Source organism: Microcoleus sp. B6-A1 (assembly GCF_036705085.1).
Taxonomy (GTDB): Bacteria; Cyanobacteriota; Cyanobacteriia; order Cyanobacteriales; family Microcoleaceae; genus Microcoleus.
The window spans coordinates 1-48,048 of sequence record NZ_JAUBTU010000010.1 but is presented as its reverse complement, the minus strand read 5'-3'; the positions used below and the strand labels follow the sequence as shown (position 1 = coordinate 48,048).

Here is a 48,048-nt window from a genome sequence, read left to right as displayed (position 1 = left end):
TTTGTGGAACAGGCATCTTGCCTGTTCAGGAGAAGGCTGCAAAAACTCTTTGTGGAACAGGCATCTTGCCTGTTCAGCGGAATGCTGCAAAAACTCTTTGTGGAACAGGCATCTTGCCTGTTCAGGAGAAGGCTGCAAAAACTCTTTGTGGAACAGGCATCTTGCCTGTTCAGGAAAATGCTGCAATATGCGATTTACAACCCGCAAAAACACCAAAAACAAGGTTTCTTACCCTATAGCAACCGCCAAGACTCTTAAGAAGTTCTTAATCAGTGAAACCCTTGCGATTGTTCAGTCTTCCTTCTTCCTTCTCCATTCTTCCTGACATCCGTTACATCCGTTACATAATCCGTTGCCGAACTTCCTTCATCTATAGCTTTGACTTTGATTATGATGATGCAATATCGCAGATTCGGTCGCACAGAATTATCCATGCCCGTCTTTTCCTGCGGTGGCATGAGATATCAGTATAAATGGCAAGACGTGCCAGCCAATGAAATTCCCCCAGACAATCAACAAAATCTAGAAGCGACGATTCGCTACTCGGTTGAATGCGGCATCAATCACATAGAAACTGCTCGCGGTTACGGCACTTCCGAGATGCAATTGGGGTTAATTTTGCCGAACTTTCCCCGCGAAAAGTTGATAGTGCAAACGAAAGTTAGCCCCCAACCAAACTCCCAAGAGTTCCGCGAAGAATTTGAAGAATCCTTAGCTTATTTGCAACTGGAATACGTGGATTTACTGTCGCTACATGGCATTAATACATGGGAATTGCTAGAGGAGTCTATTCGTCCGGGCGGCTGCATGGATGTGGCGAGAAAGTTGCAAGCAGAAGGGAAAGTTAAGTTTATTGGTTTCTCAACTCACGGCCCGACGGATGTGATTGTCAAAACAATTGAAACTAATCAATTTGATTATCTTAACTTGCACTGGTACTACATCAATCAAAGTAATTGGCAGGCTATTGAAGCTGCTAAACGTCACGATATGGGCGTTTTTATTATCAGTCCTTCTGACAAAGGCGGTCAACTTTACAGCCCGCCGCAAAAATTGATAGACTTGTGCTATCCGTTGAGTCCGATGGTGTTTAATGATTTGTTTTGTTTGTCGCATCCGCAAGTACATACTTTAAGTTTGGGCGCAGCAAAACCTGAAGATTTTAACGAGCATCTTAAAGCTGTAGAATTGTTAGATAGAGCCGATGAAATTTTGCCTCCGATATTAGAAAAGTTAGAAAAAGCAGCAATTGATAAATTAGGAGAAGATTGGTTTAACACTTGGCACGTCGGTTTACCAACTATCGAAAATACTCCCGGAGGTATTAATATTTATGTGATTCTGTGGCTGTGGAATTTGGCGCAGGCTTACGATACGATCGACTATTGCAAGATGCGCTACAACCTTTTAGGTAATGCCAGTCACTGGTTCCCAGGCCAAAAAGCCGTAGCTTGCGGGGCGGAACGCCATCGCCTCGATGAATTAGACTTGCGCCGCTGCCTAGCCCACAGTCCCCACGCTGCTAAAATTCCCGGTATTCTCCAAGCAGCCGATCGGCTTTTTGGAGGCGAAGCCATCCAGCGTTTGTCCCAAGAATAATCTAAAAAAAAACCCGGTTTCGAGACAGAAACCGGGTTGGTGAACCGGAGCACGTGAGTTAGTTACGCGCATACAATTAGCCTATACTTGAGAAACTCTCATAACCATCCCCCATCCGTCTCATCCATTCGGGCGATACAACTTTTTTTTCAACTCACTCCCATTTTGCTTTAATTTGAGATAAAACAGTTAATAATTCACTTAGGTACTTTTTATGACTCTTAAACGCCGAGATTTCTTGTATTTGCTGACGGCCAGTGTCGGAGCTATTACCGCAGGTGCTTGCCAAGCGTCAGGAAATAATGTATCGCCAGCAAGTCCAATTGCAGAAAGCCCAAAAATAGCCCAAACTCCGGGGCCTTTTACACTGCCACCTCTGCCCTACGAATACAATGCTTTAGAACCGCATATCGATGCGCGGACAATGCAATTTCACCACGACAAACACCACGCCGCTTACATTAAAAACCTCAACGAGGCTATCAGCAAATACCCGCAACTAAAAAACGTGAGTGCGGAAAATATGCTGCGAGACTTGAGTAAAGTGCCGGAAGATATTCGCACGGCTGTTCGCAATAACGGCGGCGCACACTTAAATCACAATATGTATTGGAAAATCATGAGTCCCAATGGTGGTGGCGAACCCACAGGGGCAATTGCCACAGCAATTAAGCAAACTTTCGGCAGTTTTGACGCTTTTAAAGAAAAATTCAATGATGCAGGTACAAAGCGTTTTGGCAGTGGTTGGGTTTGGCTAGTCCGCACAAAAGCCGGCAAACTTGAGATTGCAACTACTCCCAATCAAGACACTCCTTTCATGCAGGGAAATTATCCAATTATGGGCAACGATGTTTGGGAACACGCTTATTATCTCAAGTACCAAAACTTGCGCGGCGACTATTTGAAAGCTTGGTGGAATGTGGTTAACTGGGCGGAAATTAACCAGCGCTACGAAAAGGCGATCGGGTAGTTTTCAATTAGATGAAATACAGGACACGGCCGATGAAATACAGGACACGGCAGTGCCGTGTCCCTACTAGCGCACGGGACGCTCGAACTGCTGTACAACTTTCCGCAAGTAAACACAGTGCCGCGCCCCTTGACTCGTCGGCGTTGTGAATGCTTCGACTGACTCAACTGTGCCGCCCAAATGCTCGATCGCCCTTTGCAACTCCGTCTCTTCCTCCACCGTCCAATTCCCACGGTAAAGTACCGCCAAACCGCCATTTTTTAGCAGAGGCAGCGCGCATTTAGCGCAGAGAGAAGCGGCTCCAACTGCTCTGAGAACGGCTAAATCATAAGCTTGTTTGTGCTGTGGCGCTCTGGCAATTTCATCGGCTCTGCCCAACAAAGTCGCCGCATTTTCTATCCCTAAAGACGGCACAACTGTTTCCAAAAAAGTAATTTTTTTGCGGGTAGAATCGAGCAAAGTAACTGATAGTTGTGGCAGGGCGATCGCGATCGGCAGGCCCGGAAAACCCCCACCTGTCCCGATATCGATCGCTTTCTGCACCGACTCGGCGGACAATTCGGGATTTTCCGCCGAATTATGATTAGCTGGCAGCAGTCTCGCAATTCCCCGCAGAGAATCCCACAAATGTTTTTCCCAAAACTCCATCGGCTCAGTAATTCGAGTTAAATTCAAGGAGCGATTTCCCTCTACAATTAACTCATAAAGCCTCTGAAATTGTTGTTGCTGCGACTCATCCGGCTGCCAATTCAGCGTTTTTTGCCACAACTCGTTCATCTGGGGCAACACAGGCATTGTAATCTGATTCATCTTCTCTTCCCACTCTTTTGTAAGCTCTGCAAATTCTCTGCACTTAAAAATGCTTCATAATGCGATAGACCCGCCCGCACTAACTAATGACTAATGACTAATGACTAATGACTAATGACTAATGACTAATGACTAATGACTAATGACTAATGACTAATGACTAACAAAACTTGTTTCCTTAGCTTCTAATTTAGCCCGATCGACCTCTTGCAAATCCCCGTGGTTTAGAGTCCAAAATTTATCGGCTACACTCAACAAATCGCTAGCATCGTGAGTAACAATCAACAAAGTCCAGTGACTTTTCAACTTACTCAACAAGCTTACCAACTGCCGCCGCATCGACCAATCTAAACCCGCCGTCGGTTCGTCCAAAAGTAGCAAATGCGGCTGCCGAATTAGCTGCACCGCCAGGGCTACCCTCCGCTGTTGTCCGCCGCTCAAAGCGTGGGGGGAAGCGCGCAGCGGCAAATGTCCGAGTCCCACTTCTGCCATTGCTGAGTTAATTTGTTCTTGTCCCAATTCAGGATGCCCCAACCGCAATTCTTCTAAAATTGTGCCTCCGCAAAAATGCCTTTCTGGAAACTGGAAGACTAACCCTCCTAACTGTTGCAAGTGTTCCGGTGTTAATTCCTGTTCCCGCCAACGGATGTCGCCGCTAGTTTTTTCGGCTAAACCTGCTAATATTTCTAATAGCGTACTTTTGCCTGAGCCGCTGCGACCCACAATCAGCCCCATTTGCTGCGATGGCAGTTCTAAGTTAATATTTTTCAGAATAGGATTCGGACAGGCGGTAGGATGATATACTAAGTTTTTTAGATAAAGCATTAACGGCAGTTGTTAGTTGGCAGTTGGCAGTTGGCAGTTGGCAGTTGGCAGTTGTTAACAGTCAACAATCTACATTCAACTATCAGAAAAATAGTTATTGTTGGAGCGGGGAACTTCGGGTTGTGCTATTGATAGTTAAGGCTGTTTTTGGCTGGGGTCGATCGCACACAATTATTTTACATAAATCTTAACAAAAATTTCCTTTTTTTTCAGGAGTGGCGTTTGATTTTTCTGTTTTTTCATGGTATATTTTAATAATGGAAATCTGTCCATCAATATATTACAAGTCACACTTCCATTATTAAAATATACCTCAAGAACCACAAAAAATCAAGCAAATTTCACTCTTTTTTTGGTCGCGGCCCGAAAGTCTGAAAATTTAACTCTCTTGTTTCTAGTTTACAGTATATTACATTGAGAGAATTGACGATGACGAAAAACCCTTTAGCATCGGTGGGCAAGCAAATGTTAAGTTCTAAACAGACAGTGCGGGCGATCGCGAGTGCAGGAGCGATCGCCCTCAGCATCTGCATTAACTCAGCAGTAGCGGGCGATCCCTTTCGCAGCAGCAACCCGCAGGCGATCGGGCCCAACACCGAAACCGCTTTCAAAACAATGTTTCAGCAAGGAAACTACAAACAAGCAAAAACTCAAATTCAACAAGCACTATCAGCCGAACCAAACGAGCCGCTAGCCTATGCAATGGCAGCCTCCCTCTCCTACATCGAAAAAGACTTCAACTCGATGAATTCCTACGCGCAAAAAACCCGCGAAGTCGGAGAAAAATTGGCGAAAACTAATCCATTGCGCGGCAACATTTACACAGCAGCAGGCCACTTTCTAGAAGGGGCGAACATTATAGCAAAAGAAGGAACAGCCAAAGGCGCGCCCCAAGCTTTGAGTAAATTGCGAGTAGTATTTCAATACCTAGATGCCGCCGACAAAATAGCGCCCAACGACCCAGAACTTAACCTGATCAAAGGCTACATGGACTTAATGCTAGCCACAAACCTGCCCTTTTCCAACCCCAACGAAGCCATTCAAAGACTCGAACAAAAAGCCTCTCCCCGCTACTTAGCTTATCGCGGCATGGCAGTAGGCTATCGAGACTTAAAAAAGTACGATCGCGCTTTAGAGTTTGCCAACAAATCCCTAGCAGAAACGCCAAATAATCCCGAAGTTCTCTATCTAAAAGGACAAATCTTGTTTTCCCAATCCCAGGGAAAAGACAGCAACAAAACCTTACTTGAGGAAGCCCGAAAAAACTTGGACGCAGCCTTAGCAAAACCTGACCAACTGCCGCGTAGTTTAGTAGCCGAAATCTTCTTTCAGCAGTGCAGAACCCGTAACCGTATCGACAGCAAATCTCGCGCCTGCGACCCCATGCGCGATAAAATTAGAGATGCAGATGGAGTCTGGGGGCCGGCGGCCTTACCACCACTATAAAAAGAGTCAGAGGCAAAGTCAGAAGTCAGGAGTCAGGAGGAAAATTTTTCCTGTCTCCCTCTGTCCCACTTTTCCTCTCTCCTGCAATCCAATTCCTGCAATTTTATTCCCTTTCTTTGAGAAAATTGATGCAAGTAGAGTTTCGCGAGTTTAACCCCTTTGACCTCTGGATTTGGCTGAAGTTCAGCAACGTACCTTCAAACGGTGAAAAACAGTATGTTGAAGAAGTGTTTGACTCTTGGTTTTTCTTGGGAAAACTTGGAGGATTTAATGCGGAAAATTTGCAAGTTCAAGATGAAGGCTTAGACATCAGTGATATGAATTACGATGTTAATCTAGCCGACCAAAGCATGATGGCTTTGATGCACAATATGGGAGAAATGGAGTATCAAGGTTCTTGGGCTCGTTGCTGGTTTGATTTGGGTACTAGCGATGCAATTGGACTCGATGTTTTGATTAATGTTTTCCAGCAACTCAGCAAAGAATTCGTAACGATTGAAAAACTAATTATCGGGGGTGAAAATATAGACTGGCCAATTGAAAATAGGAGGAGCAGAGAGGGTTTTGCCGCCGATAATTAAACGTTGGCACGACACGGATGACACGGATACACGGATAATATAGTCCTGGACGCACGGGTAATCAGAAACCGGGTTTTTTTCCTTGAATACTTTGTTACAACGCTTGAAGGGCAAAAAACCCGGTTTCTTTGGTTTTGATGCGTAATGACTAATGACTGATGACTGATGGCTATATTATGCAAGGTAAAATTCGCGTAATTGTTTTAGGATTAATTCGATCGGGCGATCGCATCTTCGTGTCAGAATGCGAAGATCCGGTCAAACAAGACACATTTTACCGAGCTCTGGGCGGTGGCGTAGAATTCGGAGAGCACAGCATCGACGCTTTGCAAAGAGAGTTTCAAGAAGAAATTCAAGCCGAGTTAACAAATATCAAATATTTGGCTTGTTTAGAAAACTTCTTTGTTTATAATGGCAAAGCCGGACACGAATTAATACAACTATACCAGTGCGATTTTGTTGATTCCAAATTTTATGAATTGGAGAGTCTGGATTTTGCAGACGGAGATGGGGAACATACTGCATTTTGGATACCGATCGATCGCTTTCGATCGGGCGAATTGCGCCTAGTTCCCGACAAATTTATCGACTACTGTGAAGGCTAATAACTCAACCCATACCAAAAAACAAATACCTGATATCGAGAAATTAAACCTAAAATATTGGCCGTCGGGGCTGGTTTCACCTGCAATATTGGCGATAACTAACAGGATGAATAAACCCGCCCCTTCCTTCCGCCCCCCGCATTACCCGGATCTACCTTACACTAGGCAGAGTCCGCAACAGCTCATAGAGCAAAGAGTTGATAAAACCGAGGGCTATAGCACCCAGCAAAGCACTCCAAATTCCCCACCGCAAGCGAAATCCATCCACTAGCCAAGCCGCCAATCCAAAGATAATCGCGTTGATAACAATTATCCACAAACCAAAAGTTACCAACAGCAATGGAAAACCCAAAACCACAAAAAGCGGCCGTACCAAAGCATTCAGCAATCCAAAAACCGCCGCCGAAATCATCGCTTTTCCAAAAGTGTCAATATCCACCCCGATGGGCAACTTGGAAATGATAAAAAAGCTCACCGAAGTAACCAGCCAAGCAATTATCAGCGAAATGATATCCATGTGCCAATCTCCTTAAAAAAGCTAAACATTAAATCGGAACAACAGCACATCCCCCTCTTGTACAACATACTCTTTTCCTTCACTGCGAACTAAGCCTTTTTCCTTAGCCGCATTCATCGCGCCCGTAGCAACCAAATCTTCATATGCTACAGTTTCGGCCCGGATGAAACCCCGTTCAAAATCAGAGTGAATCACTCCTGCAGCTTGCGGTGCTAACATTCCCGCGATAATCGTCCAAGCGCGAGTTTCCTTCGGGCCACTAGTAAAATAAGTCCGCAAACCCAATAATTCGTAAGTAGCTCGAATCAGAGATTTTAAGCCACCTTCTTTGACCCCCAGAGATTCTAGGAAATCCGTTCGTTCTTCCTCGGATAACTCCACCAATTCTGACTCAACTTGTGCCGAAACTATGACAACCTTAGCATTTTCGGCTTCTGCTACTTCCCGCACTTGTTCGACAAAGCTATTTCCTGTTGCTAAATCGTCATCAGATACGTTAGCCGCATAGATAATTGGTTTGTTGGTCAGTAATTCCAAACCTTTAACTAATTCAGCTTCTTCATCTGTGAAATTGTACTGCCGCGCCGGTTTCCCCGCATTCAAAACAGCGACCAATTTTTCGAGCACGTCCACTTCTGCCTGAGCTTCCTTATTGTTGCGGGCAAGCTTGCGAGTGCGATCGAGCCTGCGTTCAATTTGAGCTAAATCTGCTAGAATTAATTCGAGATTGATAATCTCAATATCTCGGATCGGATCGACAGAACCCGCAACGTGAATGATATCATCATTCTCAAAACAGCGGACAACGTGGACGATCGCATCCACAGCCCGAATGTGAGACAAAAACTGATTTCCCAGTCCTTCTCCCTGACTCGCCCCCTTTACTAAACCCGCAATATCCACAAATTCCATCCGCGTCGGCACAGTTTGCGCGGAATTGCAAATATTGCTCAGCACCTTCAACCGTTCGTCTGGCACTGCCACGATACCCGTATTTGGCTCGATCGTACAAAAAGGAAAATTAGCAGCAGTCGCCTTGGCATTAGCAACCAGAGCATTAAACAAGGTAGATTTGCCAACATTAGGCAGTCCGACAATTCCGGCGGTAAGCATAGCTATTTAGAAACATATCACTGTATCAAAATATCATAAGGAATAGCAATATATCTGACTTGTGCCTTCTAACTTCTAGAGCTAAGCTTGAATAAATATACAACTTGAGGTAGATGGCTCAATGGTTAACCAGTGGTTAAGCAAAGTAACGATGGCTGCGGGGCTGTCGCTGCCTCTGTTAGCGCTCACAGCAGCTAGCGTTTTCGCTCAGACGGTCACAATTTCGGTGATTAACAACAGCGGCAAGACGATGACAGCCGTCTATATGTCTCCTCCCGATAAGGAGGCTTGGGGAAAAAACGAGTTGCCGGCCCCGATTGCCGATCGGGAAAAGGCAGATTTTGAGTGGGATCGAGCTGACTACGAGGGTTCGGATGCGGGCTGTGTTTTTGATGTCATGGCCGAATACGAGGACGGCAAATGGACTGCTTTGGGTGCTGTTGACCTTTGTAAAGAGACTGCGCTCAACTTCAAGTAATCGATAATCTACGCAAAAACCGAGTTTTTTCAAGTCTGATATTCATCAAAAAGATTGGGGACTTTGGAGAAAGCCGGTTTTTGCGATCGACCTCACAAACAATCTTAAATTTCGCGATCGACTAAAACATAATTTAAACAGGTTCAGGGATTGTCTGAGGAATAGGTTCCGGCACTGTTTGAGGAATCGGAGAGGGTACAGTTTCCGGCACCGGTTCGGGAATTGGCTGCGGAATTGGCGCAGGTACGGGTTCCGGTACGAAGCCGGGAATCGGTTCGGGTACGGGGCCAGGCACTGGTGGCGATGCGGGTATAGTCGGCAGCCCCGGTTCGGTGCTGGGAATCTGCGGGCCTGGAAATGGACTAGGGTTGGGAAAAATCACGGCAATTCTATTAATAACTCGATACAATCAGCGTATATAAAAAACTAAAAATACGACATCTATCTAAATAGTGAAAATTTATTAAAATTGATATTTTGTACCATTTTAAATCAGCTTTTTGGAGTAGATGAAAACAACCGGGTTTATCTGTATTTGATTTTTTATGCTGGCGGAAAGCAATTTGGTCACAGCCCCCCGGTACAGGCCGTAGACCCTTGAAAAAAGCGTAGCGTACTCATCACCTGCGATCGCTACAGCCCGTGGGAGCAATTCTTTAATCTAAAATATCAAGTCTAAAATCGCGGAATCCATCGCCCTCCGAAAAGCCTTGCCAGCCTGTAGTTGTGGACGACACCTAGCCAAAAGTACAGGTTATTTCCCGTACTTTTGACCAGTTGGGAGCTGGCCTTTTGGCTAATTTAAGACTCAACTAAAAGCTAGGAAGTTTTTAGGGATGATTCTCTTACGATTGAAGCTAGCATCTTACCAGTCCACGAGGTAAAGAATGAACACCCTAGAATATACATTGCGTTTTAAAGACAATTCGGTGCTGAAAGCTCGCCCACTCGACACATCACTATTATCTCCCGATCAAATCCTCAACTACAAAGCCGGAGAGGAAATTTTTATCAGTGCGTACACCCCTAATTTGCAAGGTAAGTATATTCGGGTTTTCCTGGATGAATTTGATATTCGTTCACCAGAAACAGCCCCAAAACAATATTACTGTTTTGGCGATGATGTTGAAATCTCCTTAACGGCTGTTCCGCGAGGTGAGTCAGTTGCTCAACATTACCCGCCGGTACTGCCGCCGAAAGTTGATTTAAAAGTTCCTTACCACTCTCAGCTCAATAATTTAAAACGTCCTTCTGGGGCTTGTAATGTCACTTGCATAGCAATGGTTCTCAAGTATTATGAGGTGGATTCTCGAACGCAAGAAGATATTAAAAACGACGTACAGCTTGAAGATGTGCTGTTCCGAAAAACAGAAGAGTGGGATGAAAAGGAGGGTTATCCTCTCGCAGACGGCACTTGTACGCGACACATCCCCAGTTATCTTCAGCGGCTTCTTCGGGAGTGGGGTCAAAAATATGGCAATGGAAAACTTCAGAATACTTACTTCAAAAATGTCACTTCTGAACAGGAAATAAAACAGCATTTAGCCAAAGGTAATCCTGTTGTCATTCACGGTTATTTTACAAATGGTCATATCATTGTAATCAAAGGTTATGACGATGCAGAGGGGGTTTGGATCTGCAACGATCCCTATGGCAAATGGCTAGGTTATCAGGGTGGATATGACAATAACGCGAGCGGTGGAGATGTTCGCTACACTTATTCCGACCTTCGAGCTGTTTGGGATGTGGGTGGCGAGAGTTGGTGTCATTTTCCCGTTCCCTAAGTAAGCATTGATATTTGTAGGGTCGGGTCTCCTAGATTGATAGCATCACAACGATCGCTCTTCTCAACCCGCCCTTTCTTTCACCTTGTAGTCTGTCACAACAACTTCCCTAAAGTTATGACCCAAATTGATGAAGTAGCGCAAAAATTGTTAGACCTTGATGAAGATACTCTCAAGGCACAGCTTGGGATTAGGGTTCAAGAAATAGGGCAAGATACAACCGCACGATCTGCTTCTATTGAGAGTCTGGAAGAGGATTTAAACGCAACTCCCAGAGGTTTTAGTTCAGATAGTCTTGCTTTGAAATTTGGCGGCCAATTCTTCAATAAATTCAATATCAAATCCTATGAGTTGATGTGCGGCGAACTGTTAGACCCAGAACTGATAGGCAAAATTCAGGCAAGCTACAAAGAAAACTCTGAGAAAGCAGCGGCATTTTTAGCTCCGGCTTTAGTAAGTCAACTCAATTTACCTTTTTCGATCGCCATGATTGTTGCGGTATTGATTATCAAAACACTGGTTTCGGCAACTTCTACAGTTGCCGAAACCACATCGGAAACGGTCTGCGAAATTTGGAAAGAAAATCTGCCTGAAGAGACAGATACATTTAACGGCAAAGAATCGCCAGCAGCAAACAGTGTTGCACAACAGCCAGTGAATTAATTATATAGCTTATGCTTCACGGTTGAATTGAAACAGAAAATCCAAAAAGTAAGGAGAAATTACGATGGAACGGGTGCTCGAAATCTTCTCTGATGGGAGTATTTATGAAATGGAAGGCGAGGTGGCAACAAAGGCGATCGCCACCGAAGGACAAGTGAAATTGCTCTCAAAAGCTTTGCTATTCACATTAGCTAAAACATTTACCATTGCTCCTCCCGATAAAGTTCCTCCTCAAGTTATGGAAATAGGAGTGCGGGGAGGGATGACGATCAATCAAGACGGGGTGAATTTGATTAAATCCTTTGAGGGAATGGAGTTAGAAGCCTATCTTGATGCTGTTGACGTTTGGACAATTGGATACGGACATACCCAAGGCGTATATGAGGGTATGACAATTACGGAAGCACAGGCGGAAGAATTGCTGAGAAAAGATTTAGCGGAATTTGAAGGGTATGTGTCTGAGGCTGTGCAAGTTTCTATCAATGAAAATCAATTTTCAGCTTTAGTGTCTTTTACGTTTAATCTGGGACCTGAAAATCTTTTTGATTCAACTCTTTTAAAGCTTTTAAACCAAGGAGACTTTCAGGGAGCGGGCGATCAATTCCCGCGATGGAATAAAGCAGGGAGTCAAGAATTAGAAGGATTGACACGGAGGCGGAAGGCTGAAAGAGCTTTGTTTTTAGGGGAAGATTGGACAGTTTTTTGAGCTTCTACGGTGTCGCCTAATGTTCTTAAGTAATCTTCAGAGCTTAAACTCCCCGAAAGAATAGGAGAAAAATATGACTGACGCATCTACTTTAATCGGATCTAATTTTCACGCCTTACTAATCGGCATAGACTGCTACCTGCCTAACAAATTACCTGAAGGAGCTTCCTACAAAAACCTTAATGGATGCGTGCGTGACATTAATCATGTAGCAGCGTTCTTAAAAAATATCCTGAAACTGCCTGAATCGCAGATTATGAAGCTAACGGCTTCTAATGCTGAGGGTTTGAATGAGCCATCAGAATCAAAAGACCTGTGGCCAACTTATGAAAATATTGTAGGGAAGTTTAACGAACTGATCGAAAAAGCCCAACCGCAAGACCAAGTTTACATTCACTATTCCGGTCACGGAGGTCGTGCAGCCACAATTTTTCCAGAAATTAAGGGAGAAAAAGGGATTGATGAGGGACTCGTTCCGGTTGATATTGGCAACTCCAACGCCCGCTATTTGCGCGATTTGGAGATAGCAGCATTCTTGCAAAAAATGGCAGATAAGCAGTTAGTTGTTACGCTTGTGCTGGATAGCTGCCATTCAGGAGGCTCGACGCGATCGGGTGATTCTGATTTTCGCGGTGCAGATATGAACACGGTTGACACAACACCGCGACCAATAGAAAGTTTAGTGACATCAAGTTTGGAATTGGCAGAAATTTGGGAAGCTTTAACAGAGGGAAAACGCGCTGCAACTATTGAGAGTATGCTTCCTGAAATAAAAGGCTGTACTGTGTTAGCCGCTTGTCGCCCTAATGAGTTTGCTTTCGAGTACGCTTTTAATGGCAAAGAGAAAAACGGAGCCCTGACTTACTGGCTACTGGATTCGCTGCAAAATCCTAGTCCTAACTTAACTTATAAGGCACTCTACGATCGCCTCAACGCGAAAATCCACAGCCAGTTTTCGCAACAAACACCGATGCTTTTCGGAGAGGGGAAGCGGAAAGTTTTTGGCAGGGATTTCGGTTCATACCAGTATGCTGTGACTGTGATGCAGGTTGATACAACTAAAAATCCAGTGCGAATCCGGTTGAATGCTGGTCAGGCGCAAGGTTTAGAGGAAGGCGGAAAGTTTGCAATCTACCAGTTAGGAGCAAAAGACTTTACTCAGGAGGATAAACAATTAGCGATCGCTGAAATTGTTGATGTGGGTGCAACAGACGCTTGGGCTGAAATTACTCAGACTTTGCGCCAAGGAGAAATCGAGCAAGGCGCTCAAGCCGTTATGCTGTCAGCACCTGTCGATTTAGTTCGCAAAGTTCGCTTGATTTACTGTACAGAAGAGAATACAAACACTGAAAATTTGCCTCCCAAAGAAATAGATCAAAAAGTAGCTTTGCAAGGAATTGAGAGTGCCTTGGCGGGAAATGGCTGGGTGAGATTAGTTTCGGATAATGAAGTTGCTGACTACCAAATTGCGATTAACAAAAACGGCGAATACGAGATTGGCGATCCGTCAAGAACACCCATTCCCAATTTACGACCACCGCTGAAAGTTTGCGAACCGGATGCAGCCGCTCAGGTGGTGAAGCGTTTAGTACATATTACCAAGTATAAATCTACTGAGGAACTTGACAATTTTGGTACCCCTTTAGCTTCTAAGTTGGTAGTTGAGTTAGTTGGCAAGCAAGCCAATTATAAACGGGGACGGCGACCCTCTCTCCAACCCTTTGACGAGCCGCTTAATCCAACTGTAAAATCTGGAGAAACCGTCTTTTTGCGAATCAAAAATGATTCTCCTCAAGCTCTCAACATTATTGTCTTGGTCTTGAATTCAGATTGGTCGATTAGCCAACAAAATATTTGGGACTCTAACGAAGATTTTGCCCTGTTCGATGCGGGGCATGAAGAGCCGACTCCAACTCCTTTTACACTCACTCTTCCAGAGGGATATACGGAAGAAACCAATATCTTTAAAGTTTTTGCAACTGTAGGTGAAGCAAACTTCCGGTGGCTGGAATTACCAGCACTTGACCAACAGATTCCGCCCAGCGGTGCCAGAGGACTTAAAGCACCTAGAAATGAGTTAGAAGAAATTTTAGCTGCTGTGGGTGCTGACGAGCAACTTTTTAATAGAAAAAAAGCTGAAGTCGTTGTTGCTCCTAATCGAGGTTGGACGACAAAACAGGTAGCGGTTAAGGTGATAGCAAATTAATCAATCCATTGGCAGCGATCGCATTAATTTTGAAGGCAAGTAGAATTTTAGTCAATTAAACAAGGGGTGGGTAAAATGGCAAACTTCCAGCGTAACTGGGCAGTTGTTATTGGAATCAATGATTACCAGAATCAAGTTCCCAAACTAAAAACAGCTAAAAATGACGCCGAAAAACTGGCAGATATATTAGCTGAGTCGCACAAGTATGAGGTAATTTTAATTACTGATGATACCGATTGCAAACCCAATCTTGAGAGCTTATTAAATCTGCTGACAAAGCAACTGCCGGAAAAAATTAATAAAGACGATCGCTTGCTTTTCTATTTTGCCGGACATGGGATTGCGAAGGAGAGCGATCGCGGCCCTGCTGGTTTCCTTGTCCCACAGGATGCCGATGTCAAAAATAATGCGAATTTGCTGCCGATGCAAACGCTACACGATCGCTTAGCCGCACTCAAATGTCGCCATTTACTCGTGATTCTGGACTGCTGTTTTGCCGGAACATTCCGCTGGTCAAGTACCCGAAAAGTAACAGTCATTCCACGCAAAATTCACCAAGAACATTACGATCGTTTTATTAATTCTCCTGCTTGGCAAGCGATTACTTCAGCAGCACACAATCAAGAAGCTTACGACATTAATCCTAACAGTATTAATCCTAACAATAGAGAACTATTAGCAGGAAAAAATCATTCGCCTTTTGCTGAAGCCTTGTTTAAAGCTTTACAGGGTGAGGCGGATATTATGCCTCCTGCTGAAAAAAATAAACCCGCAGGAGACGGAGTAGTTACAGCTACAGAACTTTCTCAATACCTGCAATATCAGGTAGCAGAAATTGCGGGCGATCACCAAACTACCCAATTGTGGCCTCTACCGAAGCACAACCGAGGCGAGTACATCTTTTTACATCCGGATCGCCCCCCGAATTTAAAATCTGCACCGGAACTAAATAAAGATAACAATCCCTATCGGGGGTTAGAGTCTTTTGAAGAAAAGCACGCTCAGTTTTTCTTTGGGAGGCAAGAATTAATTAAAAAACTAGAAGCTCGAATTTCTCAGCCACAGCAACCGCTGACTGTAGTTTTAGGGGTATCTGGAGCGGGCAAATCAAGCCTCGTCAAAGCTGGCTTAATTCCTTGCTTGAAACACCTTTCAGAACAAGAAGTCTCTCAAAATATTCTCGATAGTGCTTGCAATTTAACAAACGTTATTATAGCGATAATTCGTTCGCTTCCTAAATTTCCTCTTGATTTTTGGGCTTTCACCTATATCCATCATTGGCATATCCTCACGCCAATGCGTCCAGGAGAGTCTCCGTTTACTGCTTTAGCAAGGACTATTTTCCCCATCAGTGATTTTCCGATCGACAACGAACTTAAAACTGTTGAGTTTTTACGGGAAGTCCTACAGCAAGAAATTGAAAAGTTAGATAGAGAAATAAATGAATTTGACGAATCCGGGCAACAAAATGAGGAATTTAAGCGATTGGATCGAGACAGAGAAAAGTTAGAAGGATTTGTCCGTGAATGGAATAACAACCCCAGAAAATTATTTGCCGATAGCTTCGAGGAACTTGACGCTCTGTGTCAACAAGAGGAGCAGAAGGAACAATTAAGACAGGTATGCTTGGACGGTCTTAAGAGATTCAGCCAAAGTTTAAATTCCGAAGAATTTGTCAAGATTGTAGAGGAATGGAGCAGAAATCATCCTGACATCAAGCTGTTATTGGTTATCGATCAGTTTGAAGAGCTAATTACTCTGAGTCGGGACGAGGAGCAAGACAAAAAGAATAATAAACAACCAGAGTGGCAGCAGTTTTTGAAGTTTCTGGAAGAGGTAATAGCAGCTAATTTAAAACAGTTGCGGATTGTCGTCACTTTGCGATCGGATTTTGAGCCAAGATTTCTCAATTCTGATGTTTTGAAGTCGCAGTGGGCAAAAGCTCGCTTTCCGGTACGAGCGATGCGAGCGGATGAGTTGCGACAGGCGATCGAACGCCCCGCAGCAGAGATGGCTTTGTACTTTGAACCGGCTAATCTGGTTGATCGGCTGATTGAGGAAGTCGGACAAATGCCTGGTGCATTGCCGTTGCTATCTTTCACGCTCAGTGAATTTTACATCAAGCTTTATGAAAAGTGGGTGAAAGATGGAAGTAGCGATCGGGCCCTGAGAATTGATGCGGACTTTGAGAAGGAAGGAGGGGTTGCAGGCTCTCTAACGCGCAGAGCCAATCAGGAATATAACGAATTGCCGGACGATGCTCACAGAGCTACGATGCGTCGGGTAATGCTGCGAATGGTTACACTTGAAGGCGGAGAACCAGTAAGGCGACGGGTGTCATTGTCGGAATTGGTTTACGCCAACAAACAAGAGCCAAATCAGCCAGACAAGGAAGAAAATCAGCGAGTCGAAGTAGTCCTGGAATGTCTTCATAACACTCGTCTCGTTGTCAGCGGGCAAGAGACGGGAGAACCTTATATAGAGCCTGCCCATGATTTTTTGGTCAAAGGGTGGGATAAATTACAAAAGTGGCTAGAAAAGGAACAGGAAAATTTGCTCTTGCAACGCCGTTTGACAACCGTTGCTTTTGAGTGGAAAAAAAAGGAGCAGGCATCAAGCGTGTTAGGAAAAGCTGAACCTTTTTTGACAAGTTTAGACAAAAAAATTGATTCGACCGAAGAATGGTTGAAACAAATCAAAGATCGGGAGGTACAACAAGTTATACAAAAGAGACAAGTCCAATTGCAACAGGCAAGTACGAAATGGAAAAGCAATGAAAAAATATCAATTTTTTTAACAAAAGCAGAACCTGTGTTTGAATTTTTAAACAAGATATTCGGCTTTCCTGAAAACTGGCCGACAAAAATCAAACCGCAAAATTCTCAAGAACGTCAGCGAGAGAAGAAGGTACAGTTTCTTTGGAATGGGAATCCCTATCTTGATGTTTTAAGAAAAACACTTAAATCTAGCGACTACTGGTTTAACCAAGTAGAAGCTGAATTTGTACAGCAAAGTATTTGGCAAAGACGCAGAAATGTTAATCTGCGTTGGGGAATTGCAACTGGGGTAATCATTTTATCAAGTGGGTTAACTGTTTGGGCTTTAATTGGCCAGAAACAAGCACTAATAGAACACATGAGCGCTAATCAAAATTCCACCGAGAATGAGTTAGGCACAAATCAACCGATACTAGAGGCTTTAATAAGTAGTTTACGGGCAGGAAAGCCTTTGAAACATTGGCTCCTGCATACATCTATTCTCCCGCCCCACGCAGATCGGCAGCAGCAAATTCAAGTTATAACTACCTTAAGAAAAGCAGTTTCTCAAGTTAGAGAGCTCTATCGCTGGCAACTACCTCAAGGTGAGGTACTAGATATATTTTTTAGCCAGGATGGTCAAATATTCGTAGCTATTCAAAAAGATAAAAATGATATTTGCGTATGGGATTCACAGACTAAAGCGTGTAATCCCTTACCAAGACAAGACTTAATTGTAGTGGCAAAGTTTAGCCCTAACGGTAAGATACTGGCTATCTTAAGCCAAAATCAAACAGGTAAAGATAGAACTGTCCGGTTGTGGAACTTGGGAAGCAAGCAGTTTGAGTACGAATTACACGGACTGCAAGGCTCGGCATCACTTGAGGATCAGCGTCGATCCGCAAAAATTAGTTTTAGCCATGATGGTAAGCGATTGGCTATTGAAGTTGCCAAGAATGAGGATGCTTCAGAGAGGTTCGGCTATTTGTGGTGGAACTTAGAAAGCAAGAAGCCATATCTGTTACCAAACTCTCACCTTCTTGGTATGAGTTTTAAGTCGAATGACAATCTATTAATAGCTACGTTGAATGACACAAATAAGAGTCCGTATGTCGCAGTGCTTAACTGGCCATCTGGACAAGTGAGCCGTATTTCACCAATGGCTAAAATACCGGATGAAATCTATAATGCTAATTTTAGTGCTAATGGCACAAAAGTAACTTTTGTAAGTTCAGCCGGCGATTTTTCTAGCAGCGAAATGTGGGTCTGGGATTTGAATAAGAACCAATGGGTAAACGTAGAGGCTCAAGATCTAAATCAAGTCCATACATCGAGATTTAGCGCCGATGGAAAGCTATTAGTAGCTATCAACCAAGATCGTTCTGTTTATTTGTATAAACATTTGTCAGTTTCAGATAGTGTTGGTGCTAATATTTTAGGTAAATTCAATTTGCCTCAAGGCGCACTTGAGAATATGATGTTTAGCCCGGACGGCAAGCAATTCATTACTCAAGGCGATGATGGCATCCTGCGCTTATGGGATGTCGATCTGCCCTATCCCAAAACTGAACCTAAATTCTCTTTAGAGGGAATTGAAAGTATCAGTTTTAACCCAAATGGTCAAACAATTGCTACCATAGCCACAGATACCCAAGGAACTGTTCGCTTGTGGAATTTAGTGGGCAACCAGTTACAGGAATTTCCTAAAGTTTCAGGCAAGATTGCAAGCTTGAGCTTTAGCCCTAACGGCAAGCAGCTAGTTACTGGAGGAGAAAACGGCTTTGTTCAGTTTTGGGACTTGCACGGCAACATTTTGAAGGAATTTAAAGCTTATCCAAGTAATCCAGTAAAGATTATCGGTTGGGCACAGAATGGTCAGAGTATTGCTACTATCAAAATTGATGAATACAATAAAGACACAATAGTTCACCTGTGGAGTTTGAATGGTCAGAAATTAGACGAGTTTACAGTGCCATTTAACGAGCCGAGTGTCGGTAGCATTCATTTTCAATCTAATGGTACATTAAAAGCAATTTATACACATGGCGGTGGTGATATTGTTTTGTGGGATAGTTCGGGAAAATCAACTACTTTAAATACAAAAAATATAGAAGATACCTTTCTACGTACCAGTATCAATTTCAATGCCGATGGTAGCTTATTTGCTACCGCTTTAGGAAGCGATGTAGCCATCTGGGACTTACAGGGCGAACAGTTGATGAAATTTGAAGGATATATAGATAGGATAAAAAGTGTCAGTTTTAGTGCTGATGACAGTAAATTGGCTGTTGTTGGTGAGGATGGTAAAGTTCAGTTGTGGCAGCTAGGAGGATTAGATGAATTACTCCAACGGGGTTGTGAACGAGCGCGTAAATATCTAGCTACCCTTGACGAAAAGAATAGCGATCGCAACCTCTGTGATGGTATCGGTAATTCTCAGCGGTAGATATGAGTTGTTAGAGTGCGATCGCCTCTATAAGAAGTAAGCGGTGGTATCAAAAAAGGTCGATCGCCCTCCAAGACGCGATCGGGCGATCGGGCGGAGTAAAAAAAGCAGCCGATATTATCGAACAGGTTGTATTGACTCGAAAGCCGGTCTTGGCTGAAAAATAGCCGCAGACTGTGGTACGATTTTGTGCTTTAACTGAAACCACAGCCCCTAGACAAACCATAAGTAAAGCAGTAGCCAGAATTTTCAACTGTTTGAGTATCATACTTAAGCAGTCCATATTAAGTCATTTTAGAGAAGTTTGAAATTGAGACGGTGTTGCTTGTGGGCGATTGCAAGGAAAAAGGCAGCCGTCGATGCGATCGCGGAATTGCCCGCAATGGTTTCAGCAATTAATAACGTCCAGTGAAACCTCGGCGGTTGCTATAATTCCAAATAATCAAATCAAGATTAAGCGTGTCACCAGCAAACTCTCAACAACAAACGCCTCTATTAGATGCCTTGCGCGATCGCACAAATCATCCGCACGCCCCATTCTACGCCCCCGGACATAAACGCGGACAAGGAATCTCTCAACCCCTAATTGACTTATTCGGTGCGGCAGTATTTAGATCGGATTTACCGGAATTGCCGGAGTTAGACAATCTCTTTAACCCAGAAGGTGCAATTGCCGAAGCTCAAGACTTAGCCGCCGAAGCATTTGGAGCCCAATCAACTCGGTTTTTGGCCAACGGTTCGACTTGCGGAATAATCGCCGCCATTTTAGCAACTTGCGGCCCAGGAGATAAAATTATCCTACCTCGAAATATCCACTCATCGGCAATTTCTGGTTTAATTTTATCCGGCGCAATTCCAATTTTCGTCAATCCAGAGTACAACCCGGATTGGGATATTGCCAACAGCATCACCCCAGAAGCCACAGCCGCCGCATTAGAACAACATCCCGACGCCAAAGCAGTAATGATAGTTTACCCAACCTATCACGGCGTCTGCGGGGATTTGCGGGCGATCGCCCAAATTACCCATCAATACAACATACCGTTATTAGTAGACGAAGCCCACGGCGCGCACTTTAACTTTCATCCAAACTTGCCAGAAACGGCACTATCAGCCGGTGCCGATTTAACAGTACAATCAATCCACAAAACCCTCGGTGCAATGACACAAGCATCGATGCTGCACGTCAAGGGCGATCGGATAGATATCCAAAAAATAAATAAAGCATTGCAGCTAGTACAATCTACCAGTCCGAGTTACATACTATTAGCATCCCTAGACGCAGCCCGCCAACAAATCGCACTCCACGGCAAAGAGTTAATGGCGCCAACTTTACAGCTAGCAGAAAAAGCGCGATCGCGCATCAGTCAAATTCCCGGCTTATCAGTTTTAGAACCCTTAAATACACCCGGTTTTGCAGCATTAGACCGCACTAGGCTAACAGTAAAAGTATCAGATTTAGGAATCACAGGATTTGCCGCCGATGAAATTTTGCACTCTCAACTCGGCGTCACCGCAGAATTACCAATGCCCAAACATTTAACATTTATTATCACCTTGGGAAATACACAATCAGATATTGACAATCTAGTTAAAGCTTGTACTCTTTTAGAAGGAAGAAGGAAGAATGAAGAAGGAAGTTCGGCAACGGATTCTGTAACGGATGTAAAGGATAGAAGGAAGAAGGAAGAAGTCCGAAAGAAGAAGTCCGAGAGAAGAAGTCCGATGTCCGATGGAAGATTGGCCCACTCTCCCACTCTGCCACTCTCCCCCTCTCCCCCTCTCCTTTCCCCCCGTGAGGCTTTCTTTTTTCCAGCGGAAACAGTACCCGCAGACAAAGCAGTCGATCGCCTGTGCGCCGAACTCATCTGTCCCTATCCCCCAGGAATACCAGTCCTGATGCCCGGTGAAATCATTACCCCAGCAGCCGTTGACTACCTGCAACAAATCCTTGCCGCCGGCGGAAAAATCACAGGTTGCAGCGATCCCTGCCTCCAAACTCTCAAGGTTGTGCGACAGTAAATATTAAGGCTTCGGGGAAATTGGGAGAATTTCTACTTCTTCCGCGAGTTCCAACTTCGGTCTTGCTTCAATCAAAAATCAAAAATCAAAAATATAACTATGCTTTGGCCCTACGTCACTCCAGGCATCCCGGATGACTTATTTGAACGTTTACCGGGAATTCCCATGAGTAAGCGAGAAGTCCGACTGCTATTAATCTCCCACCTGCGGCTGCAAGCAGATTCAGTGGTGTGGGACATCGGTGCAGGTACTGGTACGATCGCCGTAGAAACAGGTTTGCTGTGTCCTAAAGGTCGGATTATCGCCGTTGAAAGGGACGAAGAAGTAGCAAGCTTGATTCGCAGAAATTGCGATCGATTCGAGCTCAACAACGTAGAAGTCATAGAAGGCAGTGCCCCGGAATGCCTGGAAAGCCTGCCCCAACCCCCCCACCGAGTCTGCATCGAAGGAGGTCGCCCCATTAAAGCCATTCTCCAAGAAGTCTGGCGTTACTTGCAACCCCACGGTAGAGTTGTTGCCACAGCATCGAATTTAGAGAATCTTTACGCCCTTTCCGAAGGTTTCGCCGAGTTACAAGTCCGCAACATTGAAGTAGTCCAGTCCGCCGTCAACCGCTTGGAGACTCGCGGCCTGAGTCAAACCTTTGCCGCCGTCAATCCCATATTTATTCTCAGCGGCGAAAAGCTGGATTAGAAGTTAGTTGACAGTTGGCAGTTGGCAGTTGACAGTTGACAGTTGACAGTTGACAGTTGACAGTTAACTTTAACCTGGTTCCTCGGCACAGCCTGGGAATACATACCCCATGCCCCATGCCCTATGCCCTATGCCAATTCCTAAATGTAATTCTTAATCTTTTTTAAGTTCACTTAACCTTCATACTTAAGAATAGGGGCCACCATAGCTGGATTGACCCCCTGAGTTGAGATTTTGGATCATCGCCAGTTGGGTATTGGGCTTGGCTGTGTAAGGGAGGAAACGGTACCCTAACAATCCTTGCATCCTTGCATCCTTGCATCCTTGCATCCTTGCGTCGAATGACACGCCCAAAAACGGATACAAGCCGCCGACAATCGTCGTGGGCTACCCAAAATTTTAGACCCTAGTTCAATCTCCCAGATTCATCTGTGGAGTAAATCTAGAATCTAAAATCTAAAATCTAAAATCCAAAATCGAATGATCCGCCGCCGTCTGCAAGAGAAATTCATTTTATGCCTTGGTCTCGTATCCTGAGTGGAATAGTTGCGATCGCCCTTGCTTTGGGAATGATTATTATGGGCGGATGGTACTTCACCGTCGGCTTTGGGGTCATCGTCTACCTAGGGCAATTGGAATATTTTCAATTAGCCAGGGCTAAAGGTATTGCACCCGCTGCCAAAACTACCTTAGCCGTCAGTCAAGGGCTATTAATTACTGCCGCCCTAGCACCGGAGCTCGTAGATGCCATGTTCCCCTTAGCGGGAACCTTAATTTGTTTCTACCTGTTATTCCAACCTAAATTATCGACGATCGCCGATATTGCCTCCTCAGTTTTAGGATTGTTCTACGGCGGTTATTTGCCCAGCTATTGGGTACGGCTGCGAGTCGGCCTCGACCCAGGCAATCTTGCTACAACCCAACTTTCGCAAGCAGTAGCAAGCAATTTGCCCGTTAACATTTCCTCGCCGCCGTCTTGGACAACTTCCAGCCATGTATCTTTAGGATTGACTTCGCTGCTGCTGGCTTTCTTCTGTATCTGGGCCGCTGACATTGGGGCTTATTTTGTCGGCAAATTCTTCGGCCGCACTAGCCTATCCCACATCAGCCCCAAAAAAACCGTTGAAGGTGCCGTATTTGGAGTTTGTGGCAGCATCACCGTGGCAGTCGCTGGTTCTTGGTATTTACACTGGCCGGGGTGGCAGTATACTGGGGCTGCTTTTGGTCTGTTGATTGGGGTTGCTAGCCTGTTGGGAGATTTAACTGAGTCGATGATGAAGCGAGACGCCGGCGTTAAGGATTCGGGACAGTTGATCCCCGGTCACGGCGGCATTCTCGATCGCACCGACAGTTATGTTTTTACCGCGCCGTTAGTCTACTATTTTGTCACTTTACTGTTGCCCGCGATCGACTCTTTTTTAATTAATCGGTAATTGGGAATTGGGCATTGGGAATTGGGCATTGGGAATTGGGCATTGGGCATTGGGAATTGGGCATTGGGAATTGGGAATTGGGCATTGGGAATTGGGCATTGGGAATTGGGAATTGGGCATTGGGCATTGGGCATTGGGAATTGGGCATTGGGAATTGGGAATTGGGCATTGGGCATTGGGCATTGAGTATGTATTCCCAGGCTCTACCGAAGAACCAGGTTAAAGCCAACAGTCAACAGTCAACTGTCAACTGTCAACTGTCAACTGTCAACTGTCAACTGTCAACAGTCAACTAACTAAGGCAAAACTCTAATTCCTCCCCGACAAACAATCTCCCCCGGACTCAAAATCAATTCTTCTATCTCAACTTCCGGCCCAAAATCAATTTTAAAACCATTGAAATCACTGCTCTTTAATTCTCCATCCATTTCGATTTCGGGTGATTCAAACATCAATTCGCGACCGCTAGCCATCCGCAAACCAGTCCGCAATACAAAAGGAATTTGCGTACCCCCAGCGCGCAAAATTGCAGCCGAAAGCGTCAACAAACCCGCCTCAATTACAATCTGCGAATTTTGCAACTTCAGCGACTTTTCCCTATCTGCCAGTGGCAGCATCGTCCGCAAAAATTCGCTCAAAGCATCAGCCAGCAAAGGCGCTTTCAGCGACGCATTCAAATCCGCTTGGCTGACCCTCAAAACGCCTGCCACGGGAACTGATTCCAGGAGGCGCAGGGGTTGGCCTTTGAGAGCTTGACCGAGGTTGATGCGAATGCCGCAGCCCTCTATGGCAACTTCAGTTAGGTGTAGTCCTTTATACACAGCACCGATCGCGGCAGCGGTGACTTTGGGGATCGCACCGCTGAAGATTTGTCGATCGCTCCCCTCAATTTTCACCTTCAACTCGTCCACGTGCTGAACTTGCGATCGCAGCCACAACTGCACCGCCGGAGACAGCACCGCGCTCGCAATCCGGCTGCCTTGACTCGGCGAAGGTATCCCCGGCTCGTCGCCGAGATTCACAGTCCCACCAGAGCCAGCAGCGCCATCTCTATTGTCAAATTGAAGAGAGTTTCGATCGACAGTCATAAACAATTTCAGAATATAAACCTTAATATTCAAGCACAGAAATTTAACTAGATCTGGCACATCCGGTCTCAAAAATGCGGTTTCTGCACAGATATATCGCCGTCAACCTCTGATTTTCCTTAGAAACCGGGTTGATGAACGCAAGTCCGATTAACTCCAAAATCAAGCAGAAATCTGGCATCAGCAACGCCAGAAGCAGAAAAATTCTCACCTTTCTCCCCTTGGGATCTTTGGATAGTTCACGAGTTGTGCGATCCCGATGAAAAATTCGCGATCAAGCGTATAAATTTAACCAGCAGTACGGGATTTATGGTAGTGTTGGTTTATGGTCGGGTCAGACCCACACCTTTCAAACCAGCCGCAAACCAACGGTGCAAACCTGTGCCTGCCGCGAGTCTTTTCGTAGTTTTTGCACAGCATTCAGGGTAATGCCATCAGGACAATCTGCACTCTTGCCACAAGGACAATCTGCACTCTTGCCGGACGTCCTGTAATAATTGGTCGGAATTATAATTTATTCCCAACCAGGAATTGAGCATTGCTAGTACGGTTAATCAATTAACCGTGTCGTGTTTCCTCCCCACCGTTCGCTCGTTGGGGATTTCCACACTCCCGTCATGTCTGATGAAAGGCTGCAAAAAATCCTCGCCCAGTGGGGCATTGCCTCTCGCCGTCTTGCAGAACAGATGATTGTAGCTGGACGAGTCCGAGTTAATGGCAATATTGTTCGCTTAGGAGAAAAAGCGAATCCCGATCGCGATCTCATCCAAGTCGATGGAGTCCCGGTGAAACCAACGGATCGACCAGCAAAGGTCTATCTGTTGCTCAACAAACCGGCAGGCGTAGTTTCTACTTGCAGCGATCCAAGATCCCGATCGAAAGTTCTCGACTTGCTGCCACCCCAACTGCGCTGTGGTCAAGGCATCCACCCCGTAGGACGCTTAGATGCAGATTCCACCGGCGCCCTCTTGCTCACCAATGATGGTAAGCTGACATTTTGTTTGACCCATCCGCGTCACTCGATCGCCAAAACTTATCAGGTTTGGGTGAGTGGCGATCCCCCGGAACCCATACTACAAACGTGGCGTCAGGGCATCATCTTGTCCGGCAGAAAAACTTTGCCCGCGAAAGTTAAAGTTCTCGATCGCGCGCGAGACCAAACTCTGTTAGAAGTCATTCTATCAGAAGGCAGAAACCGACAGATTCGGCGAACAGCCGAGCTATTGGGATATCCCGTGGTGCGCCTGCACCGCACAGCCATTGGCCCGATTCAATTGCAGCGGCCTGGTTCGCCAATATTGCCACCAGGCTGCTGCCGACCCCTAGAAGATGCGGAAATTATTTATTTATGGAATCTAGTCAACCTAACATCAATAAGCGTGCCAGTAAATTCCCCGGAGCACAGCATATGACAAAGAATTTATTGTTTTTATTCTTCAAAACCACTAAGCAGAAACTGCAATCCCAAGAGCCAGAACCAGCTCAGAAGAAGCTAGCGGAAATAGGATCTCAACTCCGTCAGTACCGCGAACAGCAGTCGATTTGTTTGGACAAAGTAGCCGTGGTAACAATGATTCGGCGGAATCTGCTACAAGCAATCGAGGACGGTCAACTCGACCAACTTCCCGAACCCGTCTACACTCAGGGTTTGATCAAGCGCTACGCTGAAGCAATGGGTTTGGACGGAACTCAGTTTGCCGACTTTTTCCCGATCGAACCGCCGCCCCGATCGAGAACCAAGCTATCCTGGCAAGATGGGCCTCAGTTGCGGCCGATGCACCTCTACCTCTTTTACACATTTCTAATTATCTGTTCGGTCAATGTCTTATCTCAGTTGATGAGCGGTTCTCTTACCGCAAAAAACGGTGCGGGAGCCGAAGAAATAGCGCTTGGGCAGCAAGAACAAGCTCGCGCCGCTGCTGAGGCATCAAGAGCCTCACAAAATCAGAAACCCGATAGTTACGAGGCTGTCGAAGCAGTAAGAACAGGTCAAAGTTTAGATAAATCTGGCAATAAACCAGTAATGGTTAGCGTCACTTTTAAAGCAGAATCGTGGATGCAGGTTAAAGTCGATGGTAAAACAGAGTTTGAGGGAACTTTGCCGACCGGGACTGTTCGCACCTGGGGGGCTCAAAAGCAATTGGTAGTGGTAGCAGGTAACGCCGGCGGGGTAATGGTTGCTGTTAATAACGGACAAGCCGAACCACTCGGAGATCCTGGAGTCGCCAAAGAAGTAGTTTTTAAAGCAAACGAAATCCAGCCTTCAGCACCGCCCAAGAATGAAGGGTAATCGGGCATGAGGCATGGGGCATCGGGCATCGGGCATCGGGCATAGTTAGTAGTTAGTAGTTAGTAGTTTTTTTAATAACAAATAACAAATAACCAATGCCCTGCGCGGGCCAATGCCCAATTTTTAATTTTTATTGGGAGAACGCCCGCTGATGTAAGTCATGGTTTTGAGCCGATCGCGCACTTCCCAATTCAAAGCTTCAGGCCGATACCGCCATCCCCAATTTCCCTCTGGTTTCCCCGGAAAATTCATCCGCGCGTCAGTATCTAAACCCAACAAATCTTGAAACGGCACAATTGCCATATTAGCAATAGAAATCCAGCCCATGCGGATTAAAGACCAGTGAATTCCTTGGGGATCTATGCAGCCCAAATAACGCAAAACTTCATCTCTTTCGTAGTTTTGCAGTTGATTGAACCAGCCGACAGTCGTGTCGTTGTCGTGGGTGCCGGTGTAGACTACGGAGTTGCGATCGTAATTGAAAGGCAAAAAAGGATCGCCCGGACCACCGGCAAAAGCAAACTGCAAAATCTTCATTCCTGGAAACTCGTATCGATCGCGCAAAGCTTCCACTTCTGGAGTAATTACCCCTAAATCTTCAGCGATAATCGGCAAGTTGCCAAACTTTTCGTTAATTAGATCCAATAAAGCTGTTCCCGGCGCTTTAATCCACTCTCCCTCGATCGCAGTTTCTTGTCCGCGCTTCACCGCCCAGTAAGCGTCAAATCCTCGGAAGTGGTCGATCCGAGTTACGTCTACATAAGCGAAAATCGCTTCAAAACGCTGCACCCACCACTCGAAATTAGTTGCTTGCAACTTCTCCCAATTGTATACGGGGTTGCCCCACAATTGACCTGTATTGCTGAAGTAATCAGGGGGAACTCCCGCCATTAAAGCTGGTTCTCCGCTGGCTTCATCCAAGCAAAATATTTCTCGATGAGACCATACATCCGCGCTGTCGTGAGCTACATAAATCGGAATATCGCCAATAATTTTAATGTCCCGCAGGTTAGCATAGCGTTTCAACTCCGTCCACTGGCGAAAAAACTCAAACTGGACGTATTTGTAGTAATAAATCTCAGCATTTAGCTGCTGGCGCCATTTCTCTAGGGACTTGGGTTCTCGACGGGCAATTTCTGGTTCCCAATTGTTCCAGCTAACACCGCCAAAGTGATCTTTTAGTGCCATAAATAAGGCGTAATCTTCCAGCCAATTCTCTTTGCTTTCGCAAAAACCTGAGAATTCTTTTTGCTGGATCGGGGATGCTTTGGCTTTGAAGTTTTCGCAAGCTTTTTTGAGCAAAGGCACTTTCAGGGCGATCGCTCGCTCGAAGTCTACATAATCCAGCGGAAATTCTGGCAAATTAGCGAAGTCTTCATCTCCGAGCAATTGCTGGTCCCGCAGCATTTCTGGGTTAATCAGCAGCGGATTTCCCGCCATTGCTGAATAGCACGAATAAGGAGAATTGCCGTATCCTGTCGGGCCTAGCGGCAATAGTTGCCAGTATTGCTGGTCGCTCTCAACTAAAAAGTCAATAAAGCGATATGCTTCTATTCCCATGTCCCCAATGCCAAATTGACTGGGAAAGGACGTGGGGTGGAGTAAAAGGCCACTCGATCGGGGAAAAAGCATAATCTATCTAAAGATATAGGAATTTAACATTGACAATTTGACCTATCTTCCCTACTAATTAAACTTCGTAGTTTTGAGGGAGATTCTCAGGGCAAATTCTTTTGTGATTGTCTCATATTTTCTGCGATTACGTGCTTACCAAATATTTTTATAACACTCTACTCACAAGTCCTGAGTAGAGAGGAAAACATCACAATCCGAAGTTATGCGCTCGCCCTGCTTTCACAGCTAGGTTTTTTTACCCAGGCTCGTTTCCTGCAACAAAGTATTTTGCTTGAGCGTACCCGGTTTTTGCCTAATCTTTAAATTTAACTTTTCTTGGGTTTTTGCCCCATCTCTCTGCAGTCGTAAATTGCTCACCAAGAATCAGCCATCACTTAAGCAGAGCCAATGCACAAATTAGCCGACTGTTTTGTATCTCAAAAAACAGCCGGCTGCGAAATTACTTGTGATAATGCTTAGTTCATGCTTGCTTGTTCAACATTTTCTGCACTTGTTTGAGAGCTATAGCGCCGACGTTGTAAGCAGCCCAGCCGCCCGCCAACAATACGGGCATCAATACTATTAGTATGCGGAAGTCAAAATCCATGAGTTCTCCTCCTAAAGTTTTTTAACAAATTCTCATAATCTATTTGTATCTCATTTTGTCGCCATTCTCCTGACTCTTTAACCAAATATTGTCGCCTTTAAAAGTTCCTCTGCCACTGGCAGCCGGATACGCAGGAGGACAGCGCTCCCCAAGAATTGAGAGCGAAAGCGAAACTCTTGGGCGGGCGATCGGCATTCGCTGCACTAATTATCCCACAATCTGTTTGGCAATCCCTTCCACCACCTTAGTTAGAGGGTCGTTAGGGAAGTGCAGCGCAAACACCCCCTTGCTGGCGAGCAGCATCATCTTGTCGCTGTGGGGCAGTACCCCTGCCACTGGGATGTTGTAGATACTCTCTACTTGCTGCTTCAAATCCTCGAAATCCAGCGATTCTGGGGCTTTGTTAATCGTCATCAAAATCTTGGGAACTTCTAATTTGCGGGCCACATCTACCGTGACAGCCGTTCCCTGAAAATCTTGCTGATCCGGACGCAGAATCAGCAGCAGGATGTCGGAAATGGTGATGCTGAGGAGGGTTTCTTCGTTGAGCCCCGGGTGCGTGTCTATAAATAGGTAGTCTAAGTTCAAAACCTCGATCAGTTCTTGAAAGCCGTCGGTAAGCAGTCCCACATCGTAGCCTTCGCGCAAAACTCGCGCTATCTCCCCTGCTTTAATGCTCGAAGGAATCAGGTAGAGGATGCCGTTACTGGCTAATTTTGGTAGCAGCGAACTCACATTGTAGGCCGTATCAGCGATCGGACATCGGCCCCACAGGTAATCGTTCAAGCAGCGATCCATATTGCTCTCGCTGAAACCGAACAGCACGTGAATCCCCGGCGATTGAATGTCTGTGTCCACAATGGCGACTCGATTTCCGCCGCGAGCGATAATAGATGCCAGGTTTGCTGTCGTGTTCGATTTGCCAGTTCCGCCCCGGTAAGAGTGGACAGAGATGATTTTGGACATGATCTGCGTATGAGGGTAAGAAACGGGGAGAACCCATTATGATGCAATTCTCGATGATACAGTCGAGTTGTCGGTCATTCTTCCTTGTCCCCCAAATCCTCCTTGTCTGCTAAACTATCAATTTTTTCATCTTTTATCATCTTTTGGCCGCCCCTGCGCTGCCGCATCTGTTTGGCTTTGGTTTGCAAATCGCTGAACTCGTCATCAGGTTTGGTTTCGGCTGAACTAGCACCGCCGCCCCCATTGATGGGGACACCTGTTTGAGAGCCGCTTTCCAATTCAGTCACGGCGGCGCGCTGCTGATGCTGTTTGGCTTTTTCCTGCAACTGAGCTAAGTAATCGTCTGTCTGACTTTCGACCTTGGGAAGCTCTGGGGTAATGGCAATTATTTCTTGGGGTTCGGAAGATGCTTTTTCAGAGGTTTCTTGTTTGCTAATCCTCAGTTTATCTTTCTTTTGCTGCAATTCTTTAAAGAAATCAGATTCTGTGATTTCTGCGACTTGCTGTTCTTTTTTGGCTTGGTCTATTTCGATTTTGAAGACTTGTTTTACTCGATCGCTAATTGCTTTCCCGTATCCGGCTTTATTAAATCTCTCTGCTGATACAATGCTACCGCCAGTTACGATTAATGCTAAGGCTGGCGCTGCCACAGGCACCCACCCTCCTAAGAGAAAAATCCCAAAGCCGATCGCGCAGCACCCGGACAGCAGTGCTCCAAATGTCACCGTCAACTTCGCTGGGTGAGCCATCCGCGATGCCAAGGTTCCTCCCACAATTGACCATGCCGAAATCCACAGAATTTCTGCCCATTCCGGCCAAAACCAAAACATCGGTCTGTTGTCTAAAACTGCACTCAAAATTTGGCTGACTACTTGTGCGTGTGCCACGATCCCCGGCATGAATTGGTTTTTTTGCTGTCGCCCACTATAAGGAGTATAAAATAAATCTTTAACGGTTTCTGTGGTATAACCGATGAGAACTATTTTATCTTTAACTAAATTCGGGTCTACTTTCCCTTCTAAAACATCGGTAATTCTGACTTGGTTTGCGACTTGCTGCTTGGAACGATAGTTAATTAATATTTGATATCCCCTGACATCGGCATTTTTGTATCCTCCGTCATTGCTTGCTAGTTGTTTTAATTGAGTTTCTCCCAGCCATAAAGATTGATCTGGTGCCAGTTGGGGATAGATTTTTTGCCCTTGCAGGTAGCGGAGTGCTAGCTGGAGGTTGAAGGAATATAAAACTTGAGAATTGTCATTGCAAAGATGTTTTTGGGCCGAGGCATTGCCCTTAATTGTCGGCGGTTTCATAAATAATAAAGCCCTGCGGAGTATGCCACCCGGATCGACTCCGAAATCTGCAAATCCCACCCGGTTTTGTGGCAGCCCCGGCGCCGGCGGAGAACCGGGATTGTCCGGGCTTCCGTCGGTGACTAAACATACCCCGATTATTCGATCGCTTTTTTGTAAAACTTTAGTTAATTCCTCCCGCCCGTCTCCTAAAGGTACGTCTCGCAGTACATCTAAACCGATGACTGCCGGCTGCATTTTGTCGAGTTTTTGTAAGATTTCAGCTATTTTGCGATCGGATATTGGCCACTGTTTCAGTTTCTGAATGTCTGCTTCGGTAATCCCCACAACTAGCAAACGCGAGTCTGGCTGTTCATCGGGACGCCACCTCACCATTTGGTCGTAAGCGCTTAATTCTACTGGTTCGAGTATTCCTAGCTGTCTGGCTCCCATCAAGGATAATGTTACTGCCACGCTGGCAATTAATACAGACTTAGCCAAGAAGAGTGATGGTTTATACCTTTGACTCACTTGAGCCACTGCCGATCGAAATTTGTTAGATATTTTACTCATTATCCAGCATAAAAGTTTGACTCGTTTCTGGAACAGCAGTTGGTTCACATTGGGAGCATCTCATATTTGTAAAAACACTTCTTCTTCCTGCTTCCTTCTGACTCTTTCCTCCTGACTCCTGACTCCTGGCTCCTAACTCCAATTTCTAGATTGGCTGCTTTCATTGAGATGCTCCCCTTCACATTTCCCGCCTGCTGGAGACTTCCTCCATCTTAGAACACTCGGAAACTCCGACCACTTTGTTACAAAAATTTACAGTACGTGGCGAGCAACTGTATCTAATGATACTTGCGGCCTAGGCAACCTGATGTTTCCGACAGAGAATCCACTTGCCGATCGAATTAATAAATGTTATTGATGATATGTAAAGGTTTAAATTGTGTATCTGCGCCCTCGACTAGCATCTCAAAAATATTTGTCGCCATCAGCGAATGCCTGTGTTTGCAATTATACTGAAAGGTACAACAAAATGAAACGTTTTCTACATCGGGCTACACTTGCGGTCGCCGTATCTGCGATCGCAGCTACCTTACCCAGTTCACTGGTACCGATGCGCGCACAATCCCAGCCGCTTCTGCTGAGTCAAAATTTTAATTTCAAGCCTCCCGACGTAACAGCCCCCGCCAACCGACAAGGAGGAACACATCGTGGCAACAAGCTTTGTCCAGCGGGTTTATCTATTACTCCTTTAGTGCCTCCAACTAATATCGGTTTAACCCTAACAGATTCTCCCACAATTTTTGTCTATATTCCTAACACCTCGCCCGAAATAGAGTTTACTTTGCTCAACGAAAAGGAAGACAAAGTAGTCTACGAAAAAACCTTTAAAGTTGACAAATCCGGGATTGTTGGAGTTAGTATTCCTGCTACCGTGGACAACAACAAATCCCTTGAAGTTGGCAAGCGATACGTATGGTCGTTTTCGATGGTTTGCGACCCGGAAGACCGATCGGCTGATTCAGTTGTTAAAGGGTTCGTGCAGCGAATTGAACCGCAGGCAACTCTCAAGAGCGATTTGGCAAATCCCGACCCGATGACTAGGCTCAACGTTTATGCTCAAAATGGGATTTGGTACGAAACTCTCGCTACTTTAGCCCAAATGCGGCGTCAGACACCGGAGGATGTGAAGCTGACAGCCAAGTGGACGCAATTATTGCAGTCCCAAGGACTGGAATCAGTTGCAGCTCAACCACTGGTTGCGCCTCTTTAAATCTCGATATTTCTTGAAGTTTGGTCGGTCTGCCGATGGCGATGTGAAAATTGACCCATTTACTCGATCGCACCCGGGGTTAAAACTCCGGGTTAACATAAGATATGCGCTCTATAAATATTTATACAAGTTGGTGGAAAAATGAAACGTTTTATACATTTTACTGCATTGGCGATGACTGTATTGGCGATCGCCGTTACTCTCCCCAGTTTGCTGACACCGATGCAGGCTGTGCCTGCACCCATTCTGCTGAGTCAGAATGTTAATTTCACACCTCCCGATGTAACAGCCCCCGACAACCGGCAAGGGGGGACGCATCGAGGCTGTAAGTTACGGGATGGTTTATTCATTACTCCCTTAATACCTGAAAGCAATATTGGCTTAACGCTAACAGAGTCGCCAACATTTTTTGTATATGTTTCTCAACCGGCAGCTCAAGTAGAGTTTATTTTGCTAAACGCAGATGAATCCGAAGTAGTTTACGAAACTACTTTAAAAAATGACAAAGCCGGAATAGTTGGAGTTAGCCTTTCTGAGAAAGACAAGACAAAAAATATTGAGGTGGGTAAGCGATATGTGTGGTCGTTTGCACTAGCCTGCGATCCTCTGGAGCGTTCTGGAGATTATATTGTTAAAGGATGGATGCAGCGAATTGAACCCCCGGCAAATCTCAAGAACGATTTGGCAAATCCCGACCCTATGGCTAAGGTGATTGCTTATGCTAAAAATGGGATTTGGTACGAGACTATTGCTACTCTAGCCGAAATGCGGCGCCTCGCACCCGATGATTCGCGGCTGACGACCGAGTGGACGCAATTGTTGCAGTCCCAAGGACTAGAATCGATTGCTACTCAACCTCTAGTTCAGTCTTTTTAATAACGACTGTTCACCAATCCTTGCTGAGTGTTTGCAGAGTCAATTCTTCAATTATTCAATCCAGTGACCGAAAGCAGCCAGGGTACAAGCCCCCGTTTTTATCCTGGTACAACCAAAAAATAGTATCCGATAACCAGTCCCCGGATTCATCAGTGATATCGCTTCGTTCAATTCTCAAATTCTTCAATTATTCAATCCAAAATCCAAAATCTAAAATCTAAAATCGATTGATGGCTAATAACTTTCCGACAATTCTAGCTCTTGATTTTGACGGTGTGATTTGTGACGGACTAATCGAATATTTCCAAACAGCTTGGCGTACCTACTGTCAAATCTGGAAACCAGTCGAAACAGTGCCAGATCCAGATTTAGCTTTGAGTTTTTACCGAGTGCGGCCCGCCATCGAAACTGGTTGGGAAATGCCGCTGCTGATCCGCGCATTACTGACAGGAATTTCTCCAGAGCAAATTTTGCTAGAGTGGCCCAATATAGTACCGTATTTGTTGACCGAAAATAATTTAAAAGCGCAGTCGGTAGGCGCTATGTTAGACGGATTGCGCGATAATTGGATTGCTGAGGATTTAGCTGGGTGGCTGTCTTTGCACCGCTTTTATCCAGGGGTTGCCGATCGCTTGCATTCTTTACAGGAGAGTTCGGTGAAAGTGGCGATCGTCACTACGAAGGAAGGCCGTTTTGTGCGGGAACTTTTGCAACTAGCAGGCGTACAAATGCCGTCTGAGTTAATTTTTGGCAAGGAATACAACAAGCCGAAGCACCAAATTTTGCGGGAATTTTTGGCCGCGTCTGGCAAAGATTCGACTATTTGGTTTGTGGAAGACAGGTTAAAAACTTTGCTGTCGGTGAAGCAGCAGCCGGATTTATCTCAGGTGAGGTTATTTTTGGCTGATTGGGGTTACAATACTTTGCCCGAACGGGAATCTGTGGCTCAAAATCCACCAGTTCAATTGCTTTCTCTGTCGCAGTTTGCCGGAGATTTTGCAAATTGGCTGCCGATCGACTGTTGATGTTAGATTTGTTTACAGTAGTGATTTTTTTTCGCTTTTCAGAGTCAAAAAAAATCACAAAATTTTACATCTTTTTTGTTGACTTTTGCGGCGCAGACATGGTATTTTAATATAATGGGATGGTAGCAAAAATAATATTTGTGCAACCATCCCATTATAAGATATATAATAACAGGAATTCTCAAGAAAAGCAAGGATATCGAAAAAAAAAATGATTTTTTTTGATACAGTCTTGGAGGTACTATTGACCTGAGAAACGGATTTTTTTACAGTTTCTTCGGGCTGCAACGAAGTATTTTAGTTTATCAAACCCGGTTTATGACAAAAAAACCAAGCTTCTGAACCAAAAATTTGAAAAGTGTTTTGATAATTTCTCAGCTTGAAAGCTTTCTAATATTGAGACTTAAAACCGATGCTCGATTTAACTAAAGCAGCCAAGGCAATGCAGGGAATGAGCCAACATTTGAATGTGGAAGCTCAGGCGGCTCGCCAACGTTTGGAAGTGGCTCAGAATTTGCTGGTAAAGGCAGCAGCGGAACAGGAAAAATTGGTGGAATTGCAAGAGAATTGGCGCGATCGCACTTTATTCAATGCTGCCACGCCGATCGAGCCCTTAGACGATCGCACCTACATCACCGCACCCCCCGCCTCTCACACAGTCTTTGCCACAGACGGATCGCAAATTTCCCCCAACCATCACGAAATAGCCTACTGCTACCTGCTAAACGTCGGCACAGTCATGCTACACTACGGCCAAAGTCGCCACCCAGTTTTAGACAGCGTACCCGAAGTTTTCTACAAACCCGAAGACTTGTACGGTTCGCGACAGTGGGGAATTAGAACCGAAGAATGGATGGGATACCGGCGAGCAGTTTCCGAAGCAATTGCCTTAGCAGAAATGGGCTGCAATTGGGCAAAAGTTAACGACAATAAATTGCCCGCGCCAGCTTTAGCAATGGTAGACGGTTCCCTGATTTATTGGTTTTTGGAACAGTTACCCACCGACGCGCGCGATCAAATTTTGCTGCCAATTTTAGAAGCTTGGGACAAGTTGCGTTTAGCAGGAATTCCGCTGTTAGGATACTTAAGCGCTTCTCGCAGCAGCGAAAGCTTATCTTTTTTACGGTTTGAAGCTTGCACCCACGAAGTACCAGACTGCATGACAAATTGCCCGAACGTCGGATTTGCCGCCACAATTTCTTTCGCCGAAAAAGCACCTTGTCAAGAATTTGAACCATTGCGGGATGCCATATTGTGGGCAACAATCCTGTCACCTGGACAAAGAAGCCCTTTGTGGAAATCCCAAGCTCGAATTTTAGATTTGTACGGCATTAATTCCGTCTATTTCTGTTACGTTCACGTTGGCACAGAAATTGCTAGAATAGAAGTGCCGGAATGGGTAGCACAAGATACAGCACAGCTAGATTTAGCATTAGGAATGATGCTGGCTCAAGTACACAAAGGCGGCGGGTATCCGGTGACGCTAGCAGAAGCTCACAATCAAGCGGTAGTCACGGGGGGCGATCGAACTCGCTTTTTCGCTTTGTTAGAGCAGCAAATGATTAAAGCCGGCTTAAAGAATGTCGGAATTTCTTATAAGGAAACACGGAAGCGCGGCAGTATTGCTTAAAGTAATAAGTAGAGTAGTCCTTGACGCAGAAACCGGGTTTTTACGGAAATACTGCATTTGAACCTTTAACACAGATAAAAAACCCGATTTCTTTGGTATTGATACGTAATTTATGTAGAGTTAAAATAGAGTTAAAAATGTTATATGCCAATAGAACTAATTATCTTAATTGCTTCGTTACTTGTATCTTGGCTAGTGTTTAATTGGGCTTTTAAAGTATTGAAAGCCAGCATCGGGACAGCGATTGGTTTAGCAGCAATTGTGCTGACGATGCAGTTATTGTTTGGCATCGGCCCAAATCAGCTTTTCCAACATATAATTCACTTGCCGGAAACCCTGGGGAAAATGATTTCAGGCAAATGAATCAATTTTAGAGTTGCGATTTTAGATTTTAGATTCTTTTAGATCCCCGACTTCTTCAAGAAGTCGGGTATCTGGGTATTCCGAGAATTTTCCCTCTTATCGATAATTCATCCGTGTATCCGTGTCAAAATCCGTGTCGTGCCTTCCTTCAGATATTAACTGCCCAGCATTTGCAACTTGTACAAGCTGGCATACAACCCTTCTAGCTGCAACAACTCTTCGTGGCTGCCCGACTCTACTAACTGCCCGCGTTTGAGCACTAAAATACGATCGACATTTCGGATAGTCGAGAGCCTGTGGGCAATAATTATCGCCGTTCTGTCCACCATCAAACGCTCTAGAGCTTCTTGAATTAAAGCTTCCGTCCCCACATCCAAACTAGCAGTTGCCTCGTCGAGAACTAAAATACTAGGATTGCGAATAGCGGCACGAGCAAACGCTAATAATTGCTTTTGTCCCCCCGAAAGATTGGTTCCCCGTTCCCGCAATTGCGTATCATAACCTTGAGGCAACTGTTCGATTAAACGGGCAACATTAGTCTTTTCTGCTGCTGCTTGAATTTCCTCAATCGAGTAACTTTCTCCCAGGCTGATATTGCTCTTCACGTCACCAGCAAATAGAAAGCCATCTTGGATAATCACGCCTATGTGCCTGCGTAACTCTGCTTGAGGCAAATCCCGAATATCGACATGATTAACCAGAATCCGTCCTCGGCTAGGTTCGTAAAGGCGACACAGGAGACGGATAATCGAACTTTTGCCCGCACCGGTGGGGCCAACTAATGCTACTTTTTCGCCGGATTTGATGGTGAAATTGAGGTTTTGCAGGACATATTCGTCTTCTTTGTAAGCAAACCACACGTTGTCAAATTGGATTTCTCCCGATTCAGAATTCTGCGATTTGGCATTTTCTCCCCCCCGAAGCTTGGGGGGATTGGCGGGGGGTGATTGGGGATTGTTAGGCACTAAACGATATTCGGAACTTGCTGGATTTTGATGATTATCTGCCAATTCTCGATCGAACGGAGACAAGTTGTAAGCCGTTGCCTCTGGATGTCCAGTTATCAACAACGGTGAATAACCTGCCCTTCTTCCTCCTTCCCTCTTCCCTCTCCCTTCAAACATCCGTGTATCCGTGTCAAAATCCGTGTTGTGCCCTTCCTTCTTCCCGCTAGTTGGATCTTTAATTTCGATCGGTTCGTTGAGAATATCGCTAATCCGTTCGACAGCGGTAAATCCTGCTTGAATTGCTGTGAATTTCTCAGCAAATTGCCGCAGCGGATCGAAGAGACGCTGAGCAAATAAAATGAATGCTGAGAGAGTACCGAAGTTAAGATTACCGGCTAAAACCCTTTGACCCCCCATCCACAAAACGGCTGCAATCGCCACTAAAGCAATCCATTCTAATGTCGCAGATACGGCTGAGTCGTAAAATATAGTTTTGTCAACTGCTTTAATGTAGCGTTTATTCGTGACGCGAAACAATTGTGAATTGAACCTTTCGCGGCGGAATAGCTGCACTACGCCAATACCAGTCAGGTTTTCTTGCAGTTGGGCGTTGAGTTCGGAAAGTTCTTCTCTGGTATTGTAATTGGCTATGCGATATTGGTACTGGAAATAAACTATGACAGCGGTAATTGGTATCATCATCAGCACCAACATTAAAGCTAGTTGCCACTGCATGGTAAACATGAAAATGGCAATTACTAAAATTGAAAATAAATCGCTGACAATGCCGATCGCCCCTGAAGAGAAAACCTCTCCCAAAGCTTCTACATCGCTGGTGAGGCGAGTCATCAGTTTACCGACAGGAGTGCGATCAAAAAATCTCACTGCTAGCGATGTGACGTGGGCGAACAAATCATTTCTAATATCTGTAGTAATTATTTGCCCTACTTTCGTGACTAAATAGCCTTGAACTGATTGCAGTGCTAATCTAAGTGTTATAGTTAGCATGAGCAAAATAGCCAAAATATTCAAAGCAGCAGATAGAGACAATCCCCGCAAGAATTCGTAGGTAGGTTCCGAGCGAATTACCGAAATTGCCTGTCCGATGAGAATGGGTTGAATTGCTCCTGAGACTGCTAGCGGTACTAATAGTGCGATCGAAATAATCAGCAAGCGTTTGCTGCGGGTTGCGTAAGATGCCAACCTCATGAATAACCGCCAGTCTGTTTCCTGGCCGGATTTGTTTTTGGTGTCTGCTACTGGTGAGGAAAGAGTCATCCGATTTTAGATTTTAGATTTTAGATTTTAGATTGCAGAAGCTATTATGCTGCTAAATTCGGCGGCTTTTTGTGAGGATATCGAGCTTTTTTTTCGCTGCGCGGCTTGTAGGGCGGGCGGGCGAGATCAGTTCGCTCAGCTTTGAGCAAAAAAGCTGTACAATATATCCAACTAATAATTGTAGCAAATAGAGTCAGTCAAATGAGGAAATATTGTGCAGATCCAGCAAATTATCCAACCTGACAGCGCTCTGTCACCCGTATTTATTACAACAGCGGATACCCGCTACTTGCCACTTTATGCCTTTAGACATAGAGTTGGCCACTGGTTTTATTTGCTGGTCAAATGCTGGGTTTTCAAAATGCAGTTCACTGCATTGAAGAAATTGATTTTACATTTCACCGTCGTCCCAATGAAAGTGTATTAGCCTTTTTGGGTATAACTTATGCAAGAAATAGAGACAGCCAGATTGTATCTGAGACAATTTAGGCCAGAGGACTTAGACGATCTGTACCGCATCTACAGCGATCCGGAAACAATGAAATACCTCACAGGAGTTAGAACGAGAGAAGCAACAGAAATTGCCATTCATACCATGCTCAAACGTTGGGAACAAAACAACTTCGGAATGTGGGCTTTAGTACATAAAATAGACTGTAAAATGATTGGTCGCTGCGGACTGGCTTTTCTGGATCAGACACCGGAAGTTGAGCTGGGCTATGCGCTAGACAAAGTTTATTGGAATCAAGGATTGGCGACAGAAGCATCTTTGGCTAGTCTAAATTATGGATTTAAAATATTAGATTTGGAGAGAATAGTTGCGATCGCCCGCCCAGAAAATATTGCCTCCCAGCGGGTGATACAGAAAGTTGGCATGAAATATGAAAAAAATGCTCATTACTACGAAACTGATGTACTATATTACTCTATCTCGCGAGAAACCTACGATTCAAAAGTAGTTTTGTAGGGTGTGCATTGCACACCTTACTTCATTTAAATTACTCACATTGCAATTTGTCATTATTGCCTGCTGACAACTACGAAGTTCTTTGCAATTGCTTGTTAACTTTTTGAATTTTCTTAGCAAAATACTCTTGTCTGTGTCCCAATTTTTTAGCCACGTCCAACCCTTTTTGATAGGATTCCAAAGCTTTATCGTAAGCCTTCATCTCTTGATAAACTTGACCGATATTGTCATAAGTGTTCATCAATCCGTAGAAATTGTAAGCCCGCTCTTCTAACAGCAACTGCATTTGATAAATCCGCAAAGTCGGCTCCCATTGCTTTTGCGATCGATAAAGTAATGCTAATTTATCTAAAGCTTCACTAGCTTGGGCATACTGTTGAATAGGGACGGCTAAATTGTAGGCTTCCTGATAGTATTGAGCTGCTAAATTGATTTGACCTATGGTTTGGTAATCGCTGGCGATCGCAATTTTGAGCGGTGGTATAGCGCTTGGATTTTGTAAGTTAAGATACACCGATGCTAGTTTTTCCCTAGCTGCGATCGCCTTTAGGGGTTGTTTCGACTGTTGGTAAACATAGGCCAACTGTCTCAGGGTATCTACCTCAGTTGGAGGAGTTACAGGCTGCGGCGGCGCGCCGTTTCCCGCAACTACAGCAGAATTTTGCACAGCAGAATTAGCAGCAAATAAAGCGCGGTTTTCCTGAATTAAAGTAGCCAATTCCTCATACACGGGAGCAGCTTTATCGTAACTCAACCAATTGATGTGAATAAGCCCGATCGCCTTCAAAATCTGACCTTCAGCCAATATATCTTGGTTTTGGCGCGCATTTTCGAGAATTTCTTGGTAAACTTCTACAGTCGGGCCTTTAGCGCGCACCTGCTGAAAAGCCGCAGCGAAGGCGGGTAGCAACTCAGTATTAAGTGGTACTTGGGATTTGACTTCTTTTTGAATTGCTTGCAACCGTTTAGTAATAAGCTGTAGTTCGAGGTTTTTACCATTACTCCAAGCAACACTTCCCACCCGACTCAAAGCAGCAATTTCCGCCGCCGGGCCCAGATACCTCCGCAGCCGCAATTCTCGGAACCAAATTTCAAAAGCACCCGCGCCGTCTCCAGCTTGCAGTTTAGTCGCTGCTTCTAAGTTTAACTCTTCCAAAGCCGCTGTCAGTTCGTCCCGCTGAGTGCTGCTCAAAGATTCATTAGCGGGAGTTAGGGGATCGGGTGTGGTAATTTCTAGAGGATTAGGAGAAAATTGATCGAGGGCTGGTGGATTAGTTTGGGCGCTAGCAATAGAACCAGCACACAGCCACAGGAAAAGCAAGCACCCAATTGGTACAGAACTTCTCATTCTAAAAATTTGGTTGCCGCGATTCGGCATCTCTTCTGGAAACATCAAGTTTTGCATATCTACAAAACGGTATAAATTATGTCACAAAGATGGCACAAAAGTAAACAGTTCAACAAGAGCAACAAAATAAATGTCACCGTGCTGAGCAATTATTGGCATTTAAAGACGCTGGGCGATCCTCTTCGAGGGCTTCGCCAACGCATTTTACGCTTATTTAGTCTAGCCCTAATTCTCTTAACTGTTTGCACAGCTTGCGCCCCCCCTCCCGCAGTTGCAAAAGACCGATCTTTTCCAGAATTGTCCCTCGAATTTTTGGGCGAGTACGAATTGCCAAAAACCAATTTTGAAGGAGTACCAGTCGGCGGTTTGTCAGGAATTACCTACGATCCCAAAGGTATTAGCGCAGTCACTTCCAAAGCTTATCGCTTTTACGCTCTCTCCGACGACCCCAGCGAAAACGGAGAAGCGAGATTTTACAGTCTCCGACTAGACCTCACATCAAGCGATCCAGCAAATATTCGCCTGAAAAAAGTTACCGTTGACGGCGTTACATCCCTCAAAAAAGCAGACGGTGAAACCTTCTCTTGGGGTTCCATAAATCCCGAAGGCATCGCCCTTTCTCCCCGCAATTCAGTATTTGTCGCCAGCGAAGGCGTTACTCATGTGGGCATCCCTCCTTTTCTCGGAGAATTTGACCTCAAAACCGGGCAAATGCGGGGAAATTTGCCGATACCAAAGCGCTATATTCCCGATGCCAGCGATGAAAAACAGCAGCAAGGAGTTGTGGACAATTTAGGTTTTGAATCTTTAACCATCGACCCAGAAACCTTTAGTCCGGGCGGTCTTGATCCGTTTCGTTTGTTCGCAGCTACGGAAGCGCCGTTAATGCAAGATTTAGACCCCGAACAGGCAAGCAAACTGCGTCTTTTACATTATATCATCGTCGATAAAACGCCGCAATTAGTCTCGGAGAATCTTTACAAGTTAGACCAAGTTCCCATGACTATTTTGAACGGTTTAACAGAATTAGTAACTGTCGGTGGCGGTCAGATTCTGAGTTTAGAACGTTCTTTTGGGCTGTCGGGATACAGCGCTAGGATTTATCAAGTAGCAGTTGGGGCGGCTACAGATACTTCGAGAATCCAGAGTTTTAAAGGACGAGTGGCGGTCGAACCTGTTAAGAAAAAGTTGCTGCTAGACTTAAGCCAACTCGGAATTCCGCTATATAATTTAGAGGGAATGACCCTCGGCCCGCGCTTGCCAGATGGCAGCCAGAGTATAGTTTTGGTCAGCGATGACAATTTTGATGAAGCGCAGAAAACTCAGTTTATCTTGTTGAGTTTGAAGGGCAAAGGTTAAGTCAGAAGGGCGGGCTAGGAGCAACGGCCCACCCCACAAGAAGATTTATTATTTGTGAAAAAACAATATTGCCTGTTTATGAAAACTGTACAATAAAATTCACTCTTTGTGGAACAGGCATCTTGCCTGTTCATAAACAGGCTAGAAGCCCACCCCACCCCACAAGAAGATTCTTTGTGAAACAGGCATCTTGCCTGTTTATCAAAACAGTACAATAAAATTCACTCTTTGTGGAACAGGCATCTTGCGGGCTAGAAGCCCACCCCACCCCACAAGAAGATTTATTCTTTGTGAAACAGGCATCTTGCCTGTTTATCAAAACAGTACAATAAAATTCACTCCTTGTGGAACAGGCATCTTGCCTGTTTCTAAAAAAGTTAAATCACATTTATCCACCTATAAAATACCCTAATTATGCCAACTCGTAATACTTTGCACTTACCAGACATTGAACTTTCCTACCTAGAATGGCAGCCAGAAACTGGGACAGAAAAAGTTCCGCGTTTGCTGCTGTTACACGGTTTAGCAGATAGTGCGTTTGTCTGGACTAGCTTGGGCAATTACTTGTCCAACCGCTATCATATTGTAGCGCCCGATATGCGCGGTCACGGAGAGAGTAGCAAACCGAAAACAGGCTATACTTTTGAAAGTGCGATCGCAGATTTAGAAGCTTTGATGGTACATCTCAACTGGCCAGACGCCCACATTTTAGGACATTCTTGGACGGGAAAACTAGCACCGATTTGGGCGAGGCAAAATCCCGATCGCTTTTGCAGTATGATTTTAGTAGACCCCATCTTCATCACCAAACTTCCCGCCGCGATGAAACTCACCCTGCCAATTGTTTACCGAAAATTAGACTGTCTCAAATGTGTGGGCCCGTTTGCGACTTTAGCCCAAGCAGAAGCAGCGGCAAAACAATCGGGAGAATACGCAGATTGGAGTGATGTGCAGCAAATGGTATTCCAACAGCAAATCGAACCAAAATCCGACGGAAATTGGGGCAGTAAATTTGCGATTGCAGCCAGAAATCAGATATTTTCAGAAGTGATGAAAGTTGCCGGTTTAACTGAAAATATTGAGATACCAACTTTGTTTGTACAGCCGGAAAAAGGCGTAAATCGCATGGCTTGGCAAATGCAGCCATACAAGAGATACTTGAAAAATCTTACTGTTGCAAAAGTACCGGGGAATCACTGGTCTTTTTTGACTCAACCGGAAACTTTTAATCAAACTGTGGCAGATTTTTTAGAGGGCACAAGACAGTGAATGTAGAAATTATCGCACATCGGGGATTTTCGGCGATCGCCCCGGAGAATACTTTAGCAGCTTTTGAACTGGCGATCGCCCGTGGAGCTCATTCGATCGAATTTGACATCCAGCTATCCGCCGACAACGTACCAGTGATTTTTCACGACGCAACATTAGATAGAATCACTGGAGTTTCTGGCAAAGTTAGGGAAACAACCCTGTCTCAATTGCAGACACTTAATGCGGGAAAATGGTTTAGCGATGAATTTTCACAAGAAAAAATTCCTACCTTAAAAGAATCATTAGCTATCCTCAAAAATGTTGACAAATTTCTTTACTTTGATGTCAAACCTCACTGTGAGTGGTCGGATGCAGATGTCGCGGCTTTTGTCAATAGTTTGAAGGGCGCAGAGATCCAACATAAATGCGTTATTACTTCCTTTAACGATGGATTTCTCGAACAAGTGCGGCGGCTATCTGGCGATTTGGCGATCGGACACATTGTTGCTAATCTAGAAGCGTACAAAACTCAATTTGCTCAAGCTGTGGCGCATCGGGATAATTTGATTAGCAGTCAGTATCGCGTGTTGCTGGAAAACCCCGCACTAATTCAAGAAAGCCGGAGTCAGGGAGTTGACATTGTGGCCTGGACGGTGGACGATCGAGCGGATATGCAAAAGTTAATTGATTTGGGTATAACGCGGATAGTCACTAATTGTTTGATATAATTTGTTTAACTTGATATCTTGCACCATTATTAAGAACGGGCTCTTCGGCCCGTTCCACAAAACTCAATATATCTTGCACCATTATCAAGAACGGGCTCTTCGGCCCGTTCCACAAAACTCAATTAATAGATGAATTATTTTCGCAAAAACATCCACGAAATGTCTGGCTATGTGCCTGGGGAACAGCCACCGCTAGGCACAAAAATTATTAAACTAAATTCTAATGAAAATCCCTATCCGCCTTCTCTCAAAGCGTTAAAAGTGCTTCAGGAAATAGACGGAGAAATGCTGCGGCGCTATCCAGATCCAACGGGCAAAGTTTTCCGCATTTCTGCTAGTAAAATTTTTGGAGTTGCTGACGATTGGATTATTGTAGGTAACGGCAGCGACGATTTATTAAACTTGATAGTTCGCGCTGTGGGCGAATCGGGGAAACAGATTGTTTGTCCCGCGCCTACCTATGTATTGTACCGCACTTTGGCACAAATTCAAGATGCAGAGTTTGTTGAAGTTCCTTATCCCGATGACTACAAGTTACCAGTCGATTTGCTAATAGCAGCCCAGGGTGCAGTGACATTTATAGCTTCGCCAAACAGTCCATCGGGAACAGCCATCTCTCTTGCAGATTTGGAGAAACTGGCTAAAGAGTTATCGGGCATTCTTGTCATCGACGAAGCTTATGTAGATTTCGCAGAAGAAAATGCTTTGGAATTGACAAAAAAGTACAGTAATGTTATAGTTTTGAGGACGCTTTCCAAAGGTTATTCCCTAGCAGGATTGAGGCTGGGTTTTGGCATAGCAAATCCGGCGCTGCTGGCAGAATTAAATAAAATCAAAGACAGCTATAATGTGGATGCTTTAGCCTATGCAGTGGGGGCGGTTGCGATCGCAGATCAAGACCACAAAATAGCCAACGCCGAAAAGATTAAGGTCTCGCGAGCAAAACTAGCCGTTAGTTTCCAGGAATTAGGCTTTGAAGTTTGGCCCTCGCAAACCAACTTTTTGTTAGTTAGGCCACCAAACGGCGATGCAGAAAGAATTTATCAAACACTGAAAGTACGAGGAATATTGATTCGATACTTCAATCAGCCACGATTGGAAGACAAATTGCGGATTAGTGTAGGTACGGAGGAACAGAATCAAATATTGGTTAAAACTTTGAAAGAAATTCTCTAAATAACGATCGCACTAAAATTAGTTTCTAGTGAGGAATGCAAGTCCTCTGATTTTTATGAGGACTTGCATTCCTCACTAGACATAGCTTGATTACGGATAATTATTAGGATTATCAATAGCTAACCCTTCTGAATGAGCAATATTCAGCAATCGATTGTCCGCCGAAACAAAAATTAGTTGAGTTTCTGGCACCGACATGAGCAGAGTTTTAACGTACATACCAGACGCCAACTGCACAGCATCATAAGCGCGCAAAGGGTATTGCACAACCAATTGACCTGCACTTTCAATCAACGCTTGGTCAACTTCAATGATTCGATACTTGGTCTCGAATTCATTGCGAAACTTTTGCAAAATTATGTCAAGTTCACCAGCAGACATACTCCCCTCCCGCTGACGACGCGACAAGGCGCTGTGTAACTCCACCCATGTAATCTGGCTAATAGTTAAATCGTTATTTGCAGCCACATCAGTAATCGATTGAATCCAATTACTCCCTGTTTCAGGCACGTAACGTTTGACCAAAGCACTGGTATCTAGAAAATAAGTATTTACCACGGGCCACGATCCTCTATAACTATTTCAGAGACAGGTGTCCCCGGCCTTCCCTTCAGTTCTTCAAACAGTTCGCGCCATTTCTCTTCACGTCGTGCTAATTCAACAGGATCGAGCTTACCCTGCTTATTTGGCAAACGCATCAATCCTCGTACATCCATCAACTTAATCGCTTTTTCGCGATCGCCCTTGAGTTCTTCCGGCGAAACTTCCGCTACAATTGTGATTTGCACAGTTTCCCCATCATTCAATGACAAAGGACTCAAGGGACGAAAAACCCCGTTTTCGTAGATAGCAGTAATAGTTTCTGGCATAATTAGCCTCTTAATTAAATGCTTTGACTTATTGTACTTCTTTTAATTACTTCGTTGCCACCACAGCCAAATTCCAAGCCAAGCGCTTCATCAAAGGCAACTTCTTCAAAAACCAATCCAACCCTTCCAACCGAGAGTATTCCGGTTTCAATCTCTCTTGTTCAATGATAATTTTTTTCCAATAACGCTCCTCATTCGGATGCACTTTTTCGATCAAATAAAAGCGCAAAAAAATCCAAAGCGATGTCAGCCAAAAGGTATCATAAGCCGTCTCCGAAAACAAAGACTTGATAAAATTCACAATATTAATATCCAAAGGAGTTTCATCCTCCGTCCGCACCTCAGTCGCCATCCTGCGGTAAACATTAATCACCGGATTGTGCTTCATCGGGTCCCAAAAACAAGCTTTACCCCCAGGCTTCAGTACCCGGTGCATTTCGCGAATCGCCTTTTCCGGTTCCGGCAAATGGTGCAGCAAATTAGAAGCGTAGACAATATCAAAACTGTTGTCCGCGAAATCCATAGCCATTGCATTTACAGTGCAGCCCTCTATTTTGACGCCGTTTTTCTCAGCCAATTTCAGGGCAACTTCTACCATGCCCTGAGAATAGTCCGCCGCCACACAATGCGCGCCTTTTTTAGCAAAATAAACGCTGTTTTCTCCGGCGCCGCAGCCTAAATCTAACAGGCGTTTGCCTGTAATATCGCCCATTTGCTGGACGATAAATCTATTTTCTGGGGCGGTGCAAGCTTCAAAGTAATCATTGACTCGAATGCCGTCAATATCGATTGTGGATGCCCAAGCATCGTGGAATTGCCGCTCTTTTTTTAAAGTTTCGTCTTGCATTTTTTACGGTTTGTTGTTGCTAAGGAATGAGAATTAAATAACTTCCACAAGATTGTGGGATGGGCGTCTCGCCCGTCCTTTTTGGACGGGC

45 protein-coding genes are annotated in these 48,048 nt (G+C 44.9%); 28 read left to right on the top strand and 17 right to left on the bottom strand.

The genetic code is table 11. The features are described from left to right. Positions 1-258, top strand: a 258-nt coding sequence (locus QUB11_RS05625; protein ID WP_333389985.1) for a hypothetical protein, incomplete at its 5' end; no start/stop codon positions are given. An 11-nt stretch (positions 259-269) separates the two neighbouring features. Here QUB11_RS05625 and QUB11_RS05620 read toward each other — a convergent pair. After that, on the bottom strand, positions 270-434 hold the full coding sequence (locus tag QUB11_RS05620) for a hypothetical protein (protein ID WP_333199887.1): 165 nt from the start codon (positions 432-434) through the stop codon (positions 270-272). On the opposite strand from QUB11_RS05620, the gene QUB11_RS05615 reads away from it, so the two are divergent. Both QUB11_RS05615 and QUB11_RS05610 read left to right on the top strand, forming a co-directional pair. Next, complete coding sequence (locus tag QUB11_RS05615; protein ID WP_445300753.1) at positions 394-1,599, top strand: aldo/keto reductase; 1,206 nt, start codon at positions 394-396, stop codon at positions 1,597-1,599. The genes QUB11_RS05620 and QUB11_RS05615 overlap by 41 nt on opposite strands. Positions 1,600-1,813: 214 nt before the next feature. Next, positions 1,814-2,569: a Fe-Mn family superoxide dismutase gene (locus tag QUB11_RS05610; RefSeq protein WP_333199652.1), complete on the top strand. Its 756-nt coding sequence runs from the start codon at positions 1,814-1,816 to the stop codon at positions 2,567-2,569. 66 nt (positions 2,570-2,635) lie between these two features. Here the strand turns inward: QUB11_RS05610 and rsmG are convergent, their stop codons facing one another. Both rsmG and QUB11_RS05600 read right to left on the bottom strand, forming a co-directional pair. Beyond that, positions 2,636-3,379 (bottom strand): 16S rRNA (guanine(527)-N(7))-methyltransferase RsmG, encoded by a 744-nt coding sequence (gene rsmG, locus QUB11_RS05605; RefSeq protein WP_333199650.1) that lies wholly within the window; start codon positions 3,377-3,379, stop codon positions 2,636-2,638. A gap of 153 nt (positions 3,380-3,532) precedes the next feature. Beyond that, positions 3,533-4,204 (bottom strand): energy-coupling factor ABC transporter ATP-binding protein, encoded by a 672-nt coding sequence (locus QUB11_RS05600; protein ID WP_333053058.1) that lies wholly within the window; start codon positions 4,202-4,204, stop codon positions 3,533-3,535. A gap of 429 nt (positions 4,205-4,633) precedes the next feature. Between QUB11_RS05600 and QUB11_RS05595 the strand changes: the two genes are divergently transcribed. From QUB11_RS05595 to QUB11_RS05585, 3 genes are all read left to right on the top strand, one after another. Next, positions 4,634-5,650: a Sll0314/Alr1548 family TPR repeat-containing protein gene (locus QUB11_RS05595; protein WP_333205853.1), complete on the top strand. Its 1,017-nt coding sequence runs from the start codon at positions 4,634-4,636 to the stop codon at positions 5,648-5,650. A 128-nt stretch (positions 5,651-5,778) separates the two neighbouring features. Beyond that, the gene (locus tag QUB11_RS05590) at positions 5,779-6,231 is read left to right on the top strand and encodes a DUF3531 family protein (protein ID WP_190659407.1); all 453 of its coding nucleotides are present in this window, start codon (positions 5,779-5,781) and stop codon (positions 6,229-6,231) included. A gap of 158 nt (positions 6,232-6,389) precedes the next feature. Then, entirely contained in the window at positions 6,390-6,836 is a 447-nt protein-coding gene (locus QUB11_RS05585; protein WP_333205854.1) for an NUDIX hydrolase, read from the top strand. Between the two features lie 151 nt (positions 6,837-6,987). Here QUB11_RS05585 and QUB11_RS05580 read toward each other — a convergent pair whose 3' ends face one another. After that, positions 6,988-7,353: a phage holin family protein gene (locus QUB11_RS05580; RefSeq protein ID WP_333205855.1), complete on the bottom strand. Its 366-nt coding sequence runs from the start codon at positions 7,351-7,353 to the stop codon at positions 6,988-6,990. Between the two features lie 21 nt (positions 7,354-7,374). Next, the gene (gene ychF / locus QUB11_RS05575) at positions 7,375-8,466 is read right to left on the bottom strand and encodes a redox-regulated ATPase YchF (RefSeq protein ID WP_333205856.1); all 1,092 of its coding nucleotides are present in this window, start codon (positions 8,464-8,466) and stop codon (positions 7,375-7,377) included. A gap of 121 nt (positions 8,467-8,587) precedes the next feature. On the opposite strand from ychF, the gene QUB11_RS05570 reads away from it, so the two are divergent. After that, positions 8,588-8,944, top strand: a complete 357-nt coding sequence (locus QUB11_RS05570; RefSeq protein WP_333205857.1) for a hypothetical protein — start codon at positions 8,588-8,590, stop codon at positions 8,942-8,944. Between the two features lie 133 nt (positions 8,945-9,077). Here the strand turns inward: QUB11_RS05570 and QUB11_RS05565 are convergent, their stop codons facing one another. Next, on the bottom strand, positions 9,078-9,326 hold the full coding sequence (locus QUB11_RS05565) for a gamma-aminobutyric acid A receptor, epsilon-like protein (RefSeq protein ID WP_333205858.1): 249 nt from the start codon (positions 9,324-9,326) through the stop codon (positions 9,078-9,080). 505 nt (positions 9,327-9,831) lie between these two features. Here QUB11_RS05565 and QUB11_RS05560 point away from each other — a divergent pair. From QUB11_RS05560 to QUB11_RS05540, 5 genes are all read left to right on the top strand, one after another. Continuing rightward, the gene (locus QUB11_RS05560) at positions 9,832-10,728 is read left to right on the top strand and encodes a C39 family peptidase (protein WP_333205859.1); all 897 of its coding nucleotides are present in this window, start codon (positions 9,832-9,834) and stop codon (positions 10,726-10,728) included. 117 nt (positions 10,729-10,845) lie between these two features. Next, the gene (locus QUB11_RS05555; protein ID WP_333205860.1) at positions 10,846-11,391 is read left to right on the top strand and encodes a hypothetical protein; all 546 of its coding nucleotides are present in this window, start codon (positions 10,846-10,848) and stop codon (positions 11,389-11,391) included. Between the two features lie 64 nt (positions 11,392-11,455). Beyond that, positions 11,456-12,097: a lysozyme gene (locus tag QUB11_RS05550; RefSeq protein WP_333205861.1), complete on the top strand. Its 642-nt coding sequence runs from the start codon at positions 11,456-11,458 to the stop codon at positions 12,095-12,097. Between the two features lie 73 nt (positions 12,098-12,170). After that, the gene (locus QUB11_RS05545; protein WP_333205862.1) at positions 12,171-14,303 is read left to right on the top strand and encodes a caspase family protein; all 2,133 of its coding nucleotides are present in this window, start codon (positions 12,171-12,173) and stop codon (positions 14,301-14,303) included. A 75-nt stretch (positions 14,304-14,378) separates the two neighbouring features. Continuing rightward, entirely contained in the window at positions 14,379-19,505 is a 5,127-nt protein-coding gene (locus QUB11_RS05540; RefSeq protein WP_333205863.1) for an nSTAND1 domain-containing NTPase, read from the top strand. A 49-nt stretch (positions 19,506-19,554) separates the two neighbouring features. Here QUB11_RS05540 and QUB11_RS05535 read toward each other — a convergent pair whose 3' ends face one another. Next, on the bottom strand, positions 19,555-19,773 hold the full coding sequence (locus QUB11_RS05535; protein WP_333205864.1) for a hypothetical protein: 219 nt from the start codon (positions 19,771-19,773) through the stop codon (positions 19,555-19,557). A gap of 191 nt (positions 19,774-19,964) precedes the next feature. On the opposite strand from QUB11_RS05535, the gene QUB11_RS05530 reads away from it, so the two are divergent. The 4 genes from QUB11_RS05530 to QUB11_RS05515 all read left to right on the top strand — a co-directional run bounded on the left by QUB11_RS05530 (position 19,965) and on the right by QUB11_RS05515 (position 23,949). Beyond that, positions 19,965-21,527 (top strand): aminotransferase class I/II-fold pyridoxal phosphate-dependent enzyme, encoded by a 1,563-nt coding sequence (locus QUB11_RS05530; RefSeq protein WP_333205865.1) that lies wholly within the window; start codon positions 19,965-19,967, stop codon positions 21,525-21,527. Between the two features lie 99 nt (positions 21,528-21,626). Further along, a complete protein-coding gene (cbiT, locus tag QUB11_RS05525) occupies positions 21,627-22,220 on the top strand; it encodes a precorrin-6Y C5,15-methyltransferase subunit CbiT (RefSeq protein ID WP_333205866.1) in 594 nt (197 codons plus the stop codon). A gap of 515 nt (positions 22,221-22,735) precedes the next feature. Beyond that, positions 22,736-23,653 (top strand): phosphatidate cytidylyltransferase, encoded by a 918-nt coding sequence (locus QUB11_RS05520; RefSeq protein ID WP_333205867.1) that lies wholly within the window; start codon positions 22,736-22,738, stop codon positions 23,651-23,653. Between the two features lie 14 nt (positions 23,654-23,667). Next, complete coding sequence (locus QUB11_RS05515) at positions 23,668-23,949, top strand: hypothetical protein (RefSeq protein ID WP_333205868.1); 282 nt, start codon at positions 23,668-23,670, stop codon at positions 23,947-23,949. On the opposite strand, the gene QUB11_RS05510 is transcribed toward QUB11_RS05515, so the two are convergent. Beyond that, the gene (locus QUB11_RS05510; protein WP_333205869.1) at positions 23,950-24,741 is read right to left on the bottom strand and encodes a DUF2993 domain-containing protein; all 792 of its coding nucleotides are present in this window, start codon (positions 24,739-24,741) and stop codon (positions 23,950-23,952) included. It abuts the gene before it with no gap. 617 nt (positions 24,742-25,358) lie between these two features. Here QUB11_RS05510 and QUB11_RS05505 point away from each other — a divergent pair. Both QUB11_RS05505 and QUB11_RS05500 read left to right on the top strand, forming a co-directional pair. Continuing rightward, entirely contained in the window at positions 25,359-26,153 is a 795-nt protein-coding gene (locus tag QUB11_RS05505; RefSeq protein ID WP_333205886.1) for a pseudouridine synthase, read from the top strand. Beyond that, on the top strand, positions 26,150-27,031 hold the full coding sequence (locus QUB11_RS05500; protein ID WP_333205870.1) for a RodZ domain-containing protein: 882 nt from the start codon (positions 26,150-26,152) through the stop codon (positions 27,029-27,031). The genes QUB11_RS05505 and QUB11_RS05500 overlap by 4 nt, the downstream gene beginning before the upstream one ends. A gap of 123 nt (positions 27,032-27,154) precedes the next feature. Here QUB11_RS05500 and malQ read toward each other — a convergent pair whose 3' ends face one another. The 4 genes from malQ to QUB11_RS05480 form a co-directional block, all read right to left on the bottom strand. After that, complete coding sequence (malQ, locus tag QUB11_RS05495; RefSeq protein ID WP_333205871.1) at positions 27,155-28,663, bottom strand: 4-alpha-glucanotransferase; 1,509 nt, start codon at positions 28,661-28,663, stop codon at positions 27,155-27,157. A gap of 463 nt (positions 28,664-29,126) precedes the next feature. Continuing rightward, positions 29,127-29,252, bottom strand: coding sequence for a photosystem II protein Y (locus QUB11_RS05490; RefSeq protein ID WP_333105443.1), 126 nt, complete (start codon positions 29,250-29,252; stop codon positions 29,127-29,129). A 207-nt stretch (positions 29,253-29,459) separates the two neighbouring features. Further along, positions 29,460-30,218 carry a MinD/ParA family protein gene (locus QUB11_RS05485; protein ID WP_333389983.1) on the bottom strand — a complete coding sequence of 253 codons (759 nt, stop codon included), beginning with the start codon at positions 30,216-30,218 and terminating at the stop codon, positions 29,460-29,462. Positions 30,219-30,292: 74 nt separating this feature from the next. Next, the gene (locus QUB11_RS05480; protein WP_333389981.1) at positions 30,293-32,083 is read right to left on the bottom strand and encodes a CHASE2 domain-containing protein; all 1,791 of its coding nucleotides are present in this window, start codon (positions 32,081-32,083) and stop codon (positions 30,293-30,295) included. A 469-nt stretch (positions 32,084-32,552) separates the two neighbouring features. On the opposite strand from QUB11_RS05480, the gene QUB11_RS05475 reads away from it, so the two are divergent. From QUB11_RS05475 to QUB11_RS05455, 5 genes are all read left to right on the top strand, one after another. Next, on the top strand, positions 32,553-33,293 hold the full coding sequence (locus QUB11_RS05475) for a DUF928 domain-containing protein (protein ID WP_333389979.1): 741 nt from the start codon (positions 32,553-32,555) through the stop codon (positions 33,291-33,293). A 141-nt stretch (positions 33,294-33,434) separates the two neighbouring features. Next, complete coding sequence (locus tag QUB11_RS05470) at positions 33,435-34,169, top strand: DUF928 domain-containing protein (RefSeq protein WP_333389977.1); 735 nt, start codon at positions 33,435-33,437, stop codon at positions 34,167-34,169. 230 nt (positions 34,170-34,399) lie between these two features. After that, positions 34,400-35,194, top strand: a complete 795-nt coding sequence (locus QUB11_RS05465) for an HAD hydrolase-like protein (RefSeq protein ID WP_333389976.1) — start codon at positions 34,400-34,402, stop codon at positions 35,192-35,194. A gap of 412 nt (positions 35,195-35,606) precedes the next feature. After that, a complete protein-coding gene (locus QUB11_RS05460) occupies positions 35,607-36,824 on the top strand; it encodes a DNA double-strand break repair nuclease NurA (RefSeq protein ID WP_333205876.1) in 1,218 nt (405 codons plus the stop codon). A 144-nt stretch (positions 36,825-36,968) separates the two neighbouring features. Next, positions 36,969-37,187, top strand: a complete 219-nt coding sequence (locus QUB11_RS05455; RefSeq protein ID WP_006633087.1) for a hypothetical protein — start codon at positions 36,969-36,971, stop codon at positions 37,185-37,187. Between the two features lie 155 nt (positions 37,188-37,342). Here the strand turns inward: QUB11_RS05455 and QUB11_RS05450 are convergent, their stop codons facing one another. Beyond that, a complete protein-coding gene (locus QUB11_RS05450; RefSeq protein ID WP_333205877.1) occupies positions 37,343-39,412 on the bottom strand; it encodes an ABC transporter ATP-binding protein in 2,070 nt (689 codons plus the stop codon). Positions 39,413-39,857: 445 nt separating this feature from the next. Between QUB11_RS05450 and QUB11_RS05445 the strand changes: the two genes are divergently transcribed. Continuing rightward, a complete protein-coding gene (locus tag QUB11_RS05445) occupies positions 39,858-40,379 on the top strand; it encodes a GNAT family N-acetyltransferase (RefSeq protein WP_333205878.1) in 522 nt (173 codons plus the stop codon). A 70-nt stretch (positions 40,380-40,449) separates the two neighbouring features. On the opposite strand, the gene QUB11_RS05440 is transcribed toward QUB11_RS05445, so the two are convergent. Next, entirely contained in the window at positions 40,450-41,772 is a 1,323-nt protein-coding gene (locus QUB11_RS05440) for a tetratricopeptide repeat protein (RefSeq protein ID WP_333256501.1), read from the bottom strand. Between the two features lie 33 nt (positions 41,773-41,805). Between QUB11_RS05440 and QUB11_RS05435 the strand changes: the two genes are divergently transcribed. The 4 genes from QUB11_RS05435 (at position 41,806) to hisC (ending at position 46,241) form a co-directional block, all read left to right on the top strand. After that, positions 41,806-43,086, top strand: coding sequence for an esterase-like activity of phytase family protein (locus QUB11_RS05435; RefSeq protein WP_333205880.1), 1,281 nt, complete (start codon positions 41,806-41,808; stop codon positions 43,084-43,086). A 414-nt stretch (positions 43,087-43,500) separates the two neighbouring features. Continuing rightward, positions 43,501-44,355 carry an alpha/beta hydrolase gene (locus QUB11_RS05430; RefSeq protein WP_333205881.1) on the top strand — a complete coding sequence of 285 codons (855 nt, stop codon included), beginning with the start codon at positions 43,501-43,503 and terminating at the stop codon, positions 44,353-44,355. After that, positions 44,352-45,065: a glycerophosphodiester phosphodiesterase family protein gene (locus QUB11_RS05425; RefSeq protein ID WP_333205882.1), complete on the top strand. Its 714-nt coding sequence runs from the start codon at positions 44,352-44,354 to the stop codon at positions 45,063-45,065. Before QUB11_RS05430 ends, QUB11_RS05425 begins: the two co-directional genes overlap by 4 nt. A 129-nt stretch (positions 45,066-45,194) precedes the next feature. Next, complete coding sequence (gene hisC, locus QUB11_RS05420; RefSeq protein ID WP_333205883.1) at positions 45,195-46,241, top strand: histidinol-phosphate transaminase; 1,047 nt, start codon at positions 45,195-45,197, stop codon at positions 46,239-46,241. 90 nt (positions 46,242-46,331) lie between these two features. Here the strand turns inward: hisC and QUB11_RS05415 are convergent, their stop codons facing one another. The 3 genes from QUB11_RS05415 to QUB11_RS05405 are packed head-to-tail and all read right to left on the bottom strand — an operon-like array spanning position 46,332 to position 47,957. After that, positions 46,332-46,799 carry a type II toxin-antitoxin system VapC family toxin gene (locus tag QUB11_RS05415; RefSeq protein WP_333140379.1) on the bottom strand — a complete coding sequence of 156 codons (468 nt, stop codon included), beginning with the start codon at positions 46,797-46,799 and terminating at the stop codon, positions 46,332-46,334. Beyond that, the gene (locus QUB11_RS05410; protein WP_333205884.1) at positions 46,793-47,110 is read right to left on the bottom strand and encodes an antitoxin family protein; all 318 of its coding nucleotides are present in this window, start codon (positions 47,108-47,110) and stop codon (positions 46,793-46,795) included. Before QUB11_RS05410 ends, QUB11_RS05415 begins: the two co-directional genes overlap by 7 nt. 46 nt (positions 47,111-47,156) lie before the next feature. Continuing rightward, positions 47,157-47,957: a class I SAM-dependent methyltransferase gene (locus QUB11_RS05405; protein WP_333205885.1), complete on the bottom strand. Its 801-nt coding sequence runs from the start codon at positions 47,955-47,957 to the stop codon at positions 47,157-47,159. Between the last annotated feature and the right edge of the window lie 91 nt (positions 47,958-48,048).

Bases quoted from the DNA above. Each gene is read 5' to 3' on its own strand.
- QUB11_RS05555 (WP_333205860.1), top strand. From the start codon at position 10,846: ATGACCCAAATTGATGAAGTAGCGCAAAAATTGTTAGACCTTGATGAA.
- QUB11_RS05520 (WP_333205867.1), top strand. From the start codon at position 22,736: ATGCCTTGGTCTCGTATCCTGAGTGGAATAGTTGCGATCGCCCTTGCT.
- cbiT (WP_333205866.1), top strand. From the start codon at position 21,627: ATGCTTTGGCCCTACGTCACTCCAGGCATCCCGGATGACTTATTTGAA.
- QUB11_RS05410 (WP_333205884.1), bottom strand. From the start codon at position 47,110: ATGCCAGAAACTATTACTGCTATCTACGAAAACGGGGTTTTTCGTCCC.
- hisC (WP_333205883.1), top strand. From the start codon at position 45,195: ATGAATTATTTTCGCAAAAACATCCACGAAATGTCTGGCTATGTGCCT.
- QUB11_RS05470 (WP_333389977.1), top strand. From the start codon at position 33,435: ATGAAACGTTTTATACATTTTACTGCATTGGCGATGACTGTATTGGCG.
- QUB11_RS05570 (WP_333205857.1), top strand. From the start codon at position 8,588: ATGGTTAACCAGTGGTTAAGCAAAGTAACGATGGCTGCGGGGCTGTCG.
- ychF (WP_333205856.1), bottom strand. From the start codon at position 8,466: ATGCTTACCGCCGGAATTGTCGGACTGCCTAATGTTGGCAAATCTACC.
- QUB11_RS05480 (WP_333389981.1), bottom strand. From the start codon at position 32,083: ATGAGTAAAATATCTAACAAATTTCGATCGGCAGTGGCTCAAGTGAGT.
- rsmG (WP_333199650.1), bottom strand. From the start codon at position 3,379: ATGAATCAGATTACAATGCCTGTGTTGCCCCAGATGAACGAGTTGTGG.
- QUB11_RS05585 (WP_333205854.1), top strand. From the start codon at position 6,390: ATGACTGATGGCTATATTATGCAAGGTAAAATTCGCGTAATTGTTTTA.
- QUB11_RS05445 (WP_333205878.1), top strand. From the start codon at position 39,858: ATGCAAGAAATAGAGACAGCCAGATTGTATCTGAGACAATTTAGGCCA.
- QUB11_RS05505 (WP_333205886.1), top strand. From the start codon at position 25,359: ATGTCTGATGAAAGGCTGCAAAAAATCCTCGCCCAGTGGGGCATTGCC.
- QUB11_RS05440 (WP_333256501.1), bottom strand. From the start codon at position 41,772: ATGTTTCCAGAAGAGATGCCGAATCGCGGCAACCAAATTTTTAGAATG.
- QUB11_RS05475 (WP_333389979.1), top strand. From the start codon at position 32,553: ATGAAACGTTTTCTACATCGGGCTACACTTGCGGTCGCCGTATCTGCG.
- QUB11_RS05405 (WP_333205885.1), bottom strand. From the start codon at position 47,957: ATGCAAGACGAAACTTTAAAAAAAGAGCGGCAATTCCACGATGCTTGG.
- malQ (WP_333205871.1), bottom strand. From the start codon at position 28,663: ATGCTTTTTCCCCGATCGAGTGGCCTTTTACTCCACCCCACGTCCTTT.
- QUB11_RS05450 (WP_333205877.1), bottom strand. From the start codon at position 39,412: ATGACTCTTTCCTCACCAGTAGCAGACACCAAAAACAAATCCGGCCAG.
- QUB11_RS05465 (WP_333389976.1), top strand. From the start codon at position 34,400: ATGGCTAATAACTTTCCGACAATTCTAGCTCTTGATTTTGACGGTGTG.
- QUB11_RS05500 (WP_333205870.1), top strand. From the start codon at position 26,150: ATGACAAAGAATTTATTGTTTTTATTCTTCAAAACCACTAAGCAGAAA.
- QUB11_RS05510 (WP_333205869.1), bottom strand. From the start codon at position 24,741: ATGACTGTCGATCGAAACTCTCTTCAATTTGACAATAGAGATGGCGCT.
- QUB11_RS05610 (WP_333199652.1), top strand. From the start codon at position 1,814: ATGACTCTTAAACGCCGAGATTTCTTGTATTTGCTGACGGCCAGTGTC.
- QUB11_RS05560 (WP_333205859.1), top strand. From the start codon at position 9,832: ATGAACACCCTAGAATATACATTGCGTTTTAAAGACAATTCGGTGCTG.
- QUB11_RS05545 (WP_333205862.1), top strand. From the start codon at position 12,171: ATGACTGACGCATCTACTTTAATCGGATCTAATTTTCACGCCTTACTA.
- QUB11_RS05460 (WP_333205876.1), top strand. From the start codon at position 35,607: ATGCTCGATTTAACTAAAGCAGCCAAGGCAATGCAGGGAATGAGCCAA.
- QUB11_RS05550 (WP_333205861.1), top strand. From the start codon at position 11,456: ATGGAACGGGTGCTCGAAATCTTCTCTGATGGGAGTATTTATGAAATG.
- QUB11_RS05615 (WP_445300753.1), top strand. From the start codon at position 394: ATGATGCAATATCGCAGATTCGGTCGCACAGAATTATCCATGCCCGTC.
- QUB11_RS05595 (WP_333205853.1), top strand. From the start codon at position 4,634: ATGACGAAAAACCCTTTAGCATCGGTGGGCAAGCAAATGTTAAGTTCT.
- QUB11_RS05435 (WP_333205880.1), top strand. From the start codon at position 41,806: ATGTCACAAAGATGGCACAAAAGTAAACAGTTCAACAAGAGCAACAAA.
- QUB11_RS05600 (WP_333053058.1), bottom strand. From the start codon at position 4,204: ATGCTTTATCTAAAAAACTTAGTATATCATCCTACCGCCTGTCCGAAT.
- QUB11_RS05485 (WP_333389983.1), bottom strand. From the start codon at position 30,218: ATGTCCAAAATCATCTCTGTCCACTCTTACCGGGGCGGAACTGGCAAA.
- QUB11_RS05590 (WP_190659407.1), top strand. From the start codon at position 5,779: ATGCAAGTAGAGTTTCGCGAGTTTAACCCCTTTGACCTCTGGATTTGG.
- QUB11_RS05580 (WP_333205855.1), bottom strand. From the start codon at position 7,353: ATGGATATCATTTCGCTGATAATTGCTTGGCTGGTTACTTCGGTGAGC.
- QUB11_RS05535 (WP_333205864.1), bottom strand. From the start codon at position 19,773: ATGATACTCAAACAGTTGAAAATTCTGGCTACTGCTTTACTTATGGTT.
- QUB11_RS05540 (WP_333205863.1), top strand. From the start codon at position 14,379: ATGGCAAACTTCCAGCGTAACTGGGCAGTTGTTATTGGAATCAATGAT.
- QUB11_RS05620 (WP_333199887.1), bottom strand. From the start codon at position 434: ATGGATAATTCTGTGCGACCGAATCTGCGATATTGCATCATCATAATC.
- QUB11_RS05490 (WP_333105443.1), bottom strand. From the start codon at position 29,252: ATGGATTTTGACTTCCGCATACTAATAGTATTGATGCCCGTATTGTTG.
- QUB11_RS05430 (WP_333205881.1), top strand. From the start codon at position 43,501: ATGCCAACTCGTAATACTTTGCACTTACCAGACATTGAACTTTCCTAC.
- QUB11_RS05455 (WP_006633087.1), top strand. From the start codon at position 36,969: ATGCCAATAGAACTAATTATCTTAATTGCTTCGTTACTTGTATCTTGG.